At 75.5% G+C, this 43293-nt stretch carries 36 protein-coding genes and 2 pseudogenes; 12 read left to right on the top strand and 26 right to left on the bottom strand.

All coding sequences use genetic code 11. The features are described from left to right. Positions 1 to 335: 335 nt before the first annotated feature. Positions 336 to 3266, top strand: a complete 2931-nt coding sequence (locus K7787_RS26355; protein ID WP_223003178.1) for a helix-turn-helix transcriptional regulator — start codon at positions 336 to 338, stop codon at positions 3264 to 3266. Between the two features lie 1166 nt (positions 3267 to 4432). Further along, positions 4433 to 5257, top strand: coding sequence for a S1 family peptidase (locus K7787_RS26360; RefSeq protein ID WP_164389109.1), 825 nt, complete (start codon positions 4433 to 4435; stop codon positions 5255 to 5257). 123 nt (positions 5258 to 5380) lie between these two features. On the opposite strand, the gene K7787_RS26365 is transcribed toward K7787_RS26360, so the two are convergent. The 4 genes from K7787_RS26365 to K7787_RS26380 form a co-directional block, all read right to left on the bottom strand. Next, a complete protein-coding gene (locus K7787_RS26365; protein WP_223003179.1) occupies positions 5381 to 6502 on the bottom strand; it encodes a winged helix DNA-binding domain-containing protein in 1122 nt (373 codons plus the stop codon). A 113-nt stretch (positions 6503 to 6615) separates the two neighbouring features. Further along, positions 6616 to 6888 carry a DUF6343 family protein gene (locus tag K7787_RS26370; RefSeq protein WP_009191349.1) on the bottom strand — a complete coding sequence of 91 codons (273 nt, stop codon included), beginning with the start codon at positions 6886 to 6888 and terminating at the stop codon, positions 6616 to 6618. A gap of 123 nt (positions 6889 to 7011) precedes the next feature. After that, the gene (locus K7787_RS26375) at positions 7012 to 7437 is read right to left on the bottom strand and encodes a CBS domain-containing protein (protein WP_223003180.1); all 426 of its coding nucleotides are present in this window, start codon (positions 7435 to 7437) and stop codon (positions 7012 to 7014) included. An 81-nt stretch (positions 7438 to 7518) separates the two neighbouring features. Next, positions 7519 to 8103, bottom strand: a complete 585-nt coding sequence (locus tag K7787_RS26380; protein ID WP_247721311.1) for a TIGR03668 family PPOX class F420-dependent oxidoreductase — start codon at positions 8101 to 8103, stop codon at positions 7519 to 7521. A gap of 141 nt (positions 8104 to 8244) precedes the next feature. Here K7787_RS26380 and K7787_RS26385 point away from each other — a divergent pair, with 141 nt between their 5' ends. From K7787_RS26385 to K7787_RS26395, 3 genes are all read left to right on the top strand, one after another. Next, a complete protein-coding gene (locus K7787_RS26385; protein WP_164389105.1) occupies positions 8245 to 8985 on the top strand; it encodes an MgtC/SapB family protein in 741 nt (246 codons plus the stop codon). Positions 8986 to 9134: 149 nt separating this feature from the next. Beyond that, positions 9135 to 10073, top strand: a complete 939-nt coding sequence (locus tag K7787_RS26390) for a polysaccharide pyruvyl transferase family protein (RefSeq protein WP_308036478.1) — start codon at positions 9135 to 9137, stop codon at positions 10071 to 10073. A gap of 68 nt (positions 10074 to 10141) precedes the next feature. Beyond that, positions 10142 to 10456, top strand: a complete 315-nt coding sequence (locus K7787_RS26395; protein WP_223003183.1) for a DUF3040 domain-containing protein — start codon at positions 10142 to 10144, stop codon at positions 10454 to 10456. 90 nt (positions 10457 to 10546) lie between these two features. Here K7787_RS26395 and K7787_RS26400 read toward each other — a convergent pair whose 3' ends face one another. From K7787_RS26400 to K7787_RS26455, 12 genes are all read right to left on the bottom strand, one after another. Next, a complete protein-coding gene (locus K7787_RS26400; RefSeq protein ID WP_223003184.1) occupies positions 10547 to 11443 on the bottom strand; it encodes a glycosyltransferase family 2 protein in 897 nt (298 codons plus the stop codon). Then, a complete protein-coding gene (locus K7787_RS26405; RefSeq protein WP_223003185.1) occupies positions 11440 to 12438 on the bottom strand; it encodes a glycosyltransferase family 2 protein in 999 nt (332 codons plus the stop codon). The genes K7787_RS26400 and K7787_RS26405 overlap by 4 nt, the downstream gene beginning before the upstream one ends. Next, positions 12420 to 13511: a glycosyltransferase family 9 protein gene (locus K7787_RS26410; RefSeq protein WP_308036479.1), complete on the bottom strand. Its 1092-nt coding sequence runs from the start codon at positions 13509 to 13511 to the stop codon at positions 12420 to 12422. The genes K7787_RS26405 and K7787_RS26410 overlap by 19 nt, the downstream gene beginning before the upstream one ends. A 548-nt stretch (positions 13512 to 14059) precedes the next feature. After that, positions 14060 to 15463 carry a D-glycero-beta-D-manno-heptose 1-phosphate adenylyltransferase gene (rfaE2, locus tag K7787_RS26415; RefSeq protein WP_223003186.1) on the bottom strand — a complete coding sequence of 468 codons (1404 nt, stop codon included), beginning with the start codon at positions 15461 to 15463 and terminating at the stop codon, positions 14060 to 14062. A gap of 1 nt (position 15464) precedes the next feature. Then, on the bottom strand, positions 15465 to 16049 hold the full coding sequence (locus tag K7787_RS26420; RefSeq protein ID WP_164388157.1) for a D-sedoheptulose-7-phosphate isomerase: 585 nt from the start codon (positions 16047 to 16049) through the stop codon (positions 15465 to 15467). A 61-nt stretch (positions 16050 to 16110) separates the two neighbouring features. Continuing rightward, a complete protein-coding gene (locus tag K7787_RS26425) occupies positions 16111 to 17334 on the bottom strand; it encodes a glycosyltransferase (RefSeq protein ID WP_223003187.1) in 1224 nt (407 codons plus the stop codon). Then, on the bottom strand, positions 17331 to 18284 hold the full coding sequence (locus K7787_RS26430) for a glycosyltransferase (RefSeq protein ID WP_223003188.1): 954 nt from the start codon (positions 18282 to 18284) through the stop codon (positions 17331 to 17333). The genes K7787_RS26425 and K7787_RS26430 overlap by 4 nt, the downstream gene beginning before the upstream one ends. After that, positions 18281 to 19267 carry a glycosyltransferase family 9 protein gene (locus tag K7787_RS26435; RefSeq protein WP_223003189.1) on the bottom strand — a complete coding sequence of 329 codons (987 nt, stop codon included), beginning with the start codon at positions 19265 to 19267 and terminating at the stop codon, positions 18281 to 18283. Before K7787_RS26435 ends, K7787_RS26430 begins: the two co-directional genes overlap by 4 nt. Further along, the gene (locus K7787_RS26440; RefSeq protein WP_164388154.1) at positions 19264 to 19965 is read right to left on the bottom strand and encodes a D-glycero-alpha-D-manno-heptose-1,7-bisphosphate 7-phosphatase; all 702 of its coding nucleotides are present in this window, start codon (positions 19963 to 19965) and stop codon (positions 19264 to 19266) included. The genes K7787_RS26435 and K7787_RS26440 overlap by 4 nt, the downstream gene beginning before the upstream one ends. Further along, positions 19962 to 21023, bottom strand: coding sequence for a glycosyltransferase family 2 protein (locus K7787_RS26445; RefSeq protein WP_199293835.1), 1062 nt, complete (start codon positions 21021 to 21023; stop codon positions 19962 to 19964). Before K7787_RS26445 ends, K7787_RS26440 begins: the two co-directional genes overlap by 4 nt. Beyond that, complete coding sequence (locus K7787_RS26450; protein WP_223003190.1) at positions 21020 to 22657, bottom strand: carbamoyltransferase family protein; 1638 nt, start codon at positions 22655 to 22657, stop codon at positions 21020 to 21022. Before K7787_RS26450 ends, K7787_RS26445 begins: the two co-directional genes overlap by 4 nt. A 327-nt stretch (positions 22658 to 22984) precedes the next feature. Continuing rightward, positions 22985 to 23947, bottom strand: coding sequence for an NAD-dependent epimerase/dehydratase family protein (locus K7787_RS26455; RefSeq protein WP_164388343.1), 963 nt, complete (start codon positions 23945 to 23947; stop codon positions 22985 to 22987). A gap of 200 nt (positions 23948 to 24147) precedes the next feature. Between K7787_RS26455 and K7787_RS26460 the strand changes: the two genes are divergently transcribed. Further along, entirely contained in the window at positions 24148 to 24933 is a 786-nt protein-coding gene (locus K7787_RS26460; protein WP_223003199.1) for a polysaccharide deacetylase family protein, read from the top strand. 116 nt (positions 24934 to 25049) lie between these two features. Further along, positions 25050 to 25490 (top strand): SRPBCC family protein, encoded by a 441-nt coding sequence (locus tag K7787_RS26465; protein ID WP_019985005.1) that lies wholly within the window; start codon positions 25050 to 25052, stop codon positions 25488 to 25490. On the opposite strand, the gene K7787_RS26470 is transcribed toward K7787_RS26465, so the two are convergent. Then, a complete protein-coding gene (locus K7787_RS26470) occupies positions 25455 to 26411 on the bottom strand; it encodes a LysR family transcriptional regulator (RefSeq protein WP_247721310.1) in 957 nt (318 codons plus the stop codon). The genes K7787_RS26465 and K7787_RS26470 overlap by 36 nt on opposite strands. 71 nt (positions 26412 to 26482) lie before the next feature. Here K7787_RS26470 and K7787_RS26475 point away from each other — a divergent pair, with 71 nt between their 5' ends. Continuing rightward, on the top strand, positions 26483 to 26785 hold the full coding sequence (locus K7787_RS26475; protein WP_223003191.1) for a YciI family protein: 303 nt from the start codon (positions 26483 to 26485) through the stop codon (positions 26783 to 26785). 191 nt (positions 26786 to 26976) lie between these two features. Here K7787_RS26475 and K7787_RS26480 read toward each other — a convergent pair whose 3' ends face one another. The 5 genes from K7787_RS26480 to K7787_RS26500 all read right to left on the bottom strand — a co-directional run bounded on the left by K7787_RS26480 (position 26977) and on the right by K7787_RS26500 (position 33720). Beyond that, positions 26977 to 28128, bottom strand: coding sequence for an XdhC family protein (locus K7787_RS26480; RefSeq protein WP_223003192.1), 1152 nt, complete (start codon positions 28126 to 28128; stop codon positions 26977 to 26979). 50 nt (positions 28129 to 28178) lie between these two features. Next, on the bottom strand, positions 28179 to 29645 hold the full coding sequence (locus K7787_RS26485; RefSeq protein WP_019985001.1) for an NCS2 family permease: 1467 nt from the start codon (positions 29643 to 29645) through the stop codon (positions 28179 to 28181). A 204-nt stretch (positions 29646 to 29849) separates the two neighbouring features. After that, positions 29850 to 32237, bottom strand: coding sequence for a xanthine dehydrogenase family protein molybdopterin-binding subunit (locus tag K7787_RS26490; RefSeq protein ID WP_223003193.1), 2388 nt, complete (start codon positions 32235 to 32237; stop codon positions 29850 to 29852). Between the two features lie 2 nt (positions 32238 to 32239). Continuing rightward, on the bottom strand, positions 32240 to 32830 hold the full coding sequence (locus tag K7787_RS26495; protein ID WP_164390555.1) for a (2Fe-2S)-binding protein: 591 nt from the start codon (positions 32828 to 32830) through the stop codon (positions 32240 to 32242). After that, positions 32830 to 33720, bottom strand: coding sequence for an FAD binding domain-containing protein (locus K7787_RS26500; protein ID WP_223003194.1), 891 nt, complete (start codon positions 33718 to 33720; stop codon positions 32830 to 32832). Before K7787_RS26500 ends, K7787_RS26495 begins: the two co-directional genes overlap by 1 nt. Before the next feature lie 335 nt (positions 33721 to 34055). On the opposite strand from K7787_RS26500, the pseudogene K7787_RS32480 reads away from it, so the two are divergent. Together K7787_RS32480 and K7787_RS26510 are read left to right on the top strand one after the other, a co-directional pair. Then, positions 34056 to 35936: pseudogene (locus K7787_RS32480) on the top strand (PucR family transcriptional regulator). A 165-nt stretch (positions 35937 to 36101) separates the two neighbouring features. Next, positions 36102 to 36869 carry a hypothetical protein gene (locus K7787_RS26510; RefSeq protein WP_019984996.1) on the top strand — a complete coding sequence of 256 codons (768 nt, stop codon included), beginning with the start codon at positions 36102 to 36104 and terminating at the stop codon, positions 36867 to 36869. 6 nt (positions 36870 to 36875) lie between these two features. On the opposite strand, the gene K7787_RS32335 is transcribed toward K7787_RS26510, so the two are convergent. Further along, the gene (locus tag K7787_RS32335) at positions 36876 to 37901 is read right to left on the bottom strand and encodes an FCD domain-containing protein (RefSeq protein ID WP_223003196.1); all 1026 of its coding nucleotides are present in this window, start codon (positions 37899 to 37901) and stop codon (positions 36876 to 36878) included. Positions 37902 to 38066: 165 nt separating this feature from the next. Between K7787_RS32335 and K7787_RS26520 the strand changes: the two genes are divergently transcribed. Beyond that, positions 38067 to 38900 (top strand): (2Fe-2S)-binding protein, encoded by an 834-nt coding sequence (locus tag K7787_RS26520; RefSeq protein WP_223003197.1) that lies wholly within the window; start codon positions 38067 to 38069, stop codon positions 38898 to 38900. A 326-nt stretch (positions 38901 to 39226) separates the two neighbouring features. After that, a complete protein-coding gene (locus tag K7787_RS26525) occupies positions 39227 to 40261 on the top strand; it encodes a DUF2637 domain-containing protein (protein WP_164393762.1) in 1035 nt (344 codons plus the stop codon). 84 nt (positions 40262 to 40345) lie between these two features. Here the strand turns inward: K7787_RS26525 and K7787_RS26530 are convergent, their stop codons facing one another. From K7787_RS26530 to K7787_RS26540, 3 genes and pseudogenes are all read right to left on the bottom strand, one after another. Continuing rightward, complete coding sequence (locus K7787_RS26530; protein ID WP_078625026.1) at positions 40346 to 40831, bottom strand: ATP-binding protein; 486 nt, start codon at positions 40829 to 40831, stop codon at positions 40346 to 40348. 287 nt (positions 40832 to 41118) lie between these two features. Beyond that, positions 41119 to 42861: a pyruvate dehydrogenase gene (locus K7787_RS26535; protein WP_164393765.1), complete on the bottom strand. Its 1743-nt coding sequence runs from the start codon at positions 42859 to 42861 to the stop codon at positions 41119 to 41121. Between the two features lie 76 nt (positions 42862 to 42937). After that, a pseudogene (locus K7787_RS26540) lies at positions 42938 to 43293 on the bottom strand (protein phosphatase 2C domain-containing protein); the annotation flags it as partial.

Below are 43293 nucleotides of genomic sequence, written 5' to 3' on the forward strand. Positions count from 1 at the left end.
GCGGGGCGTCGGCGTACGGCCGGTTCCGTGTCGTGGAGCGCGGCTCGCGGGGCCGTGGGGCGCGGGTCCGATGCCGTACGGCGCGGGGCGGCGCGCGTGCGGCGGAGGCGGGGCGGGGACGGTGAGCGGCGTCGGCGGGCGGTGCGGGCGGAGTACCGTCGGGTGGGTCGTGGGGGTACCTTCGAAGGGCTGTCCGTGTGGGGTTCGTATTCATTCGCCTGGGTTTTCATTAGGCGGTGCGCCGGCCGCTGTTATTTCCCTCACCACCCCGATCGCCCGAAATTCAAGGGCACGTTGCCTAGAATTTGGCCCGAACACGACATTCGAGGGGAGCGGTGACCGTGCGACGGGACTTCAAGGGCCCTGCGAGCTGCCGCTCCGACCTCGTCATCGGCCAGGAGGAGCCGTCGGCGGCGGCCCGCGAGCAGCTCGCCCGCGGCGGCAGTGTGCTGCTGCACGGCCCGGCCGGAATAGGAAAGTCCACCGTGCTGCGGGCATTGGCCGCGGAATACGCGCCCACCGCCCGCACGGTCTTGCGCTGCTCGGCCACCGAGTCCGAATCGCACCTGCCGTTCCTGGCCCTCGCCGACCTCTTCGGTCTGGTCCTGGAGGAGGTCTCCGGTGCGCTGCCCGCCGCACAGCGCACCGCGCTGGAGTCCGCGCTCACCGGCCGCGGCGAGTCCACCCTCCAGCGCGACGGCCTCGCCCTGCGCCTGGCGGTGCTCTCCGCGCTGCGCGCGCTGGCCGCCCAGGGCCCCGTCCTGCTCGTCGCCGACGACCTCCAGTGGCTGGACTCGGCCAGCGCCGAACTCCTCGGCTTCGCCGCCCGCCGGCTCGGCGGCACCCCCGTGCAGATGCTGTGCGCGGTGCGCACCGAGGACGAGGAGTACGACCGCCAGCTGCGCTCCTCCACGCTCGACTTCGCCCGGGCGGGCGGACCCCCGTGCCCGCCCGACACCCTCTCCGTGCGGCTCGGCCCGCTCAGCCGTACGCAGGTCTCCGCGCTGCTCGACCAGCGCGGCTACACCGGGCTGCCCCGCTCCACGGTCCGTGAGATCCACCGCACCAGCGGCGGCAACCCGCTGTTCGCGCTGGAACTCGGCCGGGCGCTGGCCGAGACGCCCGCCACGCCCCGGCCGGGCGAGCCGCTGCCGGTGCCGACCTCGCTGCGCGCCCTGGTGCTCAGCCGCCTGGAGATGCTGTCCGACGAGGCCCGCCGCACCCTGCTCGTGGCCAGCGCCGGCGCCCGCCCCACCCCCGCCCTGCTGCACGCGGCCGGCCGGGAGAACGCCGAGGCCGAGTGCGCGCAGGCCGCCGAACTCGGCCTGCTGGCCACCGAGCCGGAGGGACCTGCCGTACGGTTCGCGCACCCGCTGATCTCGGCCGCGCTGTACGCCGAGGCGCCCGCGCAGGAGCGGCGGGCCGCGCACGCCGCGCTGTCCACCGCCGCCTCCGACCCCATCGAGCGGGCCCGGCACCTGGCCCTGGCCAGCACCGGCGCCGACCCGGAGGTGGCCGCCCGGCTCGCCGAGGCCGCCGCCCTGGCCCGGGACCGCGGGGCGCCCTCGACGGCCGCCTCGCTCGGGCTGCTCGCCGCCCGGCACACCCCCGCCGACGGCGAACCCGCCCCGGACGAGCGGCGGTTGCAGGCCGCCGAGGACGCCATCACGGCCGGCGAGACCGACCTCGCCCGCGACATCGCCCGCGAGGTGCTGACCCGGGCCACCGTGCCCGCGGACCGGGTGCGGGCGTGGATGGTGGTGATCGAGGCGGCCGGGCAGGCACTCGGCGACGTGGACGCCGTCTTCCCGCAGGCCCTCGCCGACGCCGGGGACGACCCCCGGCTGCTGGGCCTGGTGCACTACATGCTGGCCTGGCGGGCGCTGATCGTGGCGGGCGACTTCGCCGAGGCCCGGCAGGAGGCGGCGCACGCCGCCGAACTGGCCGCCCGGGCCGGGGACCGGCGCACCGAGCTGATGTCGCTGGCCCACCAGGCCTCCACCGAGACCCTGATGGGGCACCCCGACGCCGCCGCGACGACCCAGCGGGCGCTGGCGGAACCGCAGGACGACTACGTCGCCTGCCACCACAACGGGGTCGGCTCGGCCCGGTTCCGCTGGCTGCTGATGAACGGCCGGCTGACCGAGGCGCGGGCCACCATCACCGCGCTGCTGCGCGAGGTGCGGCGGCGCGGGATGGTCGAGAGCGAGGTGCACTTCCTGCGCTCGCACGCCGAGACCGAACTGCTGGCCGGGCACTGCGGGCGCGCGCTCGACCTGGCCCGGGAGAGCCTGCGGCTGGCCCGCGACACCGGCATCGGCGAGGGCGCCTCCGCGATGCTGGCCTCGCTGGCCGAGGCCTCCGGCGGCGACACCGGGCGGGCGCTGACGCTGGCCCGGGAGGCGGTGGGGCACGCCGAGGAGGACGGCGACCTGATGTACCTCTCGCGCGCCCTGGCCGCCCTCGGTTACGCGCAGTTCGTCGCCGGGGACGCGCAGGCCGCGGTGGACGCGCTGCGCCGGGTGCGGGAACTGGAGCTGGGGCTAGGCATCACCGACCCGGCGCGCGGGCGCTGGCACGGCGACCTGGCCGAGGCGCTGGTGCAGGTCGGCGAGGTGGACGAGGCGCAGCAGGTGGTGGACGTGGCGCGGGAGCACGCGCTGCGGCTGGGCCGGGAGAGCGTGCTGGCCGTCCTGGACCGGGCCGAGGCCCTGGTCCGGGCGGCGCGCGGCGAGACCGAGGCGGCGCTCGCGCAGCTGACGTCGGCGCAGGACCGGCTGGCGAAGCTGGGGAACTCCCTGGAGGAGGCGCGGGCCGCGTTCGCGCTGGCCCGGCTGCGCACGCGCCCCGCCGCGCCGGGCGCCGGCTCGCGCGGGGGCGGTACGGCGCCGGGGCCGACCACCTACGACGAGGCGGTAAGGCTGTTCCGGCGCTGCCGGGCGCAGCCCTGGCTGCGGAGCGCGGAGGCCGCCGCCCGCGCCCGCCCGGTCCGGCCGCCGGCCGCGGCGGCCGTGCCGGAGGGGCCGTCCGCGGCCCTGGAGGGACCCGCGGTGCTGGACGGGCTCGCGGTCCTGGAGGGGCTGGCGGCGATGGAACGTCAGGTGGCCTCGCTGGTCATGGAGGGCGCGACCAACCGGGAGATCGCCGCGCGGCTGTTCGTCAGCGTCAAGACGGTCGAGGCGACCCTGACCCGGGTCTACCGCAAGCTGGGCATCCGTTCGCGGGTGGACATCGTCCGTTTGGCGGCGGGCCGACGCGCGAAGTGAGCGCGGTGCGGGTTGACTGGGGCGCGTGGAACCACGGAACCAGTGAGGAAGCCCTGCCGGGCGGCTACGGCCGAACGACCGGTCGCCGCCGAACGCCCGGTTCCGGGCGGGTTCTCGGTCGGTGTTCGGCGGGTTCTCGGTCGGGTCCCGGCTGGCTCTCGGCTCAGGTTCGGGCCGGCTTCCGACCGAGGCCGGGCCGGCTCTCGGCCGGGGCTCGGCTGGCTCTCGGCCAGGTCCGGGCCGGCTCTCGATCGGGTCCGGGCCGGCTTCCGACCGGGGCCGGGCTGGCTCTCGGCCGCGTTCAGGCTGGCTCTCGGTCGGGTCCGGGTCGGGTCGCGGCGGTTCGTGGTCGGGTCCCGGCGGCGGGTTCCGGCCGGGGCTGCCGGGTGTGAACCGGTGCGGCCGCATCCGACCGGGTGCGGCCGGGAACGCCGTGCCGGAAGGGAGCGGCCGGTGCCGGACGGTGAGGGCCTCGTCCCACCGGGCGCGGTCGGCGCGAGTCGGGAGCGGCCCGAACTCGGCCGGAACCGGACGGGACTGGCCAGGAGCGGACGGGAACGGCCAGAACCGGCCGGACCGAACTCGGCTGCGGACAGCCGGGGTCGGGTGGGAACTGCCGCGTTCGGCGTGTCCGCCGGGACGGCTCCCACTCGACCGGGAACGGCCGGTACCGGACGGGAGCGGCAGGACTGGCAGGCTCCAACTCGGCTGCGCGCGGCCGGGATCGGGCCGGGAGCCAGGCCCGGCCGAGCCTCGTCGGGACGGGACCCGCCGAGCGTGGTCGGGACCAGCCGACGACGGCCGGGGAACGGCCGGAATCGGTCGGGGAGCGGCCCCGGCTCGGACGGAAGCGGGCCGTGACGCCGCGTCCGGTCGGGCGGCCGGAATCGGACGGTGTGGTCATGGTGGGCCGGGTGCGGGCCGTAGCCTGCCCGGGCCGGACCGGATCGGCCCGAACCGCACTGCCCGCAGCGCCGGTTGGGAGACCGAGGGTTTTCCCTGACCGGGGGGCCTAGGGGGTTCCCTCATTGGACGCGGGCGGGCCCGGCCCTAGCGTAAGGGGCGTGCCGATCGCCCGGGCACACGGGAGTCCGCCCCGGACCCCAGGACTTCCGTGCTCCACCCCACCCGCGCGACCCCCATCGGCCGGCCCCACGAGGAGACGCATGCTCGGCCTCACCCGCGCCACTCGGACGCGCGGCGGACGGACCGCCGCCGCGCTCGCCACCGGCGCCGCCACCACCGCGACCGCCCTGTTCACCGCCCCCACCGCCACCGCCGACCCCCGTCCCGTGGACGCCCCGCAGCCCATCGTCGGCGGCACCACGACCACGACGGACGCGTACCCGTTCGTCATGCAGCTCACGGACACGGCCGGCAACCAGTACTGCGGCGGCACCCTGGTGGCGGCCCGCAAGGTGGTCACCGCGGCGCACTGCGTGGCGGGCGAGAGCGCCGGGAACGTCCGCGTGGTGGGCGGCCGTACGTATCTGGACGGGACCGACGGCACGGTGAGCGAGGTCGAGTCGATCTGGGTCGCCCCCGAGTACACCGACGCGGCCAGCGGGGACGACGTGGCCGTGCTGACGCTGGCGACGGCGATGCCGTACGCCCCGGCGGCGTACGTCTCCCCCACCGACACGGGCGTGTACGCGGCCGGCACCACCGCGCGCATCCTCGGCTGGGGCACCACCTCCGAAAGCGGCGGCTCCTCGAACCAGTTGCGCACCGCGACCGTCCCGGTCGCGTCCGACGCCGACTGCGAGAGCGCCTACGGCTCCGACTTCGTCGCGAGCGACATGGTTTGCGCCGGATACCAGTCCGGCGGCACAGACACCTGCCAGGGCGACAGCGGCGGTCCCCTGCTAGTCGGGGGCGTCCTGGCAGGGATCACTTCCTGGGGCAACGGCTGCGCGGAGGCCGGTCATCCGGGTGTCTACACCCGGATGACCACCTTCTCCGGCGCGGTCACGGCGCAGGTCGGCCCCTGAAGGTTCCCGGGGGAACCCCCCGGGTGCGATACCAGGGGGCGTTGCGAGCCACCACGAGCGGCCCGCAACGCCCCCTCTCCACGTTCCGGGGCCTGACCCGGCCCCTTCCTCGGGTGCCCTCCCTCACCGCCCGGCCACGTCACCGATCCGGACGTCGCAGGCCCGGCCCGGGTGCAGGGCGGCCAGCATGCGCTCGCCCTCCGCGGCGATCTCCGCCCACCGGGCGGCGTCGATCTCTCCGAACGGCTCGACGACCAGTGCGTCGTCCGTCAGCGTCCACAGCCCGGCCTGGAACCCGTCGACCAGGAGGGTGCGGTAGGCCTGGTTGCCCCGCCGGGCCCGGCCCTTGTGCTCGGGCGGCACCACCCGGGTGCGGTCGGCGTGCGAGAGGAGCAGGTTGTCGTACTCGGGCAGGAAGCGGGGCGGGGCCGGGGTGTCCGGGTCGGGGCGAGGAGCCTCGGGGAGGTCGAACAGTTCGACGCCGTGGGTGTCCTGGAAGACCGCGAGGCGCGGCCGGAGCCGTTCGAAGGCGGGGCGCAGCCGGGTGAGTCCCGCCCAGGTCTGCATGTCCTGGACGGAGGCCGGGCCGAACGCGGCGAGATAGCGCAGTACCGCCGTGTCCACCGCGCTCTCCCCGGCCGGTTCCGGGTCGGCGGTCCGGCCGAGCCAGTGCGCGGCGGTGGTGAGGGCGACCCGGCCGCTCCTGCCCCACAGCCCGCGCGGGGTGACCTGGACGAGCGGGAGCCGGCAGCGGGCGGCGACGGCGAGGGCCCTCGGATCGGCGTCCGGCCACGCCGCCGACAACGCTGTGCGCAGCTCCGCCATGGTGCGCGGCTCGCTCTCCACCAGTTCGCGGGCGAGCGCGGCGAGCCGGTCGAGATCGACGCCCGCGAGGCCCGCCCGGAACAGGCCGAGTTCGCGCTCGCGGGCGGGCCGGGCGAGTGCGGCCAGGGTGAGGCAGTCGTCGACGGTGTGGGCGTGGAGGGTGGAGCGCAGGGTGACGATGCGGACCACCTCGCGCGCGGCGAGCCGCCCGGACAGGTCCCTGGGCGTGAAGCCGTCGAGGCGGGCCGCGAGGGCGTAGTACGGCGGCTCGGTGTTCTGCGCCTGGAGGCCGAGGAGATGCGCGACGGCGGCCCCGGCGTCCAGCGGCGAGCGGCGCAGCAGGAACTGCCGGGCGAGGGTGGCCCGGTTGAGCGCGCGGGCGTCCAGGACGGGGGCCTGTGGAGTCGTCGTCTTCCTCATGGCCCGCACGCTAACGACCCTTGCGGACAGGTTCGGTCCGCGATGTCCCGGCGGACGGGTCCGGTCCGTGCTGCCCGGCGGACAGGTCCGGTCCGCGATCCCCGCTGCCCGGGTCAGACGGCCCGGCCCCGGCCGGAGTGCAGTCGGCGGCCGACGACCAGCAGGTCCACGGCGGCGATCAGGGCGAGGGCCGCGCAGATGCCGGCCAGGGTGGCCAGGACCGTGCTTCCGGGGCTGTCGCCGGGACCGGACCGGGTGGCCCAGTAGGCGAACAGGGCGGCGACGACGGCGAAGACGGGCAGGAAGACTCCGGACAGCAGGCGGCGCAGCCGCAGCGGACTGCGCGCGTGGCGCGGCTCGGTGCCGGAACGTGGGGCGTCGTGCACGGTCGCTTCCCTTCGCCTTGACTCGGCTTCGGCGGTCGTTCGTTCTCTGCCACGGCTTCGGCGGGCGGTCTCCCCTACGCCCTACGCCCTACGGCTTCGGCGGTCGGTCGTTTCCGGCCGCCGTCAGCGGTTCGGGTCGGCCTTGCTGATGTCCTCCAGGGCCGAGCGCGGGCCCTCCGTGGTGGCCAGGTCGCCCAGGCTCACCATGCCCACCGGGCAGCCGCCGTGTTCGACGACGGGCAGCCGGCGTACGGCGTACTGGCCCATCAGCTCGGCCGCCCGGTCCGTGGTGTCGTCGGGGGTGAGGGTGACCACCGGGGGCCGGGTGCAGACGGAACCGGCGGTGGTGGTGTGCGGGTCGTCGCCCGCGGCCACGGCCCGTACGACGATGTCGCGGTCGGTGAGCACACCGAAGAGATCGCAGTCGTAGGCGACCAGCACGTCGCCGACGTTCTGCTCGCGCATCACGCGGGCCGCGTGGTCCAGGGTGGTCATCGGTTCGACGGCCACCGCGCCGGGTGACATCACGTCGCGTACCAGCCGGGTCATGGGCACCTCCCGGGTCGGAACCGTGGACGACCGGTCGCGCGCCGCGTAACCGTATCCGGCCGGCCCAAACAACGCGGGCCGTCAGCCGGGCGGTCCGGCGGGCGGGGCAGCGGGCGGGGGCGTTGCCCGCCAGCCGCTCCAGCGGTGGACGGCGATGTCCACCACCGGGCCGCCGGGCGGGGCGGCGCGGTACTGCGGGTACTTGTCGCGCAGCCGGGCGAGCGCCGCCGTGTGCCGTGCGCGTACGGCGGGGTCGGGGGCGTCGGGCGGGACGATCCGGGCGGTGCCGTCGGCCCTGGCCCACCACAGCCGGTCCCAGTCCTCGTCGTAGGAGTCCACCAGCAGGCAGACGGCCGGAGTGGCCTCGATGTCGGCCAGCCGGGCCAGCCGCGTGGTGCGCTTGGGCTTGTGGTCGACGGCCGTCACCAGGCCGTAGGGGGCGGCGTCGGCGCCTCTCGGGGCGTCCGGGCCGTACGGGATGCCGTCCGGGGCGCCGGTGCCGTGCGGGGCGTCCGTGCCGTGCGTGGCGTCGGCGCCGTCCAGGGCCTCCGGGCCGTACGCGGCGAAGACCACCGGGACCAGCCGGGGGCGTCCGGCCGGGTCCACCGTGGCCAGGCGGGCCACCCGGGCGGCCGTGAACCTGCGCCGCGCCTGTTCCGCGTCCATTCGTGGCACCGGCGCGCCTCCTGTCCGATTTCGCTTCCGATCTCCCGCGCCGGGTACCCCGGCAGCACCCCGGCGGCCACACAATGGGCGGCGGGGCCGCAGGGCCGCCGTCGAGGCGCGGGGACCGACGAAGGGAGACGCATGCCGGGGCTCGCCGTTCCGCTGTGGGACGTGGCCAATGGGCAGGGACTGCGCCAACTGGCCGAACTGGGGCTCGCCCTGCTGCTGTCGAGCCTGATCGGCTGGGAGCGGGAGGCCCACCAGAAGAGCGCCGGGCTGCGCACCCACACCCTGGTCGGGGTCGCCAGCGCCCTGATGATGGAGGTGTCCCAGCACGGGTTCACCAATGTGCTGGGCCTGGACCACGTCTCCTTCGACCCGTCCCGGGTGGCCGCGCAGATCGTCTCCGGCATCGGCTTCATCGGCGGTGGTCTGATCTTCGTACGGCGGGACGCCGTGCGCGGGCTGACGACCGCCGCCACCATCTGGCTGACCTGCGCGGTCGGCATGGCGTGCGGCGGCGGGCTGCCGATCCTGGCGCTGACGACGACCGCGCTGCACTTCCTCGTCGTGCGCGGCTACCCGTACCTGTCCGGGCGCACCATGGGCGCCGTGCCCGCGACGGTCGAGGTGCGGCTGACGTATCTGACCGGCCGTGCGCTGCTGCCGCGGCTGATGGAGGCGTGCACGCAGCGGGGGTTCCGCATCGTGGAGGTGAAGGCCGACCGGCTGCCCGGCCGCACCGACGCCGCCGCGCGGGTGCTGCTGCGGCTGGAGGGCACGGCGGACGCCGGGCGGCTGGCGTCCGAGCTGTTCCAGGACGACGGAGTGGTGGACGTGGAGCTGAGTCTCGCCTCGGAGGAGGAGGAACAGGACGCCTGACGCGGCACGTCGCCGCGCCCGGGCGTGCTCGCCTCCGCGACACCCGCCTCCGCTCCGCCCGCCGCGGCTCCCGCCCGCCCCGCACCGCCGTCAGCCGGGCGGGCGAGGGCGGTGCATGGCGGGCGGCGGTGCGGGCACCCGGGCGCACTGTGCACCAGGAACCACATGAACCCGACAGGTCACGGATTCTGCTCACCGGCTGGTTCAGCTTCCCGGACGGCGAGGCGACCGCCGGGGACGTGCTCGCGCTGCGGCGGGTGGAGGACGTGCTGCGGCGTGCCGGACTGGAATACGACGTCGCCTGGAGCCCGGGCTTCCGGCCGGACGCCCCGCATCTGGCGGACGTGGCGCCCGAGCGGTACGGGCGGCTGGTCTTCGTGTGCGGTCCGCTGCACGGGCCGCAGATCGAGGAGCTGCACCGCCGCTTCGCGCACTGCCGGCGGATCGCGGTCGGCACCTCGGTGATCGACCCGCACGGCCCGGCGGTCACCGGCTTCCACCGGGTGCTGGCCCGCGACGCGCCCGGCGCCGAGCCCGCCCCGGACCTGGCGGCCGCCGCTCCCGGACTGCCCGCCCGGCCCGTCGTCGGAGTGATCCTCACCCACGGACAGCACGAGTACGGGGCGGCGCGGCGGCACGACGCGGTGGCCCGGCGGCTGACCGGCTGGCTGCACGGCAAGGACTGCGCGCGGCTGGAGCTGGAGACCCGGCTCGACACCCGCGACTGGCGGCTGTGCGCGACGCCCGCACAGTTGGAGGCCGTGCTGCGGCGGCTGGACCTGGTCGTCACCGACCGGCTGCACGGGATGGTGCTCGCGCTGCGCGCCGGGACGCCCGCGCTGGCGGTGGACCCGGTCGAGGGCGGCGCGAAGGTGACCGCGCAGGCGCGGGCCTGCGGCTGGCCCGCGCTGGTGCCCGCCGAACGGCTGGCCGAGGACGGCGCCGCCGAGCTGGACCGCTGGTGGAAGTGGTGCCTGACCTGCGGGCGGGAGGCCGCGCGGCGCTGCGGCGAGGGGTTCCCGGCGGGCGCGGGGCGCGACGGGGCCGAGGAACTGGTGGCGGCGCTGCGGGCGGCGGGCGGCGGTTAGTCCGAACGGCCCTCGGGGCACACGGGAGAGGACGCGTCAGGCCGGTCGGTCCCCCCGTAGGAGCAACAGTGTCGACAAGCCGACTCCCCGAGCATGAGCAGAAGATCCTGGACGAGATAGAGCGCGCCCTGAACCGTGACCGCCGGCTGGCCCGGCGACTGCGCACGGTCCGGCCGCGGCGCCGTCCCGACCTCTCCAGAGTGGCGGGTTACGCCCCGCATCCGATGACGGTGGTGGTGCTGCTCGCGGTCGCCCTCGGGCTGCTGGCCGCAGGCATCGTGACCTCGCGGGTGGGGGTGGTCTGGGCGTTCGCGGCGGTGTGGCCGGTGGCGCTGTTCGCCGGTTTCCGGCTGCTGTGCCGGCGGTGGTCGCGGGCGGGCTGAACGCGGGCGTCCGCCCACGGGGGCAAGGGGTGTGTGAGCCCCGCCGTCACTTCGGGCGGCGGGGCTCACGTCCGTGTGCGCACGTGTGCGTCACCCCGTGTAGCAGCGGGCCTTCGAGCTGCGCTGGCTGTCCTCCAGGAGCCGGAAGCGGCCTTCCACCTCCGGCGGCAGCACGCGCCGCTCGCGCAGCACCCAGGGCAGGGCGGCGGCGGCCTCGGCGAAGGCGCGCAGGGAGGCGGTGTCGCGCGGGACCGTGCGGGCCAGGTGCAGGGTGCGGCGCAGGGCGGGGCGTACCGGGCGGCGCAGCCAGGTGAACCACAGGGTGTTGCGGATGCCGTCCCGGCGACGGCGCGTGGAGTCCCGTACGACCGAGGGCTGGTGATGGATCGTCAGGTGTTCGGCGTACGTCAGCCACCAGCCGGCCGCGGCGAGGTCGGCGGCGAGCAGTTCCTCCTCGCCGCCGAGCCACAGGCGCGGGTGGAAGCCGCCGGCCCGGCGGAACGCGTCGGTGCGCAGCACGGTCGCCGCGGCCAGGAAGGAGCCGAGTGCCGGTCCGGGCAGCCAACTCGGGCCGGGGACAGGTGAGTTGCGCAGTTCCTCGACGATCGGGTCCTCGGTGCCGTCCGGTTCGACGACGATGCGGGCGGTGACGGCGGCGAGCGCGGCGTGCCGGTCGAGCAGATCGGCGGCGCCGGACAGCGCGCCCGGCGCCCACCAGGAGTCGTCGTCGCAGAAGGCCACGTAGGGGGTGCGGACGTGCCGTACGGCGAGGTTGCGGCCGACCGCGCCGAGGTTGCGGCCGGGGGTGAGCAGCCGTACGCCGGGGTGGCGGGCGGCCACGGCGGCGGCCGTGCCGTCGGTGGAGCCGTTGTCGGTGACGACGATCTCGGGGCGTTCGGGGAGTTCGGCCAACCGGTCGAGGGTGCGCAGGAGTTCGGGGCGCCGGTTGTGGGTGATGACCACGACGGTGGTGCGGGGGTCGGTCATGGGGCGCCTCCGAGGTGGGCGCGCGCCCGGCGGCCCGCGGCGGCGTCCGCCGTGCCGGCGGCGTCCCCCGTGCGTGCGGCGTCCGCGGCGGGTGTGCCGGCCGCGTCGGTGCCCGGGCGCCCGCGTGTGCCGGCCGGGTCGGTGTCGAGCAGGCGGGCGGCGCGTTCCAGGTGCGGCGGGAGCGGGCGGCGGGCGCGCAGGGCGCCGGGCAGCCGGGTCAGCGTCTCGTGCAGCGCGCGCCGGGCCTGCGGGTCGCGGCGGGCGTCGGCGGCCAGGTCGCGGGTGCGGGCGAGGGCGTGCGGCAGGGGGCGGCGCAGCCAGGCGGTGAGGACCTCGTTGCGGCGCTGGGCGGCCGGGCGGCCGGGGCGGGGCTTCTGGGACGGGTGGTGGTGGGCGACGACCTCGGGGCAGTGGGTGACGCCCCAGCCGCGGGCGGCCAGGTCGTAGGCGAGCAGGGTCTCCTCGGCGCCGAAGAACAGCAGCGGGTGGAAGCCGCCGGCGTCGAGGTAGGAGGTGCGGCGGGTGACGCTCGCGCAGGCGAGGAAGCCGAGGACCTGGGTGCCGGGGAGGTCGACGGCGGGGCCGAGCGGCGATGCGGCGAGGACCTCGTTGAGCGGGTCGGGTTCGTTCCGGGGGCCGACGAGGGTGCGGGCGGCGACGAGGCCGAGCCGGGGGTGGGCGTCGAAGAGGCGGGCGGCCTCGGCGAGGGCGCCGGGCGCCCACCAGGAGTCGTCGTCGCTGAAGGCGACGTAGGGGGTGCGCAGGGCGCGCACCCCGTGGGTGCGGGCGAGGGCGCCCCGGTTGGACGGCAGCGCGACCACGCGGACCCGCGGGAACTCGCGGGCGACGAGGGCGCGGGTGTCGTCGGTCGAGGCGTTGTCCACGACGACGATCTCGGGGCGTTCGGGGAGGGCGAGCAGGTGGCGGAGGGTGACGGCGAGGGAGGCGGAGCGGTCGCGGGTGGCGATGACCACGCCTATCGGTGAGCGTTCCATGGGCTGGTCCCCTCGGGTCGGTTCGACGGCTCGGGAAGCGCGTCGAGGGCGTCCAGGACCTCGTCGGCGGTGATCTTCAGCAGGGCGGGGTCGGGGCGGCGGCCGTGCGGGTCGCCCTCGGGTCCGTGCCACAGGGCGCGATGGCGCGGGTCGCCCGGCGGCGGGCCCCAGCGGCCGGGCGGGACCGGGCCGCACAGCGTCACCGACGGGGTGGCGTGGGCGACGGCGAGGTGGGCGATGCCGGTGTCGCCGCTGACGACGGCGCGGGCGCCGGCGACCAGGGCGGAGAGCCGGTCCAGGGGCAGTCCGCCGCCGAACACGTCGGCGTCGGGCAGGCCCGCTTCCTTGGCGAGGCCGGCGACGAGGTCGGCCTCGTCCGCTCCCCCGGTGACGACCACGTGCCGGCCGCGGGCGCGCAGCGCCCCGGCGACGGCGGCGAACCGGTCGGCGGGCCAGCAGCGGGCGGGGGAACCGGCGCCGGGGTGCAGGACGACCGCGCCGGGGGCGGGCGACGGCAGGGTGGGCGGGGGCAGGCGCAGGTCGGCGGGGTCGGCGTCGAGGCCGTACCAGCGCAGCAGCCGGCACCAGCGGTCGCGCTCGTGCTCGTCGGCGTACCAGGGCGGGCCGTCGATGCCGGGCGTGTCGGGGTGCGCGAAGGCGAACAGGCGTCCGGGGCGCAGACCGGCGAGGAGCAGATGGCTGGGCGGCCCGTTGCCGTGCAGGTCGACGGCGACGTCCGGGGGCGGTCCGGTCCAGTCGAGTGCGGCGGGCACGGCGCGGCCGGGCGCGGCGGCGGGCAGCACCCGGTCCACGGCCCCGCTGGCGAGCGCCAGGGGCGTGAGGCCGCCGGGCGCGGCGAGCACGATCTCGTACCCCGGGAACCCGCGCCGCAGCGCGCGCAGCGCGGGCACTGCGGCGAGCAGGTCCCCGAGCCCGAGGGCGCGCAGGACCAGCAGCCGGGGAGCCGCCCCGGCGTCCCGCCCGGTCCCGCCCGGGGAGGCGACGGCCCGGGCCGCCCGCCCGTCCCCGCCCGGCGCACCGCTCTTGGCCGCCCCCGCCGCTCCCCGGCTCACGGGGGCGACACGCCCGGCCCGCAGAACGGCCTCGCCGGCCCGCCGGTCGCGGCCGGTGAGCACAACTCGGCCAGGCGCACCCCCGCCCCCGACGAGCGGCCCCGCACCCCGCCACGCGGGCGAAGCTCCTTCGGCGTCCGCGCGACCGTCGGCGGCGGCCGCCGGGCGCGGGCGCGCCATGGACGCCGGGGGTGCACCCGGCGGGAACGGGTCGGCCGCTGGGCCGGCCTCGACTCGCTGTCGATCGCGGCCCGCGCGCTCGGCCCCACCGGTCGTGAACCTGTCGTCGCCGGGCGGTCGCCCCGGACACGCGGCCCGTGCCGCCCCCACGCCCGAGGACACTCGCCCAGCCCACGAACCGGCCTCACCAGGTCGCCGCTCCCGCCCCGCAGACGCCGCTTCCGAAGCCGCGCGACCGTCGGCGGCGGCCACCGGGCGCGGGCGCGCCACGGACGCCGGGCGTGCGCCCGGCGGGGACGGCCGGTCGGACCGGCGGGCGGTCCCGCCCGGCGGGGTCGCCCCGGCCGTCGCCCGCTCCGCGCGCCCGCTCACCGCGCCCCCTCCGCCGCCCGCGCCATGAGGGCTGTGGAGGAGTGGCCGTCCAGGTACGGGAGGAGGACCGCCTGGCCGCCCCATGCGTCCAGGAGGGCGGCCTCCGGGAGGTCGGCGCCCGCGTAGTCGCCGCCCTTGACCCAGACGTCGGGGCGGAGTTCGGACAGCAGGCGTTCGGGGGTGTCCTCGTCGAAGACGGCGACCGCGTCCACGCAGGCCAGCGCCCGCAGGACGCGCGTCCGGTCGGCGAGCGGGTTGACCGGGCGGCCGTCGCCCTTGCGGCGGCGTACCGAGGCGTCGGAGTTGACGCAGACGACCAGGCAGTCGCCGATGCGGCGGGCGGCCTGGAGGAGGCCGACGTGGCCGGCGTGCAGCAGGTCGAAGCAGCCGCCCGCGGCGACGACCGTGCCGCCGGCCGCCCGGACCCGGGCGATCAGCGCGGCCGGGTCCTCGTCCGGGTGCGGGGCGTCCGGGGCGGGGGCGGCGCCGAGCACGGCGCCCGCGCCGCCCGCGCCGACGAACGCGGTCGCCGCGGTGACGGCGCCCTCGACGGCCTCCCCCACCAGCGCGCCGTCGGCGAGCAGTCCGGCGGCCGTGGCGGCGAAGCGGTCGCCCGCGCCGCACGGGTCGCCGTGGTGCGCGGCGCTCACCGGCACCAGCAGCGGGTGTTCGCCGTAGGAGAGCAGGGCGCCGCGCCGGCCGAGGGTGACCGTGACGGCGGCGACCCGCCAGTGCCGGACGAGGGCGGCGGCCTCGCGGGCGGCGGCGCGCAGTTCGCCGCCGCCCGCGTCGCCGCCCGGCGGATCGGCCTCGGCGGCGTCCGCGCCGGTGAGGGCGGCCGCGAAGGCGCGGGCCTCGGTGCGGGCGGGGGTGACCAGGCGGGTGCCGGGCACGGGCGGGCCGCCGCGCGGGTGCGGGTCCCACACCACCGGGGGCCGCCGGGCTAGTTCGGGGCGCAGCGCGTCCACCGTGCCCCGGCCGTAGTCGGAGACGAGGACCGCGGCGGCGGCGGCGAGCGCCGCGCGGGCCTCGGCGGTGGCCTCGCGGGCCCGTCCGTCGCCGCGGTCGAGGCGGACGACGGGGCGGCCCTGGGCGAGCACCCGGGTCTTCTCCGACAGTTCGCCGGCCATCGGCAGCGCGACGAGGGTCAGCCAGGGTTCCAGGAGCCGGCGCAGCTCGTGTCCGGCCGGTCCGTCGTCCAGGCCGGTGATCAGGGTGACCTCGCGGCCGTCGCGGGCGGCGAGGTACGCGGCGAGCGCGGCGCCGCCCGGCCGTACGCGTTCGTCGCAGTCGGCGACGACCGGTACGGGCGCGTCGGGCGCGAGCCGGTCCGCGTGTCCGGTCAGGTCGCGGTCCAGCAGGGCGTCGCCGACCACGACCAGGGGTGCCTTGCCCGTCATGTCACCTCCCGGCCCGCTCGACGGCCGCGTCGAAGGCGGCGCACACCATGTGCACGGCCACCAGGTGGAGTTCCTGCACGGTGGCGGTGGACGCCCCGGCCACGCTCAGCGTCTCGTCGCTGCCCGCGCTGAGCGGATTGGGCGCGGGTCCGGTCAGCGCCCACACGCGCATCCCGGCGGCCCGGCCCGCGTCGGCGGCGGACAGCAGGTTGGCGCTGGCGCCGCTGGTGGACAGCAGCATCAGCACGTCCCCGGCGCGACCGTGGGCGCGCACCTGGCGGGCGAACACCTCGTCCACGCCGTAGTCGTTGGCGATGGCGGTGGTGCTGGAGGTGTCGGCGTGCAGGGCGATCGCGGAGAACGGCGGCCGGTCGTCGCGGTAGCGGCCGACGAGTTCGGCGGTGAGGTGCTGGGCCTGGGCGGCGCTGCCGCCGTTGCCCGCGGCGAGCAGCCGGCCGCCGCCGACGAGGACGGCGGCGAGTTGTTCGCCCCAGCGCTGGGTGATGTGCGCGGAGGCGCGGAACCGGCCGAGGGCGACGAGGAGTTCGTCGCAGTGGCCGGCGACGGCCGGGGTCTGGACGCTCATGACGTCACCTCCGAAGTGCCGGTGGTATCGGGGTTGTTCGCGTCCGGGCGGTCGATGCGCATCAGGCCACCTCCGAGCCGATCTCGCGGCCGGCGGTGACCCGCCGGTAGACCTGTTCGACGCCGTCGGCGACGCGCCGCCAGGTGAAGCGGGCCTGGACGCGTTCGCGGCCGGCGCTCCCGTAGCGGCGGCGGGTGCGCTCGCTGCCGAGCAGCTCGCGCACGGCGGCGGCGATCGCGGCGGGGTCGCCCTCGGGCACGAGCCGTCCGGTGCGGCCGTCGGCGACCGAGTCGCGGTGCCCGCCCACGTCGGTGGCGACCACCGGCACGCCGCACGCCATCGCCTCCAGCGGCACGATGCCGAACGGTTCGTAGGTCGGGGTGCACAGCACCAGGTCGGCGCTGCGCATGAGGGCGGGCATCCGGGCCGGGTCGACCGCGCCGAGGAGCCGCACCCGGTCGCCGACGCCCTCCGCTGCGGCCAGCTTCAGCAGCCGCTCGGCCTCGGGCTCGGTGTGCAGGTCGGCGGCGGGCGGGCCGCCGGCGACGAGGAGTTCGGTGTGCGGGACCCGGGCCAGGGCGCGGATCGCCTGGTCGTAGCCCTTGCGGCGGACCAGCCGGCCGCAGGACAGCAGCCGGTGGCGCTGCTCGCGGGCGGGCGCGGGCGCGGTGGCGGGGTCGGCGCCGGGGTGGAAGTGGGCGGCGTCCACGCCGCAGGGCACCACGGAGACCCGGCTGGGCGAGATGCCCATGTCGGCGAGTTCGTGGACCTCGTCGGTGCAGGTGGCCAGGACCCGTTCGCAGCTGCGGCCGATCTGCCGCTCGATGCCGACGCGTTCGCGCGGGCTGGTGTCCTCGCGGCCCTGGTGGCGGCGCTTGACGGTGCCGAGGGCGTGGTACGTCTGCACGACCGGGAGGCCGTACGGCCCCGCGCCGAGCAGCGAGGCCATGCCGGACATCCAGAAGTGGGCGTGCACGACGTCGGGCCGTTCGTGCCGCCAGGCCCGGGCGAGATGCGCGCCGAAGGCGGGCATGTGCGCGAACATCTCGTCCTTGGGGATGACGTCGGGCGGCCCGGCCGGCACGTGCTCGACGACGGCGCCGCCGGGCAGCGGCACCCGGTCGGGCAACTCGGCCGAGTCCCGGCGGGTGTAGACGGTGACGTCGTGTCCGCGGCGCGCCAACTCCTCGGTGAGGCGGGCGACGTAGACGTTCTGGCCACCGGCGTCGACCCCGCCGAGCGCGGCGAGCGGGCTCGCGTGCTCGGACACCATGGCGATCCTCATCGGGTGACCTCCTTCAGCAGCCGCTCCCAGTCGTCCAGGAAGCGGGTCAGCCCGTAGCGGGCGAGCGCGGCGGCGCGCGCCGCCTCGCCGACGGTGCGGGCGTACAGCGGGTCGGCGACGAAGTCCCGTACGGCGTCGGCGAGTACGTCGATGCGGTTGGACACCACCCCGGCGCCCGGCGGCACCGCCTCGGTGACCTCGGTGGTGGCGAGGGCGACCACGGGCATGCCGAGGTGCATCGCCTCCAGCAGGGACAGACCGAGGGAGGTCCAGCGGACCGGGTGGAGGTAGAGGCGGCGCCGGGCCATCTCGAAGTGCAGGTCCTTCTGCACGAGTTCGTGGCTGCGGCAGCGCTCGGGCGGCAGTCCGACGTGCTCGGCGAGGCCCTCGGTGCGCATGCCGAACACGTCCAGCGGGGCGGCCCGCGCGAACTGCGGCAGCAGGTCGGTGCCGGTCGTGCGGCCGCGCCTGACGGGCTCGTTGACGACGACGGCGGCGTGCGGCAGCTCGCCGGTCCAGCGCGTGCCGGGGTCCACGATGCCGTGCTCGATCACGGCGGTGTCCGCGCTCCCGGCGTCCCACATCAGGCGGTTGAAGTGGGTGACGTGCACGAGCGGGATGCCGGCGGGCAGGTCGGCCACCGGGTGGCGGGTGTCGGGCACGTCGCCGTCGGGGGCGTTGTGCTCCAGGTACACCATGGGCGGGGTGCGGCCGAGCCAGCGCCGGACGAGGTCGTACTCGTGCGGGCGTTGCAGCACGACCAGGTCGATGTCGGCCTCGCGCAGCCGCTCCGGCGGGAGTTCGACCACCGAGTCGGGCCAGTCGAAGGTGCGGGCGCGGCCGAGGCCGTCGGGCCCGCGGTCGGGGGTGACGGGGACGACGTAGGTGTGCGGGCCCTGGACGAACGCGGTCGTCCAGGAGCCGTGCACGTGCCAGATGAGGATCCTCACGCCTGCATCACCTTCTCCACTGCGGCGCGCACGTCGTGCGCGGTCACCGACTCCAGGCAGGGGTGGCCGGGCACCGGGCAGGTGCGGGCGCGGCTGCCGGCGCACGGCGCGTCCTGGTCGCCGAGCAGCACGTACGGGACGCCCCAGGGGCGCCAGCGTTCGGCCGGGACGACCGGCGCGAACAGCGAGACGACGGGGGCGCCGACGGCGGCGGCCAGGTGGGCGGGGCCGGTGTTGCCGGTGACGACCGCGCGGGCGGCGGCGAGCACGCCGGACAGTTCGGGGGCCTCGGTGCGCCCGCCGAGGTCGAGGGCGACGGACCCGGCGACGTGCGCGGTGAGGTCCTTCTCGCCGCTGCCGCCGGTGACGACGACGCGGTGTCCGGCGGCGGTGAGTTCGCGTACGGCCTGCGCGCAGCGCTCGGCGCTCCAGGCGCGGGCGGGGACGCTGGCGCCCGGGTGCAGCACGACGTAGGGGCCGGGGCCGGTCAGTTCGGTGGTGTCGGGCGGCGGCAGCACGGCGAGGCGGCCGTCGTCGGGGCAGGGGAAGCCCGCGGCCTCGGCGAGGTCGAGGGCGGCCTGGGCCTCGTGGGCGTGGGGGGCCCGCCGGTGGCGTACGTCGAGCAGGGAGCCGGGGTAGTCGACGCTGTCCGCGGCGATGCGCCGGACGCCGGCCAGGCGCAGCAGCAGGGCGGTGGGCAGCGGGGACTGGTGGAAGGAGGTGAGGACGAGCGCGGTGTCGGCGTCCACGCGGTCGAGGAGGCGTTCGATGTCGGCGCGGTCGACGGGCGGCGGCTCGAACCCGGCCCAGGGCGCGTCCCAGACGACGATCTCGTCCACGCCGGGCAGCAGCCGCGCGGCCGGTTCGCCGCGCGGTCCGCACAGCAGGGTGACGTGGTCGGCGCGGGCGGCGACGGCACGGACGGCGGGCCCGGCGAGGAGCACGTCGCCGAAGCTGTCGAGGCGGCTGACCAGGGCCTTCATCGGGGCCTCCGACGGTCGTCGGGGATCGACGGCTCCACCGGGCGGTGCGTGCGGGGCGCGGTCCGGACCGCGCCGTCCCGCGGGTCCTCGGCGGTGGCCTGCCACCAGGGGCCGTCCGTGTAGGCGGCCTCGATGGGGCGTTCGTCGGCCAGGATGCGGCCCCAGGGCGGGCCGGTCAGGACCGCGCGGACGGCCGTCAGCAGGTTCGGGGCGACATGGGCGGCGGCGGTGATCTCCTCGGTGCGGGTGACCGGCGTGGGCACGAGGACGCCGTGCGCGCCTGCGGCGCGGGCGGCCGCCAGGTCGGAGCCGATGTCGCCGATCACGACGACCTCCTCGGGCCGCACCCGCAGCCGGGACGCCGCCGACAGCACCATGCCGGGCCGGGGCTTGCGGCACGCGCAGCCGTCGCCGGGGCCGTGCGGGCACACCGCCCACACGTCGAACGGGCCGAGCAGCACCTCGACGCGTTCGTTGACGCGGCGCACGTCGGCGGTGGAGAGCAGCCCTCGCGCCACGCCCGACTGGTTGGTGATCACGCCGACGCCGATCCCGTGCGCGCGCAGCAGCGCCACGGCCTGGCGGGCGCCGTCGACGGGGCGGACCCGCTCGGGGTCGCCGTTGTAGGGGACGTCCTCGACGAGCGTGCCGTCGCGGTCGAACAGCACGGCCTTCACCCGGCCGGTGGACGCGGTCACCGGGCCACCTCCTGCCAGGCGGGGGCCGCCCGGTGGCGCCACAGTCCGCTCAGCCAGTGCCAGGTGGCGGCGGGCGGGATGAGGACGCTGGTGACGGCCATGGTGGTGATCTCGTCGCGGGTGCGCGGCCCGGGCGCGATCCGCGTCCAGGCGAACTCGGCGGTGCCGGCCGCCCAGCCGAGCGCGGCGACGGCGGCGGCCCGGCGGCGGCCGGCCGCGGCGAGGGCGCAGGCGGCGACACCGGCGGCGGTGACGGCGAGGTGGGAGCGGATGCGGCCGCGCGGGGCGACCGCCTTGTGCCACCAGCCGGGGCCGTGCAGCCGCAGCATGAGCGCGTCGTCGGCGTTGCCGCGCTGCGCGCGCAGCGACACCCAGCGGTCGGCGGGCCGTACCGGGTGCCGGGTGGTGCGGCGGCCCTGGCGGATGCGCCAGCCGGCGTCCAGGACGCGCAGCGCCAGGTCGGCGTCCTCGCGGAAGGCGCGGGTGAAGCGTTCGTCGAACCCGGCGACCTGTTCGAGGGCGTCGGTGCGGTAGGCCATGTCGGCGGTGATCCAGCGCGCCTGCGCGAGCCCGGCGGTGCCCCGCTCCCAGTCGGTGGGGCGGCGCTCGCCCGGCAGCGGCACGGCGATGACGCCCTGGACGGCGCCGGTGTCGGTACCGGCCTCGGACAGGTCCTGCGTGAGCTGCTCGCACCAGTGCGGGCCGACCTGCACGTCGTCGTCCAGGAAGGCCACCCAGGGCGTGGTGACGGCGCGCAGCCCGGTGTTGCGGGCGGCGGCGGGGCCCCGGCCGCCGCTGGTGAGGACGGCGGTCCGGGCGCGCAGATCGCCCAGCACGGTCAACGGGTGCTCCAGCGCGTCCGGTTCGGGGTCGGGCCGGTCGTCCACGAGGACGATCTCCTCGGGCCGGGGCCCGTGTGCGGCGGCCAGCGCGGCCAGGCAGTCGGCCAGCGTGTCCCGGGCGAGCGTGGGGATCACGACGGCGTAGGCGGGGGCGCCGGGGCGTGCCCGGTCGGTGCGGCCGGTCCCGGCGGGGCGGCCCTCGTCGGTGCGGTTCATGCGTAGGCCCTCCCCCGGCGCACCGCGTAGGGGCCGATGGCGAGCAGGTCCACGGGCGCGGAGCCGAAGCACTCCAGTGCGTCGCGCGGGTCGTCCACCATGGGCCGGCCGGCGGTGTTGAGGCTGGTGTTGACGACGACGGGCAGGCCGGTGCGCCGCTCGAAGCCGCGCAGCATGCGGGCGACCAGGGGCTCCCGGCGCTCGTCCACGGTCTGGATGCGGGCGGTGCCGTCCACGTGCACCACGGCCGGGATGCGCTCGCGCCAGTCGGGGTGCACGTCGTGCACGAAGAGCATGTACGGGCTGGGTATCGGCCCGTGGAAGAGTTCGTGGGCGCGCTCGGCGAGCACCATGGGCGCGACCGGCCGGAACTCCTCGCGGCCCTTGACCCGGTTGAGCCGTTCCAGGTTCCCGGCGCGGCCGGGGTGGGCGAGCAGGGAGCGGTGGCCGAGGGCGCGCGGGCCGTACTCGCTGCGGCCCTGGAACCAGGCGACGACGCCGTCGCGGGCCAGTTCCTCGGCGACCGCCTCGGCGATGTCGTCGGGCCGCTCGTAGGGTACGGCGGCCTCCTGGAGCCAGTGCCGCAGCTCCTCGTCGCTCCAGCCGCGCCCGAGGTCGGCGCCGGTCATCGGCTCGAGTACGGCGCCCTCGCCGGCCGCCAGGTAGAGGGCGCCGCCGAGGGCGGTGCCGGCGTCGCCCGCGGCGGGCTGCACCCATACGTGCCGGTACGGTCCCTGCGCGGCGATCCTGGAGTTGGCGACGCAGTTGAGGGCGACGCCGCCGGCCATCGCGAGGGCGTCGCCGCCGGCCTCGCGGTGCAGCCAGTGCGCGAGGTCGAGCAGGACCTCCTCCAGCGCGGCCTGGCAGCTCGCCGCCAGGTCGGCGTGGTCGCGGGTCCAGGGCTCGTCCTTGCCGCGGGGCGGTGCGAAGGCGGTCCAGTCGACGCCGTGGGCGCGGAAGCCGCCGTCCCCGGTGGCGTGGACGTGCTCGCGCAGCCGGTCCAGGAAGCGGGGCGTGCCGTAGGAGGCGAGCGCCATCACCTTGTACTCGTCGCTGCTGCGCAGGAAGCCGAGGTGCTCGGTGAGTTCCTCGTAGACCAGGCCCAGGGAGTCGGGCAGCGCCTGCGCGGCGAGGGTGTCGAGCTTGCCGTCGTGGAAGCGGCCAGCGAGGTGGGAGGCGGCCTCGCCGCGGCCGTCCAGGACGAGGACGGCGCTGTCGGGGTGCGGGGAGGCGGGGCCGGCGGAGGCGGCGTGCGCGATGTGGTGCGGGACGAAGACGACCTTCGCCGGGTCGAGTCCGGGCAGCGCCTCGGCCAGGAACTCGGGGGCGCGGCGGGCGTACTCCAGGCGCAGCGGGTCCCACGGGTCGAACAGGCCCAGGTCGGCGGCGGGCCGGGCCAGGGCCGGGTCGAAGGAGTAGGTGACGGCGTCCAGGTCCTCGGGGCGCAGGCCCGCGTGTTCCAGGCACCAGCGGGCGGAGAGTTCCGGCAGCTCCCAGGCGGAGAACGGCACCGGGCGCTTGCCGTGCTTGCGGCGGCTGAAGCGCTCCTCCTCGCCGGCCGCGACCGTCCTGCCGTCCACGACCAGCGCGGCGGCCGGGTCGTGGAACAGGGCGTTGATACCAAGGATGCGCATGGGGGGTGACTCCGTCCCGTTCGGCGATGGTTCGGCGTAGGGGGACCGTCGGCACTTCGGGCTTCTGGGTGCCGCGCTGCGGCTGTCTCAAACACATGAAGCCAACTGGCCGGGGTCGGAGGGATTTCGCCCCGCCATGTCAGGATTTGGTGACGCAAAGTGACCCGTGCTGGTCAGGGGGGCGCAGTACGGTTCAGGACACCGCGGTCTACTGTCCGGCGGCCGTGCGGGGCGGCCCTTCGAGTTGCCGTCGCGCGAAGGGCGGTGGGGACGCGAAAGCGCCGGTCACCGGGGGCCCGGGTGACCGGCGTCGGGTCGTGGGCGCGGTCAGGCCGCCGCCGCTCGGGTGAACCAGCCGATCGTGCGGGCCAGGCCCTCGGTCCAGTCCACGCGCGGCTGCCACCCGAGCGCCTCCCGGGCGAGGTGGGTGTCGGGGCGGCGCCGGCCGGGGTCGTCGACCGGGCGGTCCACGAAGCGGATGCGGGAGCGGGAGCCGGTGAGTTCCACGATCCGGCGGGCCAGCTCCAGCACGGTGATCTCGTCGCCGCCGCCGATGTTCACCGGGCCGCTCTCGCCGGAGGCCGCCAGGGCGAGGACGCCGTCGACGGTGTCGTCCACGTAGCACAGGGACCGGGTCTGGCCGCCGTCGCCGGCCACGGTGAGGGGGGCGCCGTCCAGGGCCTGGGCGATGAAGGTGGGGACGGCGCGGCCGTCGCCGAGGCGCATGCGGGGGCCGTAGGTGTTGAAGATGCGCACGATGGCGGTGTCGGTGCCGTGGACCTGGCGGTGCGCGGTGACCAGCGCCTCGGCGAAGCGCTTGGACTCGTCGTAGACGCTGCGCGGGCCGACCGGGTTGACGTTGCCCCAGTAGCTCTCGCGCTGCGGGTGCTCCAGGGGGTCGCCGTAGACCTCGGAGGTGGAGGCGAGCAGGAAGCGGGCGCCGTCGGCGCGGGCGCGCTCCAGGGCGTTGCGGGTGCCGGCGCTGCCGACCTCCAGGGTCTCCAGCGGCAGGCGGAGGTAGTCGGCGGGCGAGGCCGGGCAGGCGAAGTGGAGGACGAGGTCGAAGTCGCCGGGCAGGCCGCGCACGGCGCCGGGGTCGGTGGCGTCGGCGTGGACGAAGCGGAAGCCGCGCCGCCGTTCCAGCTCGGCGACGTTGGCGTGCGCGCCGGTGGACAGGTTGTCCAGGCAGACGACGCCGGTTCCGGCGTCGAGCAGCCGGGCGCACAGATGGGACCCCACGAAGCCGGCTCCGCCGGTCACCAGGGCCCGGCGCCAGGTGCGTCCGCTCACGGGACTCTCCTCCCTCTCGCCTTCACTCGCGTGTCGGCGCGAGTAACCCGGCGGCGGGAGGGCACACATCGGGCCAATTCAGGCGGGATGCGCGAGTGATGGGGTCGATCAAGTGTCCGGCGGTCACTTATTCGACCCCGCTATACACTGCGTCTATACCCTCTGTATATAGTCCGCGCATGCCTTCTGCGACCAAGAAGATGAAGAAGACGGGGACGCGGTTCCGGAACATCGCCGGATTCCGGGGGGCCGTCGCCCTGCTGGCCGCCGCCGGGCTGACGGTGGCGCTCGGCGGCTGCACCAAGATCCACGCGACCTCGCCGAGCGACGCCCGCGCCCAGGCCGCCGCGGGCGCGCCGGGCCGGTTCGGCACCGTGGACTGCCGCAAGGCGAAGTGCATCGCGCTCACCTTCGACGCCGGACCGAGCGAGAACTCCGCGCGGCTGCTGGACATCCTGAAGGAGAAGCAGGTCCCGGCGACCTTCTTCCTGCTGGGCGCGCGGCACATCGAGAAGTACCCGGAGCTGGTCAAGCGGATGGCGGCCGAGGGCCACGAGGTGGCCAGCCACACCTGGGACCACAAGATCCTCACGAAGATATCCGAGGACGAGATACGCGAGGAGCTGAAGCGCCCCAACGACGCGATCGAGCGCCTGACCGGCCACAAGCCCACGCTGATGCGCCCGCCGCAGGGCCGCACCAATGACACCGTGCAGCGCGTCTCCAAGGAGATGGGCATGTCCGAGGTGCTGTGGAGCGTGACGGCCAAGGACTACACGACGACCGACTCCGCGCTGATCACCCAGCGCGTCCTCGACCAGGCGTCCCGCGACGGCATCATCCTGCTGCACGACATCTACCAGGGCACCGTCCCGGCCGTCCCCGGCATCATCGACGCGCTCAAGCAGCGCGGCTACGTCTTCGTGACGGTCCCCCAGCTGCTGGCGCCGGGCAAGCCGGTCCCGGGGAAGGTGTACCGGCCGTAGGCACACGCGCCCCAGGCGGCGCACCGGATCGGCCGGTGCGCGGAGGTCGCAGGGCCAGGCGGGTGACACGGGGGCGAACGGGCCGTTCAGCGGGGCGCATTGCCTACCATCGGCCCGTGGTCTTCTTCTCCCTCGAACGCACGCCGCCCCTTCCGCCCGAGGAGGCCTGGCGGCGGCTCACGCGGTGGCCCCGGCACGCCGACGTGGTCCCGCTGACCCGGATCACCGTGACCACCGACGGGCCGACCCGCGAGGGCACGGCCTTCGTGGCCCGTACGGCACTGGGACCGCTCCGCTTCGACGACCGGATGGAGGTCGTCGTGTGGCGTCCCCCGGCGGACGGCGAGCCGGGGCTGTGCCGGCTGGAGAAGCGCGGCCGGGTGGTGCTCGGGTGGGCGGAGATCGAGGTCGGGCCGGGCCCCGGCGGGCGCAGCCGGGTGCGGTGGCGCGAGGAGCTGGGCGTGCGGTTCCTGCCGGGCGTGTTCGATCCGCTGCTGGAGCGCACGGCGCGCGCGATGTTCTCACGCGCGGTCAACAAGCTGCTGCGGCAGGCGTGACGGGTCCTCAGCAGGCGGGACCAGGGGGGCGTCGGGGAGCCGGCGGGACCAGGGGGTGCGCGCGGCGGCCGCCAGCAGCAGCCGCTCGCGGGGCGGCCGGGGGCCGACCGGACGCCACACCAGGCCGGTGTCCGCGCCGACGGCGGACCGGGTGCGCAGCGCCACCAGGTCGTCGTGGCCGAGGAGGGCGTGCCGGAACAGGGTGTGGCTGCCGCTGTCCTCCACGACGGCGGCCGGACGCCAGCCGTGCTCGGCGAGCCGGGCGAGGACGGCGGACGCGTAGCCGGGGGCGCGCCGTTCGGGGAACCACAGCAGGCGCAGGTCCCTCAGGTCGGACCAGGTCAGTTCCGTGCGCCCGGCGAGCGGGTGGCGGCCGGGCAGGACGACGCCGAGGGGTTCGTCGCCGAGGACGCGCAGGTCGAGGCCGGCGGTGTCGGCCGCGGGGGCGCGCAGGACGCCGTAGGCGAGCGCCCCGGTGCGCAGCAGCTCGGGCTGGTGCGCGGAGTCGGCCGGCTCGTAGGCGAGGCTCAGGGGTCCGGCGGCCGTCAGGAGGCGCTCGGCGCGCTCCAGTACGTCTCCCGGCACGCCCCGGCAGACGCCGACGGCCGCGGTGAGAGGGGCGGCGCGGGCCGCGTCGAGCGCTGAGCCGAGCACCGCCAGCGCCTGCTGGACGCCGGTCAGGAGCAGCCGTCCGGACTCGGTGGGTTCCATGCCGTGCGGCAGGCGCCGGAACAGGGGTGCGCCGACGCGCTGTTCGAGCTTCTTGATCTGCTGGCTCAGGCTCGGCTGGGCGATCCTGAGGCGGCGGGCGGCCTCGGTGACGGTGCCGGCCTCGGCGACGGCGGCGAAGTAGCGCAGCTGCCGCAGTTCCAGGTCCGGCGGGGTGTGCACGCCCTCGGTTCCCGTCTCACCAGCGGTCATAGGCGTCAGCCTATAGGCCGGCGGGTGAGAGGTCTTGGCGGTGGGGCGGCCCGGTGCCGTTGGCTGGGGGCATGTTCGTCATCGTGTTCAGATACCAGGCGCCGCTGGAGACCGTCGATTCCCTGAAGGAGGCCCACTACGCCCATCCCGGCGGGGTGTTCGGCCGGGGGCTGGCCCGGATCGCGGGGCCGCTGGAGCCGCGTACGGGCGGGGTCGTCCTCGCGGAGGGGACGCGGGCGGAGATCGAGGCGGCCGTCGCCTCGGACCCCTTCGTCACCAGCGGCGCGGCGACGGCGGAGATCCTGTCCTTCCGCCCGGTGTACACCTCCGACACGCAGGACGCGGCGGCCCTTGTGGGGCGGTGCGGCCGGTGAGCGGGCGCTGCGGCCCGTGCGGGGCGGTGCGGCCGGTCCGGAGGGCGGCGGCCGGCGGGAAGTCACGTGCCCGGGGACGTGCTCCGCGAGCGGAGGGCGCTGCGTCTGAGGGGCGTGCGCCGCCCCGCGTGCCTCCCTCCGCCCGGCGCCTCCGGGGCGTGCCGCACGCCCCGGAGGCGCCGTCGTGCGTCTCAGGCCACCGAGCCGATCCGGCGGGGCGGGAGGGACGCCGGGTCGTGGTGGATCGGGGTGTGGGCGCCGGTCAGGGAGACGCCGCTGCCGCCGCGCCGGGCGGCGACGATCTCCGCGGCGATGGACAGGGCCGTCTCCTCGGGGGTGCGGGCGCCGAGGTCGAGGCCGATCGGGGAGCGCAGCCGGGCCAGTTCGAGATCGGTGACGCCGACCTCGCGCAGCCGCTCGTTGCGCTCCAGATGGGTGCGGCGCGAGCCCATCGCGCCGACGTACGCCACCGGCAGCCTCAGCGCCAGCTTGAGCAGCGGCACGTCGAACTTGGCGTCGTGGGTGAGCACGCACAGGACGGTACGGCCGTCCACCTCCGTGCTCTCCAGGTACCTGTGCGGCCACTCGACCACGATCTCGTCGGCGTCCGGGAAGCGGGTGCGGGTGGCGAAGACGGGCCGGGCGTCGCACACGGTGACGTGGTAGCCGAGGAACTTGCCGGTGCGCACCAGGGCGGAGGCGAAGTCGATCGCCCCGAAGACGATCATCCGGGGCGCGGGCACCGAGGACTCCACGAGGACGGTGAGCGGGGCGCCGCAGCGCGAGCCCTGCTCGCCGATCTCCAGGGTGCCGGTGCGGCCCGCGTCCAGGAACGCGGCGGCCTCGCCGGCCACGGTGCGGTCCAGCTCCGGGTGGGCGGCGAACCCGCCCTCCCAGGCGCCGTCGGCGCGCACCAGCAGGGCGCGGCCGCGCAGTTCGGCCGGGCCGGTCACGATCCGCGCGACCGCCGCCGCCTCCCCTCGGGCGGCGGCGGCCAGCGCGGTCGCGAGCACCGGCCGGGCCGGAGAGCCGGCCCGTACCGGGGTGACCAGGATGTCGATGACGCCGCCGCAGGTCAGGCCGACCGCGAAGGCGTCCTCGTCGCTGTAGCCGAAGCGTTCGAGCACGGTCTCGCCGTCCTCCAGCGCCTGCCGGCACAGCTCGTAGACCGCGCCCTCCACACAGCCGCCGGAGACCGACCCGACGGCCGTTCCCTCGCTGTCGACGGCGAGGGCCGCGCCCGGCTGGCGGGGTGCGCTGCCGCCGACGGCCACCACGGTGGCGACGGCGAAGTCACGGCCCTGCTCGACCCACCGGTTCAGCTCCTCGGCGATGTCCAGCATCTGTCGGTTCTCCTTCGGACGGTTCGTGGGGAGGGCGCTTGGTGGTACGGCTAGTGGACGCCGAGCCAGGCCTCGATGGGATGCAGTGCGAAGTAGACGAGGAAGACGGCCGTCAAACCCCACATGAAGGCGCCGATCTCGCGCGCCTTGCCCTGGGCGACCTTGATGACGGTGTACGAGATCACGCCGGCGGCGACGCCCGGAGTGATGGAGTACGTGAACGGCATGATCACCACGGTCAGGAAGACCGGGATCGCGGTGGCCCGGTCGGACCAGTCGACGTGCCGGGCGTTCATCATCATCATGGCGCCGATGACGACGAGCGCCGCGGAGGCGACCTCCTGCGGGACGATCGCGGTGATCGGGGTGAAGAAGAGGCAGGCCGCGAAGAACAGGCCGGTGATCACCGAGGAGAAGCCGGTGCGGGCGCCCTCGCCGACGCCGGTGGCCGACTCGATGAACACGGACTGGCCGGAGCCGCCCGCCACGCCGCCGACCACGCCGCCGGCGCCGTCGATGAACAGCGCCTTGGACAGGCCGGGCATCCGGCCCTTGTCGTCGGCGAGGTTCGCCTCGGTGCCGACGCCGATGATCGTGGCCATGGCGTCGAAGAAGCCGGCCAGGACCAGGGTGAAGACGATGACCGTGATGGTCATGACGCCCACGTCGCCCCAGCCGCCGAAGGACACGTGCCCGAAGAGCGAGAAGTCGGGCATCGACACGGGGCTGCCGTGCAGTTCGGGCGCGCCGTTGACCCACTGCTTGGCGTCGATGACGCCGGCCGCGTTCAGGACGGTGGCGACGACGGTGCCGGCCACGATGCCGATGAGGATGGCGCCGGGGACGTTGCGGGCCTGGAGCGCGAAGATCACCAGGAGGGTGGCGGCGAACAGCAGCACCGGCCAGCCGGACAGCTCGCCGCCGGGGCCGAGGATGACCGGGCCGCCGCCGGGGGCCGGGTTGCGGCCGATGAAGCCGGCCTTGACCAGGCCGATGAAGGCGATGAACAGGCCGATGCCCATGGTGATGCCGTGCTTGAGCGGCAGCGGGATCGCGTTCATGATCATCTCGCGCAGGCCGGTGACGACCAGCAGCATGATCACGACGCCGTAGGCGACGCACATGCCCATCGCCTGCGGCCAGGTCATCTGGGGCACGACCTGGGTGGCGACGACACCGGAGACGGACAGTCCGGCGGCGAGGGCGAGCGGCACCTTGCCGACGAAGCCCATGAGCAGGGTGGTGAACGCCGCGCCGAGCGCGGTCGCGGTGATCAGGGCCTTCTGGCCGAGGGTGTCCCCGGCCACGTCCTTGCCGGACAGGATGATCGGGTTGAGCAGCAGGATGTACGCCATCGCCATGAAGGTGGTGACGCCGCCGCGCACTTCGCGCGCGACCGTCGATCCCCGCTGGGATATGTGGAAGTACCGGTCGAGCCAGGACCGTCCCGCCGGGACGCGGCTGCCCGCGCCCGCCTCTTCGGCGGCGGTCCTGGGCTCCACTGACTGCTGGGTCATGGGGCCATCTCCCAAGGTTCACAGGGGCACCCGTGCAAAGCCCTTCAGGGGCACGGGATTTGGGAATGGACGACCCGGGGGACGGCCCAGGACGAACCTCGTTGCGGGTACTTCAAGACCGCGAGCGGAGCGGAGCAAGAAGGACGGGGAGTGCTCCGGGCGGCGCGTGGATGTGACGTTCCGTGCGCCGCCCGGAGGGTCTGCTCACGCCTTGCCGGTGAGGTGCTCCGGCCGGACGGGCGTGCGGGGCAGTTCCAGCCCGGTCGCGTTCCGGATCGCCGCGAGGACGGCCGGGGTGGACGACAGGGTGGGGGCCTCGCCGATGCCGCGCAGCCCGTAGGGGGCGTGGTCGTCGGCGAGTTCGAGCACGTCGACCGGGATGGTCGGCGTGTCGAGGATGGTGGGGAGCAGATAGTCCGTGAAGGAGGGGTTCCTGACCTTCGCCGTCTTGGGGTCGACGATGATCTCCTCCATGATGGCGATGCCCAGGCCCTGGGTGGTGCCGCCCTGGATCTGCCCGATGACGGAGAGCGGGTTGAGCGCCTTGCCGACGTCCTGCGCGCAGGCCAGCTCCACGACCTTGACCAGGCCGAGTTCGGTGTCGACCTCGACGACGGCGCGGTGCGCGGCGAAGGAGTACTGCACATGGCCGTTGCCCTGGCCGGTGCGCAGGTCGAAGGGCTCGGTGGGCCGGTGGCGCCACTCCGCCTCGATCTCGACGGCCTCGTCCTCCAGCACGTCCACCAGGTCGGCGAGGACCTCGCCGCCGTCGGTGACGACCTTGCCGCCCTCCAGCAGGAGTTCGGCGGTGGCCCAGGCGGGGTGGTAGGAGCCGAACTTGCGCCGGCCGATCTCCAGCACCCGCTCGCGCACCAGCTCGCAGGAGTTCTTGACGGCGCCGCCGGTGACGTACGTCTGCCGGGAGGCCGAGGTCGAACCAGCGCTGCCCACCTGGGTGTCGGCGGGGTGGATGGTGACCTGCGCGACGCCGAGCTCGGTGCGGGCGATCTGCGCGTGCACGGTGACGCCGCCCTGGCCGACCTCCGCCATCGCGGTGTGCACGGTGGCGACCGGTTCGCCGGCGATGACCTCCATGCGCACCTTGGCGGTGGAGTAGTCGTCGAAGCCCTCGGAGAAGCCGACGTTCTTGATGCCGACCGCGTAGCCGACGCCGCGCACGACGCCCTCGCCGTGGGTGGTGTTGGACAGGCCGCCGGGCAGCTGGCGCACGTCGGCGCCCTCGCTGGACTCCCACTGGCGCTCGGGCGGCAGCGGCATCGCCTTGACGCGGCGCAGGAGTTCGGCGACCGGGGCCGGGGAGTCGACCGGCTGCCCGGTGGGCATGATCGTGCCCTGCTCCATGGCGTTGAGGCGGCGGAACTCCACCCGGTCCATGCCCACCTCGTCGGCGAGCTTGTCCATCTGCGCCTCGTAGGCGAAGCACGCCTGGACCGCGCCGAAACCGCGCATCGCGCCGCACGGCGGGTTGTTGGTGTAGAGGGCGATGGCCTCGATGTCGACGTCGTCGATGACGTACGGCCCGGCCGACAGCGAGGAGGCGTTGCCGACGACCGCCGGGGAGGCGGAGGCGTAGGCGCCGCCGTCCAGGACGATCCGGCACTTCATGTGGGTGAGCTTGCCGTCCTTGGTGGCGCCGTGCTCGTAGAAGAGGCGGGCCGGGTGGCGGTGGACGTGTCCGAAGAAGGACTCGAACCGGTTGTAGACGATCTTGACGGGCTTGCCGGTGCGCAGCGCCAGCAGGCAGGCGTGGATCTGCATGGACAGGTCCTCGCGGCCGCCGAACGCGCCACCGACGCCGGCCAGGGTCATCCGGACCTTGTCCTCGGGCAGGCCGAGCACGGGCGCGATCTGGCGCAGGTCGCTGTGCAGCCACTGGGTGGCGATGTAGAGGTGGACGCCGCCGTCCTCCTCGGGCACGGCGAGGCCGGACTCGGGGCCGAGGAAGGCCTGGTCCTGCATGCCGAAGTAGTACTCGCCCCGGACGACGAAGTCGGCCTTCTTGGCGGCCTCGTCGGCGTTGCCGCGGACGATCGGCTGGCGGTGCACGATGTTGGGGTGCGGGACGTGGCCGATGTGGTGGTCGGTGCGGTTCTCGTGGACGAGGATCGCGTCCGGCGCGGTGGCGGAGGCCTCGTCGGTGATGACGGGCAGCTCCCGGTACTCCACCTTGATCTTGGCGGCGGCGCGGCGCGCCGTCTCGGGGTGGTCGGCGGCGACGATGGCGACCGGCTCGCCGTGGTGGCGCACCTTGCCGTGGGCGAGGACGGGGGTGTCCTGGATCTCCAGCCCGTAGTGCTTCATCTCGGCCGGCAGGTCGTCGTAAGTCATGACGGCGTAGACGCCGGACATGGCGAGCGCTTCGGAGGTGTCGATGGAGACGATCTCGGCGTGGGCGACCGTGGAGCGCAGGATCTGGCCCCACAGCATGTCCTCGTGCCACATGTCGGACGAGTACGCGAACTCGCCGGTGACCTTGAGGGTGCCGTCCGGGCGGAGTGTGGACTCGCCGATGCCGCCCTTGGTCTTGGAACCCTGCGTGATCTTGGTGGGAGCACCGTTGGCCGTCGTCATGCTCAGACCCCCTCGGACTGCCGGGCGGCCGCGAGGCGGACCGCGTCCATGATCTTCTCGTAGCCCGTGCAGCGGCACAGGTTGCCCGACAGCGCCTCGCGGATGTCCGCGTCGGTCGGGTTCGGGTTGCGCTCCAGCATCTCGTCGGCGGCGACCAGCAGACCCGGGGTGCAGAAGCCGCACTGGACGGCGCCGGCGTCGATGAACGCCTGCTGGATCGGAGCCAGTTCGACGCCCTCGCCGGTCTGCGAGTCGGCGCCCTTGGCCTGCCAGCGCTGGGCCTCGTCCAGCGTGGTGCCGCCCGTGCCGCAGGCGCCGCTCGCGCAGCCGCCCTCGGCGCGGTCCTTGGCGTACTCGGCCAGTCCCTCGACGGTGACGACCTCGCGGCCCTGGACCTGCCCGGCGGCGACCAGACAGGAGCAGACCGGCACGCCGTCCAGGCGGACCGTGCAGGAGCCGCATTCGCCCTGCTCGCAGGCGTTCTTGGAGCCCGGCAGGCCCATGCGCTCGCGCAGGACGTACAGCAGGGACTCGCCCTCCCAGACGTCGTCGGCTTCCTGCGGCCGTCCGTTGACGGTGAAGTTGACACGCATTACGCAGCTCCCTCCGAGGCGTTGCGGGCGCCGCGGTACGACTCCCAGGTCCAGGTGAGTGTCCGGCGGGCCATCACACCGACCGCGTGGCGGCGGTAGCTCGCGGTGCCCCGGACGTCGTCGATCGGGTTGCAGGCGGCCGAGCACAGCTCGGCGAACTGCTTGGCGACCGACGGGGTGATGATCTTGCCGTTGTCCCAGAAGCCGCCCTCCTCCAGGGCCGCGTTCAGGAACTCCTCGGCGGCCTGGGCGCGGACGGGGGTGGGCGCGGCCGAGCCGATGCCGGTGCGGACCGAGCGGGTCTCGGGGTGCAGGGCCAGGCCGAAGGCGCACACGGCGATGACCATGGCGTTGCGGGTGCCGACCTTGGAGTACTGCTGGGGTCCGTCGGCCTTCTTGATGTGCACGGCGCGGATCAGCTCGTCGGGGGCGAGCGCGTTGCGCTTGACGCCCGTGTAGAACGCGTCGATCGGGATGCGGCGGGTGCCGCGCACCGACTCGGCCTCGACCTCGGCGCCCGCGGCGAGCAGGGCGGGGTGGGCGTCGCCGGCCGGGGAGGCGGTGCCGAGGTTGCCGCCGACGCCGCCGCGGTTGCGGATCTGCGGGGAGGCGACCGTGTGCGAGGCGAGCGCCAGGCCCGGCAGCTCGGCACGGAGGTTCTCCATGATCTTGGTGTAGGGCACCGAGGCGCCCAGCCGCACGCTGTCCTCGCCGACCTCCCACTCGTAGAGGTCGCCGACGCGGTTGAGGTTGAGCAGGTACTCGGGCCGGCGGTGGTCGAAGTTGATCTCGACCATCACGTCGGTGCCACCCGCAATCGGCACAGCGGTGGGGTGCTCGGCCTTCGCGGCGAGCGCCTCCTCCCAGCTGGCGGGGCGAAGGAAGTCCATGACCGGCTCTCTTCTTCGTCTCGAAAGGTCGTCCAGATTGAGCCAATCCGTGTGCGGCGGGCCCGGCTCGTTCGTGTTCATGTGCTGTTCACGCGGAGTGGAGCCAGTACACCGCCCGCTGCTCCGACGGGGTCAGTCACCGAAACCATGAAGGGTTTGGCTGGCCACGCCGGGCATCTTGTAGATTCGTATGAACGGAGGTCGTCGGTGACATCTTCGGTTTCCCCTGGAACAGAGGTCACCGCCCTCCCGGCGGAGCTGCTGACCGGCCGCCCGGCCGGGCCCCCACCACAGGATTCATCGTAGTTTTCGAGACAAAGAACGGCGGCGACGACATGCGGCTGCGCGCACTGCTGGACACCGATGCGCTGGGCCTGAAGCTGCTCGGCGGCGCGGAGGAGCTGGACCGCACCGTCCGGGGCGTCATGACCACCGACCTGCGCGACCCCAGCCGCTACCTCTCCGGCGGCGAGCTGGTCCTCACGGGCCTGGCCTGGCGCCGCGACGCCGCCGACGCCGAGCCGTTCGTCCGCATCCTGGCGCAGGCCGGGGTGGCCGCGCTGGCCGCCGGCGAGGCCGAGCTGGGCGCCGTCCCCGAGGACCTGGTGCGGGCCTGCGCCCGGCACCGGATGCCGCTGTTCGCGGTGCACGAGTCGGTGGCGTTCGCGACGATCACCGAGCACGTCGTACGGCAGGTCTCCGGCGAGCGGGCCGGCGACCTGGCGGCCGTGGTGGACCGGCACCGGCGGATGATGACCGCCGGCCCGGCGGGCGGCGGCCCCGACGTGGTCCTGGACCTGCTCGGCTCCGACCTGGACCTGCGGGCCTGGCTGCTGTCCCCCACCGGACGGCTGATCGCGGGACCGGGTGCGGGCGGTACGGCCGCCGGTGGCCTCACGGGCGGGCCCGGCCAGGGCGGTACGACGGCCGGGGCGGGCGCGGGCGGCCTCGCGGGCGGATCGAACGCGGGCGCGACGGCCGCCGGAGCCGGTGCGGGCGGGACGACGGCCGGGGCGGGCGGCGCGGCGGGCCGGACGGGCGCCGCGGGCGCGGGGCTGACCGCCGCCACCTGCGCCCTGCTGGCCGCCGAGCACCTGGCGGCCGCCCGGTCGGGCCGCCGCGGGCCCCACCGGGTCACGCTGGACGGCACGACGTACTCCCTCTTCCCGATCCGCGCCGGCGCGCAGCGGCCCGCGGTCGCCGCCGGGCGACCCGCGCAGAGCGGCCGCGACGTGCGCGAGACGGTGCTGTCGGACTGGGTGCTGGCCGTCGAGGCCGACGCCGGGGACTGGCCCGAGGAGCGCCTGGACCTGCTGCAGGGCGTCACCCAGCTGATCGCCGTCGAACGGGACCGGCGCGACGCCGCGCGTACGGTGCGCAGACGGCTCGCGCAGGAGGTGCTGGAGCTGGTGCAGACCGGCGCGCCGCCCGCCGAGATCGCCGCCCGGCTGCGGGTCGCCGCGCCGGTGCTGCTGCCCGGCCTCGGCGCGGCCCCGCACTGGCAGGTGGTGGTGGCCCGCGTGGAGTGGGACGGCGCGCCCGCCGAGAGCGGGCCGGTCGCCCAGGCGCTGCTGGAGGAGGTCCTCGCCGAGCCCTCCCCCGGCCTTCCGCACCCCGGCCCCGAGGCGTCCGACCGGATCGCGGTCGCGCACACCGGCGGCGAGGCCATCGCCCTGGTGCCGCTGCCGGCGGTCGCCGCCGAGCACGACGGCACCGAGAGCGGCATCCTCGCCGACGCGCTCCTGGCGTCCGTGCGCGACCCGCTGTCGGCCGGGCTCGGCGACGACGGGCGGCTCACGCTCGGCGTCAGCGCGGCCGTGCACTCGGCCGAGGGGCTGCGCGGGGCGCTGGAGGAGGCGCGGCACGCCCGGCGCGTCGCGGCGGCCCGGCCCGGCAGCGTCTGCGCCGCCGGGCACCAGGAACTCGCCTCGCACGTGCTGCTGCTCCCCTTCGTCCCGGACGACGTACGGCGCGCCTTCACCGCCCGGCTGCTGGACCCGCTGCGGGACTACGACCGCCGGCACCGCGCCGAGCTGATCCCGACGCTGGAGGCGTTCCTCGACTGCGACGGCTCCTGGACGCGGTGCGCGACCCGGCTGCACCTGCACGTCAACACACTGCGCTACCGGGTCGGGCGGATCGAGCAGTTGACGGGGCGTGACCTGTCGCGCCTGGAGGACAAGCTGGACTTCTTCCTGGCGCTGCGGATGAGCTGACGCGAAGCCGGTGGCCGGCTCCCACACCTGCCACCGGCCAGGTTCCCCCGACTTTGTGAAATCCTTCACCCACCCCCTTGGCCGGGCGCCGGGATTCGTGCTGAGATTCCGCCACCACTCGAAGCTCGAAGACGTGCTGGGGAGGGCAACGTGGCGCATACCGCCATGTCTGGTAACGGAACGACCGCAGGTGACGATCCACTCCAGACCGCGGTATGGCGGCTGCGTTCGCGCGCGTGCTGGGCCGACGCGGCGGCGCTGCTGCGGTCGGGCACCCCGGCGGCGGCGCTCCAGCGCACCGCGCTGCTGGTGGAGCGGTGCCTGTACACCGAGGCGGGGTGGCAGGACGCGGAGGACGCGCTGCGCGCCGCGGAGGCGCTGGCGCACACCGACGAGGAGCGGGGCGCGGCCGCTTGTGAACGCGGGTACTTGGCCTACTCGGCCACGCTGCACGGCGTACGGGACCGGGCCGACGAGGCGCGCTCCGCGCTGGGGCGGGCGGCGGCGCTGATCCCGCCGGGCTCGCCGGGGCGGGCGCTGCTGGACTTCCGGCGCGGGCTGATCGCGGAGAACCTGACCCGCTCGCCACAGGCCGCGCGGGCCGCCTACCGCCGCGCCCACGCGGGCGCCACCGCGCACCACGACCCGCTGCTGCTGTCCTTCACCTGGCGGCACCTGGCCGGGCTGGCGCTGCGCGAGGGCGAGCTGGCCGACGCGCGGCACGGCTTCGCCGAGTCGCTGCGGATCCGCGAGGAGCTGGGCTACCTCGTCGGCACGGCCCCGGCGCTGGTCTCCCTGGCCGAGACGGAGACGGAACCGGAGGCCTCCCGCCTCCGCGAGGAGGCCCGCCGCCTCTTCCGCCTCCTCGGCGGCGTCCCCACCTGGCTGGCCGCCCATCTGACCCCGCCGTCGCCGGGGGCGGCCACGGCGTGACCGCCGTCAGCGCGATCCCGTGACGTGGCCGTGGAGCAGGGTGCGGACCGTGTCCAGGTCCCGGGCGATCAACGCGTCCAGGAGCGCGGTGTGGTCCGTCGCGTCCGCCAGGAGGGCGGGCGCGGCGGCCGGGGGGCGCTGGGTGCGGCGGTGCAGGTCGGCGGCGATCCGGACCAGCTGCTCGTTGCCCGACAGGGACAGCAGGGCGTGGTGGAAGGCGCGGTCGGACTCGGCATAGGCGGCGGGGCAGCCGGAGGACGCGGCCCGTACGGTCGCCTCGGCCAGGGGACGCAGGGCCGCCCACCGCTCGACGGGCACCGTCCCGGCCAGCCGCAGCAGCACCGGCACCTCGAGCAGCGCCCGGACCTCGGCCAGCTCGGCCAGCTCGCGGGCGCCGCGCTCGACGACCCGGAAGCCCCGGTTGGGCACGACCTCGACGGCGCCCTCCAGCGCCAGCTGCTGCATCGCCTCCCGGACCGGCGTCGCGGACACGCCGAACCGCTCGCCGAGCACGGGCCCCGAGTAGACCTCGCCGGGCCGCAGCTCGCCGGTGGCCAGCGCGGTGCGCAGCGCGGCGAGGACCTGCCCGCGCACGGAGGACCGCCGCACCACCGGCCCGGGCGGAACGGCGGACGCCTCCCGCGCCGGCCACTCCCCCGCCGGCCGCTCCCCGGCAGACTGCTCCCCGAGGGGCTGCCCGCCGGACGCGCCGTCGCCGGGCGCGCCGTCGCCGGGCGCGCCGTCGCCGCGCGCGGGAAGGCCGTACGCGGAGTCGCCCTGCGCGGGAAGGCCGTGCGCGGGTCGGTCCTGTGCGGGGCCGCCCTGTGCGGGTCGGTCCTGTGCCGGGCGGCCCTGTGCGGAGTCGCCGTGCGCGGGGCGGCCGTGTGCGCCTTCGCCGTGCGTGTGCTCGCCGCGGGCGGCCTCCGGCGCCGAGGCGTGCCGCTCCCGCGTTCCCGCCGCCTGCCGGGGGAGCCGCGGCGCGCCCGGGGCCGCCCCCGCCGGGCCGGCGGAGTCCTGCGCGCCCTGCTTCACGGTTCTCCTCCGGGCTTGGGGGTGCTTGGGGCCATTACGGCCGGTTGCCGCTCGTGCGTCAAGCACCTTAGACACAAGTGGCCAAGGGTTCACATTCCGTCGGAGTGAAGTAAGGTAAGGCTTACCTCCAACCGTCCCCGACGACCGTGAATCGGTGGTTCCGGCATGCCTGTGCCCCCTTCGGCAGTTGCGGCCGCGTACGCGCGCCTCACCGAGGTCTTCCCCGGCCTGACGGTGGCCGAGCTGGGCCCGGGCGACCCGCTGCCGCAGGGCGGCGGCTGGACCGGCGCCGCCGCGCTCGCCGCGGGCGGCCCCGCGCTGGAGGCCTTCCTGGCCTGGGACGACGCGCAGGTGCTGCGCGACTACGGCACCCGGGCCCGCCCGGACGTGGTGGCGAGCTTCGCCCTGCACCGCTACGCCTGGCCCGCCTGCCTGCTGTTCACCGTCCCCTGGTTCCTGCACCGCCGCGTCCCGCGCCTGCCCGCCGCCCACGTCGCCTACGACCGCGAGGCCGGCCGCATGGCCGTACGCCCCGTCTCCTTCGCCTGTCTGCCCGGCGACCCCGCGGCCGCCCTGCCCGGCGCCCGCACGGTGCCCGACGAGGAGGCGCTGCGCGCCGAGGTGCGAGCCGCCGTCGCCGAGCACCTCGAACCGCTCCTCGCCGCCTTCGGCCCGCGCATGCGGCGGCGCGGGCGCGCGCTGTGGGGCATGGCGACCGACGAGATCGTCGAGAGCCTGTGGTACGTCGCCGGTCTCCTCGGCGAGGAGGACCGCGCGCTGCGCGAGCTGGAGCTGCTGCTGCCGGGCGCGACCCGCCCCTACGTCGGCGCGGCCGCGTTCCGCGAACTGACCGGCCCGAAGGGCGAGTCGCTGTCCACCCGCGACCGGATCAGCTGCTGCATGTTCTACACCCTGCGCCCCGAGGACACCTGCGACACCTGCCCGCGCACCTGCGCGGCCGAACGCGTCGTCAGGGCCACTGCCGCCGTGGCCGCTTGACGCGCCGCTGGGAGACTGACGGTCCGTCGGAACGTACGACGGGCCGTCCCGCGTCACGTAAGATCGTCCACGACTGGGACCCCATACGGGCGCGAGGAGTTCACAACTCCCTCACCCGTCGCGGGAACTTTCCGCGGAACCGCCCGTACGGGTAGTCTTATTCGAACTCAACTCCCGCCCCTCAAGCGGCAGTTCGAGCAGAACGCCGTCCCCGGGCATCCCCTTGCACCTCCTTGGCGGCCTCTTGCCCCGAAACCCCCTGAGGGCCGCCGGGATTGGGCCACTATGGCGGGCGTCACGCCCTATCCCAATGCAAGGGACCCTAGATGAGACTGACCGACATATCGCTGAACTGGCTGCTTCCGGGCGCCGTGCTGCTCCTGGGCGTGCTGGCGGCGGTGGCGGTGCTCGCGCGCGGCAAGCGGTCCAAGGGGGACACGAGTACCGAGGACTCGTGGGAGCGCAGCGAGGAGCGCCGCAGGCGCAAGGAGGCCGTCTACGGCACCGCTTCCTATGTGCTCCTGTTCTGCTGCGCGGCGGTGGCCGCAGCCCTCTCCTTCCACGGCCTGGTCGGCTTCGGCGAGCAGAACCTCGGCCTGACCGACGGCTGGCAGTACCTGGTGCCGTTCGGCCTGGACGGCGCGGCGATGTTCTGCTCCGTGCTCGCGGTGCGCGAGGCCAGCCACGGTGACGCGGCCCTCGGCTCCCGGCTGCTGGTGTGGCTGTTCGCCGCCGCCGCGGCCTGGTTCAACTGGGTGCACGCGCCGCGGGGCGTCGCCCACGCGGGCGCGCCGCAGTTCTTCGCCGGCATGTCGCTGTCGGCGGCGGTCCTCTTCGACCGCGCGCTGAAGCAGACCCGTCGGGCCGCCCTGCGCGAACAGGGCCTGGTCCCGCGCCCGTTGCCGCAGATCCGTATCGTCCGCTGGCTGCGCGCTCCCCGCGAGACGTACCGCGCCTGGTCGCTGATGCTCCTGGAGGGCGTGCGCAGCCTGGACGAGGCGGTCGAGGAGGTGCGCGACGACAAGCGCCAGAAGGAGGAGCGGCGCCGGCTCAGGCGCGAGCAGGAGCGGGTGGAGCGCGCCCAGCTCAAGGCGATCAGCCGGGGCCACCGCGGCTTCGTCGGCCGCGGCCGGCAGGGCGAGGCGCAGGCCCTGGAGCGGGGCTCCGGGCAGGCCTCCGCGGAGCCTGCCATAGCGCCCTCGGAGTCGCTGCCGGTGCGTTCGCGTCCCTCTCTCCAGCCCGTCCGCAAGGGCGGTGACGCCATCACGGTCGACCTCACCGCGGAGGACGACACACAGGCCCTGCCGCGTCTGGACTCGCTGGAGCGCAAGCTGAAGGACCTGGAGCAGCAGTTCGGCTGAGCCACGAGGACATCACGGTGCCGTAGGGGCACGCAGGGGGGCGGGGCGCGGTCCGGACGGACCGCGCCCCGCCCCCCTTTCCGCTCACGCCGCCCGCGCCGCCGTCAGTTCGAACCACACCGACTTGCCGACCTCGTGCGCGCACACGCCCCAGGCGTCCGCCAGGGACTCGACCAGGACCAGTCCCCTGCCGTTGGTGTCGGCGGCGGCCTCCGGCACCCGCGGCCGGGGCCGCTGAGCCACGAAGTCCCGTACCTCCACACGCAGTCCGCGCGGCGAGACGGTGGCGGTCAGGATCGCGTCGTCGTCGGTGTGCACGAGCGCGTTGGTGACCAGTTCGCTGGTGAGCAGTTCGGCGACGTCGGTGCCGTCCGGCCGTTCCCAGTGGCGCAGCAGTTCGCGCAGCGCGCGGCGCGCCTCGGGCACCGCCCGCAGGTCCGCCCGCGGCAGCCGGCGCCGCAACTGGGGCCCCGGGGAACGCCTCGGCGCGCCCTCGCTGCCGTCCGCCGCCGGTCCCGCCGGAAAGGCCGCCGCCGCAGCGGGACCGCCTCCTCTTACCTGACTCTCCATCTCCCCCGCCCGCGTGCCGATCTCGGTTCCCCTCCAGCTCGAACACGTTCACGGAGATCCATGCCCAGCCGGACCCACGGCAGTCATGTGGAAGCGTCAACGACCGAGCGGTCGGCCAAGTTGGCCGGAGTACGACGCTTTCCGCGCCCGCCGGGGCTCGGAGCCGCGTCCGCCGGGGCTCGGAGCCGCGCCCGCCGGGGCTCGGAGCCGCGCCCGCCGGGGCTCGGAGCCGCGCCCGCCGGGGCGCGGAGCCGCGTCCGCCGGTGGGGGCGCGGGCGCCGGCCGGTTCAAGGGCGCGGTACGTTGCGGAGGTTGGAGCGGGCCATCTGCACCATCCGGCCGACGCCGCCGTCCAGCACCATCTTCGAGGCGGACAGGGCGAACCCGGTCACCATCTCGGCGCTGATCTTCGGCGGGATGGACAGGGCGTTGGGGTCGGTGACGACGTCCACGAGGGCCGGACCCTTGTGGCGGAACGCCTCTTTGAGCGCCCCGGCCAGTTCCTTGGGCTTCTCCACCCGTACGCCGTGGGCGCCGCAGGCGCGGGCTACGGCGGCGAAGTCCGGGTTCTTGTTGGCGGTGCCGTAGGAGGGAAGTCCGGCCACCAGCATCTCCAACTCCACCATGCTCAAAGCTGAGTTGTTGAACAGCACGACCTTCACCGGCAGTTCGTACTGGACCAGGGTGAGGAAGTCGCCCATCAGCATGGCGAAGCCGCCGTCCCCGGACATGGAGACGACCTGCCGGCGCCGGTCGGTGAACTGCGCGCCGATCGCCATGGGCAGCGCGTTGGCCATCGAGCCGTGCGAGAAGGAACCGATGATCCGGCGGCGGCCGTTGGGCGAGATGTAGCGGGCGCCCCAGACGTTGCACATCCCGGTGTCGATGGTGAACACGGCGTCGTCGGCGGCCAGTTCGTCCAGCACGGCGGCCACGTACTCGGGATGGATCGGCACGTGCCGGTCCACCTTCCTGGTGTACGCCTTGACGACCCCCTCCAGCGCGTCGGCGTGCTTCTTGAGCATCCGGTCGAGGAAACGCCGGTTCTTCTTCTCCTTCACCCGCGGGATCAGACAGCGCAGCGTCTCGCGCACATCGCCCCACACGGCCAGGTCGAGCCGGGAGCGGCGGCCGAGGTGCTCGGGCCGCACGTCGATCTGCGCGATCTGCACGTCGTCGGGCAGGAACGCGTTGTAGGGGAAGTCCGTGCCGAGCAGGATCAGCAGATCGCACTCGTGGGTGGCCTCGTAGGCGGCGCCGTAACCGAGCAGCCCGCTCATCCCGACGTCGTAGGGGTTGTCGTACTGGATGAACTCCTTGCCGCGCAGGGCGTGTCCGACCGGCGACTTGATCTTCCCGGCGAACTCCATCACCTCGGCGTGCGCGCCCGCCGTGCCGCTGCCGCAGAACAGGGTGACCTTGTCGGCCTTGTCGATCATCCGCACCAATTCGTCGATCTCCGCGTCGCCGGGCCGCACGGTGGGCCGGGAGGTGACGATCGCGGTCTCGGCGGCCTTCTCGGGGGCGGGTTCGGCGGCGATGTCGCCCGGCAGGGTGACCACGCTGACGCCGCTGCGGCCGACCGCGTTCTGGATGGCGGTGTCCAGCAGCCGGGGCATCTGCTGGGGGCTGGAGATCAGCTCGCTGTAGTGGCTGCACTCCTGGAACAGCCGGTCCGGGTGGGTCTCCTGGAAGTAGCCGAGGCCGATCTCGCTGGAGGGGATGTGCGAGGCGAGGGCGAGCACCGGGGCCATGGAGCGGTGGGCGTCGTAGAGGCCGTTGATGAGGTGCAGGTTGCCGGGGCCGCAGGAGCCGGCGCAGGCCGCCAGCTTCCCGGTGATCTGCGCCTCGGCGCCGGCCGCGAAGGCGGCGGTCTCCTCGTGCCGGACGTGGATCCAGTCGATGGCGGCGTTGCGGCGCACCGCGTCGACGACCGGGTTGAGGCTGTCCCCGACGACGCCGTAGAGGCGTTTGACCCCGGCGCGGACGAGGGTGTCGACGAACTGTTCTGCGACGTTCTGCTTGGCCATGGCTGCTGGACGCCCTTCGGTCTCCTGCGGTCCCGGTGCGGATTCCTCTGGGTCCATGAATTCACAGCCGCCGCGCTCACGCCTCCCACACGGCGGCGGCCGTACGGTCGTCCGCGTACCCCTTGACCCGCGTCTGGGCGTCCGCCAGGAACGCGGCGAGGCCCGGCGCGGCGGCGTCGGACCACCGTCCGGCCAGCCGCGCGGCCAGCTCCGGCTCGCCGCGCAGCGGGTCGGCCAGGCCGTCCGTGCACATCAGCAGCACATCACCCGGCCGGGCTAGGGAGGCCCGGAACCGGAAGGGCGCGCGGGGCGGCACGGGCGGGGGCTCGGGGACGTACGGGCTCGGCGGGGCGGGGGGGGGGGCGGGCGGGGGGGGGGGGGGGCCCCCCCGGGGGGGGGGGGGGGGGGGGGGGGGGGGGGGGGGGGGGGGGG

This window comes from Streptomyces sennicomposti (assembly GCF_019890635.1).
Classification (GTDB): domain Bacteria; phylum Actinomycetota; class Actinomycetes; order Streptomycetales; family Streptomycetaceae; genus Streptomyces; species Streptomyces sennicomposti.

Coding starts and splice junctions, on each gene's coding strand:
- K7787_RS26360 (WP_164389109.1), top strand. CDS start 4,433: ATGCTCGGCCTCACCCGCGCCACTCGGACGCGCGGCGGACGGACCGCC.
- K7787_RS26365 (WP_223003179.1), bottom strand. CDS start 6,502: ATGAGGAAGACGACGACTCCACAGGCCCCCGTCCTGGACGCCCGCGCG.
- K7787_RS26375 (WP_223003180.1), bottom strand. CDS start 7,437: ATGACCCGGCTGGTACGCGACGTGATGTCACCCGGCGCGGTGGCCGTC.
- K7787_RS26380 (WP_247721311.1), bottom strand. CDS start 8,103: ATGGACGCGGAACAGGCGCGGCGCAGGTTCACGGCCGCCCGGGTGGCC.
- K7787_RS26385 (WP_164389105.1), top strand. CDS start 8,245: ATGCCGGGGCTCGCCGTTCCGCTGTGGGACGTGGCCAATGGGCAGGGA.
- K7787_RS26400 (WP_223003184.1), bottom strand. CDS start 11,443: ATGACCGACCCCCGCACCACCGTCGTGGTCATCACCCACAACCGGCGC.
- K7787_RS26405 (WP_223003185.1), bottom strand. CDS start 12,438: ATGGAACGCTCACCGATAGGCGTGGTCATCGCCACCCGCGACCGCTCC.
- rfaE2 (WP_223003186.1), bottom strand. CDS start 15,463: ATGACGGGCAAGGCACCCCTGGTCGTGGTCGGCGACGCCCTGCTGGAC.
- K7787_RS26420 (WP_164388157.1), bottom strand. CDS start 16,049: ATGAGCGTCCAGACCCCGGCCGTCGCCGGCCACTGCGACGAACTCCTC.
- K7787_RS26425 (WP_223003187.1), bottom strand. CDS start 17,334: ATGAGGATCGCCATGGTGTCCGAGCACGCGAGCCCGCTCGCCGCGCTC.
- K7787_RS26435 (WP_223003189.1), bottom strand. CDS start 19,267: ATGAAGGCCCTGGTCAGCCGCCTCGACAGCTTCGGCGACGTGCTCCTC.
- K7787_RS26445 (WP_199293835.1), bottom strand. CDS start 21,023: ATGAACCGCACCGACGAGGGCCGCCCCGCCGGGACCGGCCGCACCGAC.
- K7787_RS26450 (WP_223003190.1), bottom strand. CDS start 22,657: ATGCGCATCCTTGGTATCAACGCCCTGTTCCACGACCCGGCCGCCGCG.
- K7787_RS26460 (WP_223003199.1), top strand. CDS start 24,148: ATGAAGAAGACGGGGACGCGGTTCCGGAACATCGCCGGATTCCGGGGG.
- K7787_RS26470 (WP_247721310.1), bottom strand. CDS start 26,411: ATGACCGCTGGTGAGACGGGAACCGAGGGCGTGCACACCCCGCCGGAC.
- K7787_RS26475 (WP_223003191.1), top strand. CDS start 26,483: ATGTTCGTCATCGTGTTCAGATACCAGGCGCCGCTGGAGACCGTCGAT.
- K7787_RS26480 (WP_223003192.1), bottom strand. CDS start 28,128: ATGCTGGACATCGCCGAGGAGCTGAACCGGTGGGTCGAGCAGGGCCGT.
- K7787_RS26485 (WP_019985001.1), bottom strand. CDS start 29,645: ATGACCCAGCAGTCAGTGGAGCCCAGGACCGCCGCCGAAGAGGCGGGC.
- K7787_RS26490 (WP_223003193.1), bottom strand. CDS start 32,237: ATGACGACGGCCAACGGTGCTCCCACCAAGATCACGCAGGGTTCCAAG.
- K7787_RS26495 (WP_164390555.1), bottom strand. CDS start 32,830: ATGCGTGTCAACTTCACCGTCAACGGACGGCCGCAGGAAGCCGACGAC.
- K7787_RS26500 (WP_223003194.1), bottom strand. CDS start 33,720: ATGGACTTCCTTCGCCCCGCCAGCTGGGAGGAGGCGCTCGCCGCGAAG.
- K7787_RS26510 (WP_019984996.1), top strand. CDS start 36,102: ATGTCTGGTAACGGAACGACCGCAGGTGACGATCCACTCCAGACCGCG.
- K7787_RS26520 (WP_223003197.1), top strand. CDS start 38,067: ATGCCTGTGCCCCCTTCGGCAGTTGCGGCCGCGTACGCGCGCCTCACC.
- K7787_RS26525 (WP_164393762.1), top strand. CDS start 39,227: ATGAGACTGACCGACATATCGCTGAACTGGCTGCTTCCGGGCGCCGTG.
- K7787_RS26530 (WP_078625026.1), bottom strand. CDS start 40,831: ATGGAGAGTCAGGTAAGAGGAGGCGGTCCCGCTGCGGCGGCGGCCTTT.
- K7787_RS26535 (WP_164393765.1), bottom strand. CDS start 42,861: ATGGCCAAGCAGAACGTCGCAGAACAGTTCGTCGACACCCTCGTCCGC.